General features: G+C 63.6%; 55 protein-coding genes (2 of these 55 running past the window's edge). 34 read left to right on the forward strand and 21 right to left on the reverse strand.

Annotation, left to right across the window (positions count from 1 at the left end; translation table 11 throughout):
* Together WFP78_RS08435 and WFP78_RS08440 are read right to left on the reverse strand one after the other, a co-directional pair.
* On the reverse strand, nt 1-463 hold the beginning of the coding sequence (locus tag WFP78_RS08435) for an efflux RND transporter periplasmic adaptor subunit (RefSeq protein WP_336960606.1). Its footprint begins 590 nt before the window's first position; 463 of the gene's 1,053 nt are visible here — the first part of the coding sequence; the start codon lies at nt 461-463; the stop codon falls past the left edge of the window.
* Nucleotides 464-488: 25 nt separating this feature from the next.
* Nucleotides 489-827, reverse strand: a complete 339-nt coding sequence (locus WFP78_RS08440) for a rhodanese-like domain-containing protein (protein WP_336960608.1) — start codon at nt 825-827, stop codon at nt 489-491.
* An 82-nt stretch (nt 828-909) separates the two neighbouring features.
* On the opposite strand from WFP78_RS08440, the gene WFP78_RS08445 reads away from it, so the two are divergent.
* The 6 genes from WFP78_RS08445 to WFP78_RS08470 all read left to right on the forward strand — a co-directional run bounded on the left by WFP78_RS08445 (nt 910) and on the right by WFP78_RS08470 (nt 4,927).
* Nucleotides 910-2,190, forward strand: coding sequence for an NAD(P)/FAD-dependent oxidoreductase (locus WFP78_RS08445; protein WP_336960610.1), 1,281 nt, complete (start codon nt 910-912; stop codon nt 2,188-2,190).
* A gap of 24 nt (nt 2,191-2,214) precedes the next feature.
* Entirely contained in the window at nt 2,215-2,418 is a 204-nt protein-coding gene (locus tag WFP78_RS08450) for a YgaP family membrane protein (RefSeq protein ID WP_015460570.1), read from the forward strand.
* Nucleotides 2,415-3,680 (forward strand): TolC family outer membrane protein, encoded by a 1,266-nt coding sequence (locus tag WFP78_RS08455; protein WP_336960612.1) that lies wholly within the window; start codon nt 2,415-2,417, stop codon nt 3,678-3,680. The genes WFP78_RS08450 and WFP78_RS08455 overlap by 4 nt, the downstream gene beginning before the upstream one ends.
* Before the next feature lie 21 nt (nt 3,681-3,701).
* Entirely contained in the window at nt 3,702-4,043 is a 342-nt protein-coding gene (locus WFP78_RS08460) for a carboxymuconolactone decarboxylase family protein (protein WP_015460572.1), read from the forward strand.
* A gap of 311 nt (nt 4,044-4,354) precedes the next feature.
* On the forward strand, nt 4,355-4,609 hold the full coding sequence (locus WFP78_RS08465) for a hypothetical protein (RefSeq protein WP_336960614.1): 255 nt from the start codon (nt 4,355-4,357) through the stop codon (nt 4,607-4,609).
* A gap of 81 nt (nt 4,610-4,690) precedes the next feature.
* On the forward strand, nt 4,691-4,927 hold the full coding sequence (locus WFP78_RS08470; RefSeq protein WP_336960616.1) for a hypothetical protein: 237 nt from the start codon (nt 4,691-4,693) through the stop codon (nt 4,925-4,927).
* A 374-nt stretch (nt 4,928-5,301) separates the two neighbouring features.
* Here WFP78_RS08470 and WFP78_RS08475 read toward each other — a convergent pair whose 3' ends face one another.
* The 3 genes from WFP78_RS08475 to WFP78_RS08485 form a co-directional block, all read right to left on the reverse strand.
* Nucleotides 5,302-6,453: a tyrosine-type recombinase/integrase gene (locus WFP78_RS08475; protein WP_336960618.1), complete on the reverse strand. Its 1,152-nt coding sequence runs from the start codon at nt 6,451-6,453 to the stop codon at nt 5,302-5,304.
* Entirely contained in the window at nt 6,450-6,911 is a 462-nt protein-coding gene (locus tag WFP78_RS08480) for a GNAT family N-acetyltransferase (RefSeq protein WP_336960620.1), read from the reverse strand. Before WFP78_RS08480 ends, WFP78_RS08475 begins: the two co-directional genes overlap by 4 nt.
* A 365-nt stretch (nt 6,912-7,276) precedes the next feature.
* The gene (locus tag WFP78_RS08485; protein WP_030541452.1) at nt 7,277-8,518 is read right to left on the reverse strand and encodes a site-specific integrase; all 1,242 of its coding nucleotides are present in this window, start codon (nt 8,516-8,518) and stop codon (nt 7,277-7,279) included.
* Nucleotides 8,519-8,690: 172 nt separating this feature from the next.
* Here WFP78_RS08485 and WFP78_RS08490 point away from each other — a divergent pair, with 172 nt between their 5' ends.
* Nucleotides 8,691-9,896, forward strand: a complete 1,206-nt coding sequence (locus tag WFP78_RS08490) for a MarR family transcriptional regulator (RefSeq protein WP_030538460.1) — start codon at nt 8,691-8,693, stop codon at nt 9,894-9,896.
* Between the two features lie 254 nt (nt 9,897-10,150).
* Here WFP78_RS08490 and WFP78_RS08495 read toward each other — a convergent pair whose 3' ends face one another.
* The 3 genes from WFP78_RS08495 to WFP78_RS08505 are packed head-to-tail and all read right to left on the reverse strand — an operon-like array spanning nt 10,151 to nt 13,043.
* Nucleotides 10,151-11,413, reverse strand: coding sequence for a TniQ family protein (locus WFP78_RS08495; RefSeq protein WP_048575061.1), 1,263 nt, complete (start codon nt 11,411-11,413; stop codon nt 10,151-10,153).
* Complete coding sequence (locus WFP78_RS08500; RefSeq protein WP_030540651.1) at nt 11,410-12,246, reverse strand: TniB family NTP-binding protein; 837 nt, start codon at nt 12,244-12,246, stop codon at nt 11,410-11,412. Before WFP78_RS08500 ends, WFP78_RS08495 begins: the two co-directional genes overlap by 4 nt.
* Nucleotides 12,243-13,043, reverse strand: a complete 801-nt coding sequence (locus WFP78_RS08505; protein ID WP_231732811.1) for a Mu transposase C-terminal domain-containing protein — start codon at nt 13,041-13,043, stop codon at nt 12,243-12,245. The genes WFP78_RS08500 and WFP78_RS08505 overlap by 4 nt, the downstream gene beginning before the upstream one ends.
* 51 nt (nt 13,044-13,094) lie before the next feature.
* On the opposite strand from WFP78_RS08505, the gene WFP78_RS08510 reads away from it, so the two are divergent.
* The gene (locus WFP78_RS08510) at nt 13,095-13,958 is read left to right on the forward strand and encodes a hypothetical protein (protein ID WP_231732810.1); all 864 of its coding nucleotides are present in this window, start codon (nt 13,095-13,097) and stop codon (nt 13,956-13,958) included.
* A gap of 83 nt (nt 13,959-14,041) precedes the next feature.
* Nucleotides 14,042-14,947, forward strand: a complete 906-nt coding sequence (locus WFP78_RS08515; RefSeq protein ID WP_336960633.1) for a hypothetical protein — start codon at nt 14,042-14,044, stop codon at nt 14,945-14,947.
* A gap of 1,938 nt (nt 14,948-16,885) precedes the next feature.
* On the opposite strand, the gene WFP78_RS08520 is transcribed toward WFP78_RS08515, so the two are convergent.
* From WFP78_RS08520 to WFP78_RS08535, 4 genes are all read right to left on the reverse strand, one after another.
* Nucleotides 16,886-18,016 carry a replication initiator protein A gene (locus WFP78_RS08520; protein WP_020819382.1) on the reverse strand — a complete coding sequence of 377 codons (1,131 nt, stop codon included), beginning with the start codon at nt 18,014-18,016 and terminating at the stop codon, nt 16,886-16,888.
* Between the two features lie 80 nt (nt 18,017-18,096).
* Nucleotides 18,097-19,167: a ParB/RepB/Spo0J family partition protein gene (locus WFP78_RS08525; protein ID WP_015460580.1), complete on the reverse strand. Its 1,071-nt coding sequence runs from the start codon at nt 19,165-19,167 to the stop codon at nt 18,097-18,099.
* A complete protein-coding gene (locus WFP78_RS08530; RefSeq protein WP_015460581.1) occupies nt 19,164-20,360 on the reverse strand; it encodes an AAA family ATPase in 1,197 nt (398 codons plus the stop codon). Before WFP78_RS08530 ends, WFP78_RS08525 begins: the two co-directional genes overlap by 4 nt.
* A 207-nt stretch (nt 20,361-20,567) precedes the next feature.
* Complete coding sequence (locus WFP78_RS08535) at nt 20,568-20,750, reverse strand: hypothetical protein (protein WP_020819384.1); 183 nt, start codon at nt 20,748-20,750, stop codon at nt 20,568-20,570.
* Nucleotides 20,751-20,921: 171 nt separating this feature from the next.
* On the opposite strand from WFP78_RS08535, the gene WFP78_RS08540 reads away from it, so the two are divergent.
* Both WFP78_RS08540 and WFP78_RS08545 read left to right on the forward strand, forming a co-directional pair.
* On the forward strand, nt 20,922-21,770 hold the full coding sequence (locus tag WFP78_RS08540) for a DUF7146 domain-containing protein (RefSeq protein WP_066521295.1): 849 nt from the start codon (nt 20,922-20,924) through the stop codon (nt 21,768-21,770).
* A complete protein-coding gene (locus tag WFP78_RS08545; protein WP_020819387.1) occupies nt 21,767-22,210 on the forward strand; it encodes a hypothetical protein in 444 nt (147 codons plus the stop codon). Before WFP78_RS08540 ends, WFP78_RS08545 begins: the two co-directional genes overlap by 4 nt.
* A 39-nt stretch (nt 22,211-22,249) precedes the next feature.
* On the opposite strand, the gene WFP78_RS08550 is transcribed toward WFP78_RS08545, so the two are convergent.
* The 4 genes from WFP78_RS08550 to WFP78_RS08565 all read right to left on the reverse strand — a co-directional run bounded on the left by WFP78_RS08550 (nt 22,250) and on the right by WFP78_RS08565 (nt 27,880).
* The gene (locus WFP78_RS08550) at nt 22,250-22,543 is read right to left on the reverse strand and encodes a type II toxin-antitoxin system RelE/ParE family toxin (protein WP_020819388.1); all 294 of its coding nucleotides are present in this window, start codon (nt 22,541-22,543) and stop codon (nt 22,250-22,252) included.
* On the reverse strand, nt 22,540-22,809 hold the full coding sequence (locus WFP78_RS08555; RefSeq protein WP_020819389.1) for a CopG family ribbon-helix-helix protein: 270 nt from the start codon (nt 22,807-22,809) through the stop codon (nt 22,540-22,542). Before WFP78_RS08555 ends, WFP78_RS08550 begins: the two co-directional genes overlap by 4 nt.
* A 364-nt stretch (nt 22,810-23,173) precedes the next feature.
* Entirely contained in the window at nt 23,174-26,623 is a 3,450-nt protein-coding gene (locus WFP78_RS08560; RefSeq protein ID WP_020819391.1) for an ATP-binding protein, read from the reverse strand.
* 3 nt (nt 26,624-26,626) lie between these two features.
* On the reverse strand, nt 26,627-27,880 hold the full coding sequence (locus tag WFP78_RS08565) for a metallophosphoesterase family protein (protein ID WP_020819392.1): 1,254 nt from the start codon (nt 27,878-27,880) through the stop codon (nt 26,627-26,629).
* A 298-nt stretch (nt 27,881-28,178) separates the two neighbouring features.
* Here WFP78_RS08565 and WFP78_RS08570 point away from each other — a divergent pair, with 298 nt between their 5' ends.
* Nucleotides 28,179-28,757, forward strand: a complete 579-nt coding sequence (locus WFP78_RS08570) for an NAD(P)H-dependent oxidoreductase (RefSeq protein ID WP_089220679.1) — start codon at nt 28,179-28,181, stop codon at nt 28,755-28,757.
* A gap of 22 nt (nt 28,758-28,779) precedes the next feature.
* Here the strand turns inward: WFP78_RS08570 and WFP78_RS08575 are convergent, their stop codons facing one another.
* Nucleotides 28,780-29,754 (reverse strand): universal stress protein, encoded by a 975-nt coding sequence (locus WFP78_RS08575; protein ID WP_089220673.1) that lies wholly within the window; start codon nt 29,752-29,754, stop codon nt 28,780-28,782.
* A gap of 68 nt (nt 29,755-29,822) precedes the next feature.
* Between WFP78_RS08575 and WFP78_RS08580 the strand changes: the two genes are divergently transcribed.
* Nucleotides 29,823-34,043 carry a strawberry notch family protein gene (locus tag WFP78_RS08580; protein ID WP_336960649.1) on the forward strand — a complete coding sequence of 1,407 codons (4,221 nt, stop codon included), beginning with the start codon at nt 29,823-29,825 and terminating at the stop codon, nt 34,041-34,043.
* Between the two features lie 300 nt (nt 34,044-34,343).
* Complete coding sequence (locus tag WFP78_RS08585) at nt 34,344-35,510, forward strand: SH3 domain-containing protein (protein ID WP_179220877.1); 1,167 nt, start codon at nt 34,344-34,346, stop codon at nt 35,508-35,510.
* A 73-nt stretch (nt 35,511-35,583) separates the two neighbouring features.
* Here WFP78_RS08585 and WFP78_RS08590 read toward each other — a convergent pair whose 3' ends face one another.
* Nucleotides 35,584-35,904 carry a hypothetical protein gene (locus WFP78_RS08590; RefSeq protein WP_179220876.1) on the reverse strand — a complete coding sequence of 107 codons (321 nt, stop codon included), beginning with the start codon at nt 35,902-35,904 and terminating at the stop codon, nt 35,584-35,586.
* 176 nt (nt 35,905-36,080) lie between these two features.
* On the opposite strand from WFP78_RS08590, the gene WFP78_RS08595 reads away from it, so the two are divergent.
* A complete protein-coding gene (locus tag WFP78_RS08595) occupies nt 36,081-36,692 on the forward strand; it encodes a PAS domain-containing protein (protein ID WP_020819394.1) in 612 nt (203 codons plus the stop codon).
* Between the two features lie 204 nt (nt 36,693-36,896).
* Here the strand turns inward: WFP78_RS08595 and WFP78_RS08600 are convergent, their stop codons facing one another.
* Nucleotides 36,897-37,763 (reverse strand): arginase family protein, encoded by an 867-nt coding sequence (locus tag WFP78_RS08600; RefSeq protein ID WP_021222983.1) that lies wholly within the window; start codon nt 37,761-37,763, stop codon nt 36,897-36,899.
* A gap of 152 nt (nt 37,764-37,915) precedes the next feature.
* Here WFP78_RS08600 and WFP78_RS08605 point away from each other — a divergent pair, with 152 nt between their 5' ends.
* Nucleotides 37,916-40,030 carry a ParB/RepB/Spo0J family partition protein gene (locus tag WFP78_RS08605; RefSeq protein WP_020819396.1) on the forward strand — a complete coding sequence of 705 codons (2,115 nt, stop codon included), beginning with the start codon at nt 37,916-37,918 and terminating at the stop codon, nt 40,028-40,030.
* A gap of 81 nt (nt 40,031-40,111) precedes the next feature.
* Nucleotides 40,112-41,173, forward strand: coding sequence for an ArdC family protein (locus WFP78_RS08610; RefSeq protein WP_081796477.1), 1,062 nt, complete (start codon nt 40,112-40,114; stop codon nt 41,171-41,173).
* Here WFP78_RS08610 and WFP78_RS08615 read toward each other — a convergent pair.
* Nucleotides 41,062-41,988 carry a PLP-dependent cysteine synthase family protein gene (locus WFP78_RS08615; RefSeq protein ID WP_020819407.1) on the reverse strand — a complete coding sequence of 309 codons (927 nt, stop codon included), beginning with the start codon at nt 41,986-41,988 and terminating at the stop codon, nt 41,062-41,064. The genes WFP78_RS08610 and WFP78_RS08615 overlap by 112 nt on opposite strands.
* Before the next feature lie 164 nt (nt 41,989-42,152).
* Between WFP78_RS08615 and WFP78_RS08620 the strand changes: the two genes are divergently transcribed.
* The 4 genes from WFP78_RS08620 (at nt 42,153) to WFP78_RS08635 (ending at nt 44,161) form a co-directional block, all read left to right on the forward strand.
* Complete coding sequence (locus tag WFP78_RS08620; RefSeq protein WP_067738952.1) at nt 42,153-42,764, forward strand: DUF6927 domain-containing protein; 612 nt, start codon at nt 42,153-42,155, stop codon at nt 42,762-42,764.
* Between the two features lie 32 nt (nt 42,765-42,796).
* Nucleotides 42,797-43,003, forward strand: a complete 207-nt coding sequence (locus WFP78_RS08625; RefSeq protein WP_020819411.1) for a hypothetical protein — start codon at nt 42,797-42,799, stop codon at nt 43,001-43,003.
* 118 nt (nt 43,004-43,121) lie between these two features.
* On the forward strand, nt 43,122-43,601 hold the full coding sequence (locus WFP78_RS08630) for a hypothetical protein (RefSeq protein ID WP_020819412.1): 480 nt from the start codon (nt 43,122-43,124) through the stop codon (nt 43,599-43,601).
* A 53-nt stretch (nt 43,602-43,654) separates the two neighbouring features.
* Nucleotides 43,655-44,161: a thermonuclease family protein gene (locus tag WFP78_RS08635; RefSeq protein ID WP_020819413.1), complete on the forward strand. Its 507-nt coding sequence runs from the start codon at nt 43,655-43,657 to the stop codon at nt 44,159-44,161.
* A 35-nt stretch (nt 44,162-44,196) separates the two neighbouring features.
* On the opposite strand, the gene WFP78_RS08640 is transcribed toward WFP78_RS08635, so the two are convergent.
* On the reverse strand, nt 44,197-44,691 hold the full coding sequence (locus WFP78_RS08640; protein ID WP_020819414.1) for a hypothetical protein: 495 nt from the start codon (nt 44,689-44,691) through the stop codon (nt 44,197-44,199).
* A 28-nt stretch (nt 44,692-44,719) separates the two neighbouring features.
* Here WFP78_RS08640 and WFP78_RS08645 point away from each other — a divergent pair, with 28 nt between their 5' ends.
* From WFP78_RS08645 to WFP78_RS08705, 13 genes are all read left to right on the forward strand, one after another.
* Complete coding sequence (locus tag WFP78_RS08645; RefSeq protein WP_336960664.1) at nt 44,720-45,754, forward strand: deazapurine DNA modification protein DpdA family protein; 1,035 nt, start codon at nt 44,720-44,722, stop codon at nt 45,752-45,754.
* A 61-nt stretch (nt 45,755-45,815) separates the two neighbouring features.
* On the forward strand, nt 45,816-46,460 hold the full coding sequence (locus WFP78_RS08650) for a hypothetical protein (RefSeq protein WP_020819416.1): 645 nt from the start codon (nt 45,816-45,818) through the stop codon (nt 46,458-46,460).
* Nucleotides 46,461-46,719: 259 nt separating this feature from the next.
* Complete coding sequence (locus WFP78_RS08655; RefSeq protein ID WP_245842977.1) at nt 46,720-48,087, forward strand: hypothetical protein; 1,368 nt, start codon at nt 46,720-46,722, stop codon at nt 48,085-48,087.
* Nucleotides 48,080-48,280: a hypothetical protein gene (locus WFP78_RS08660; protein ID WP_157081299.1), complete on the forward strand. Its 201-nt coding sequence runs from the start codon at nt 48,080-48,082 to the stop codon at nt 48,278-48,280. Before WFP78_RS08655 ends, WFP78_RS08660 begins: the two co-directional genes overlap by 8 nt.
* A complete protein-coding gene (locus WFP78_RS08665; RefSeq protein ID WP_025160948.1) occupies nt 48,273-48,548 on the forward strand; it encodes a hypothetical protein in 276 nt (91 codons plus the stop codon). Before WFP78_RS08660 ends, WFP78_RS08665 begins: the two co-directional genes overlap by 8 nt.
* A 4-nt stretch (nt 48,549-48,552) precedes the next feature.
* Nucleotides 48,553-48,723 (forward strand): hypothetical protein, encoded by a 171-nt coding sequence (locus WFP78_RS08670; RefSeq protein ID WP_020819421.1) that lies wholly within the window; start codon nt 48,553-48,555, stop codon nt 48,721-48,723.
* 98 nt (nt 48,724-48,821) lie between these two features.
* Nucleotides 48,822-49,088 (forward strand): hypothetical protein, encoded by a 267-nt coding sequence (locus WFP78_RS08675; protein WP_025160949.1) that lies wholly within the window; start codon nt 48,822-48,824, stop codon nt 49,086-49,088.
* A 192-nt stretch (nt 49,089-49,280) separates the two neighbouring features.
* The gene (locus WFP78_RS08680) at nt 49,281-50,621 is read left to right on the forward strand and encodes a ferredoxin reductase family protein (protein WP_020819423.1); all 1,341 of its coding nucleotides are present in this window, start codon (nt 49,281-49,283) and stop codon (nt 50,619-50,621) included.
* Nucleotides 50,622-50,702: 81 nt separating this feature from the next.
* A complete protein-coding gene (locus WFP78_RS08685; RefSeq protein ID WP_020819424.1) occupies nt 50,703-51,098 on the forward strand; it encodes a hypothetical protein in 396 nt (131 codons plus the stop codon).
* A 63-nt stretch (nt 51,099-51,161) separates the two neighbouring features.
* Entirely contained in the window at nt 51,162-53,306 is a 2,145-nt protein-coding gene (locus WFP78_RS08690; RefSeq protein ID WP_336960672.1) for a TonB-dependent receptor, read from the forward strand.
* 372 nt (nt 53,307-53,678) lie between these two features.
* On the forward strand, nt 53,679-54,011 hold the full coding sequence (locus WFP78_RS08695) for an energy transducer TonB family protein (RefSeq protein ID WP_021223103.1): 333 nt from the start codon (nt 53,679-53,681) through the stop codon (nt 54,009-54,011).
* 78 nt (nt 54,012-54,089) lie between these two features.
* Entirely contained in the window at nt 54,090-54,791 is a 702-nt protein-coding gene (locus WFP78_RS08700; protein WP_020819427.1) for a VIT1/CCC1 transporter family protein, read from the forward strand.
* 71 nt (nt 54,792-54,862) lie between these two features.
* On the forward strand, nt 54,863-55,236 hold the 5' portion of the coding sequence (locus WFP78_RS08705; protein WP_020819428.1) for a cytochrome b/b6 domain-containing protein. 361 nt of this gene lie beyond the right edge of the window; only the first 374 of its 735 coding nucleotides appear in the window; its start codon is at nt 54,863-54,865; the stop codon falls past the right edge of the window.

Raw genomic sequence — 55,236 nt, forward strand, 5'->3', positions numbered from 1 at the left:
CACGGGCGGCGGCAACCTGCGCGGCGGCCGCGCGCGCGCCGGCCACGGCCTGATCAAGCCGTGCCTGCGCATAGACGCCGTTATTGTAGAGATCGCGGATACGCGCGAGGTCCGCATTGGCGCGCGCGGCTTCGGCCTCTGCCGCGGCGACCTGCGCGCCATAGGCGCTGGTCTCATAGCCAGTCCGCGAGTCGACGATCATGCCGATCCGCTGACCCTTCTGCACCATGTCGCCCTCGGTAACCGACAGGGAGGTCAGGATGCCGGGAATGCGCGCGAGCACTTCGGCCTGGTCGCGCGTGGCGATTTCCGCGCCGACCGCCTTCATGGCGGGGATTTCGGTCACGGTGAGCCGCAGGGTGTCCCCGGCGGGCAGCGTCGCCGCCGCAGGATCGCGCTCCGGCTGCCTTCCGCATCCCGATAACGCCAGCGCAGCGCCCGCCAACCAGAGCCACTTGCCCATCCTGCTCACCCCTTTTGACCTGCTCTCAGCTGCCGACCACCGGCATTCCGGCATCCTTCCATGCGCCGATGCCGCCAGCGAGGTGGGTGTCGATCACGCTCTGCGCCGCCGCGCATTGGTCGAGCGCCTTGCCCGAACGCTTGCCGCCCGCGCATTGCAGCACGACGGTCCGACCCTCGGGATCAGGGATATTACGAGGTGAAAAGCCCGACAGCGGCAGGTTTATTGCGCCGGGAATATGCCCCGACCTGAACTCATCGACTTCGCGCACATCGATCAGCAGCGCCTTGCCGTCCTTCAGCATGGCGTCGAGCTCGGCGGGGCCGATCTCGCGGTGCGCGTCACGTTTCTTGAATTCAACCATGAGAATCCCTTTCAGTTTGTGGGTTGCATATAACGTGTAATGATTATATTAGTCAACGGCGTCGAGACAGGAAGGATCGCAGATGGGCAAGCCGTTGATCGTCGTGTTGGGTGCGGGACTGGGAGGCACCATCGCCTCCTACGAGATCAAGGACGCCGTAAAGGGCCGCGCCGAAGTGATGACTGTATCCGATACCGATACCTACAGCTTCATTCCTTCCAATCCGTGGGTCGCCGTGCGTTGGCGCGAGCCGGAAGCGATTCAGGTCCATCTTCCCCCGGTGTTCGCGAAAAAGAAGATCGGCTTCACCTCAGTGGGCGCCAAGCGGGTCCATGCGAGCGAAAAGCGACTCGAACTCAATGACGGAACATCAATCAATTACGATTATCTTGTAATCGCGACTGGCCCCGATTTGGCCTTCGACGAGATCGAAGGGCTGGGTCCACATGGCGGCCATACCGTCTCGGTCTGCCAGACGGCCCATGCCGCCGAGGCGGCCGATGCCTTCGACGCCTTCGTGGAAAATCCCGGCCCCATCATCGTCGGCGCAGTCCAGGGCGCGTCCTGCTACGGCCCGGCTTACGAATTCACGATGATCCTCGACACCGAACTGCGCCGCCGCAAGATCCGCGACAAGGTGCCGATGATCTATGTGACGCCCGAGCCCTATATCGGCCATCTCGGTCTCGACGGCGTTGGCGACACCAAGTCGCTGCTCGAGAGCGAGATGCGCGAGCGCCATATCAAATGGATTACCAATGCGCGCGTGACCAGGGTCGAACCAGGCCTGATGCATGTGGAAGAAGTGGGCGAGGACGGCGCGGTCACGAAAACGCACGATCTACCCTTTGCCTATTCGATGATGCTGCCCGCTTTTCGCGGCGTTCCCGCTGTCCGCGACATCGAAGGCCTCACCAACCCGCGCGGCTTCATCATCGTCGACAAGCACCAGCGCAATCCTGCCTTCCCGGAAATTTTCGCGCTCGGTGTGTGTGTCGCGATCCCGCCCACGGGCCCGACCCCGGTACCTGTGGGCGTGCCCAAGACCGGCTTCATGATCGAGAGCATGGTCACGGCGATCGCAGCCAATCTCGCGTCGATCCTTGAAGGCAAGGCGCCGACCGCCGAAGCGACATGGAACGCGGTCTGCCTCGCCGATTTCGGCGATAGCGGCGTAGCCTTCGTCGCCCAACCCCAGCTCCCACCGCGCAACGTCAACTGGGCGTCGGAAGGCAAATGGGTCCATTTGGCCAAGATCGGCTTCGAGAAATATTTCCTGCGCAAGATCCGCAAGGGCGAGAGCGAGCCTTTCTACGAAAAGCTGGCCATGCACGCGATGGGTATCCGCAAGCTGCGTTTCTGATTTTTGAGTGAAGGGGTGCACAAGATGACTCTCGATCGTGCCGTGATGGCGTTCGCCGGAAGTGTCGTGCTGCTGAGCGTCGTCCTCTCGCTCACCGTGCATCCCTGGTGGCTCGCGCTCACTGTTTTTGCCGGTCTCAATATGATCCAGGCGAGCTTCACCGGCTTCTGCCCCGCCGCGATGGTGTTCAAAGCGCTGGGCGTTCGTCCGGGGACCGCCTTCAAATGAGGCGATCCGCGCCGATCCCCTTGCCCCTGCTGGCCTGCCTGCTCGCGAGCGCCGCCGTGCCGGCGCAGGCGACGACGCTGGAAGAGGCGATCGCGGCCGCCATGACCCATGCGCCCGAGATCGAAGCGGCGCGCGCCGATGCCGATGCCGCCGATGCCCGGATCAAGGAAGCACGGGGCCAGGGTCTTCCCACCGCGACGCTCAGTGGAACGATCGGCTATGGCCGGCTCGATCCGCAGGGCTATTTCGGGCTTCCGGCGGCGAACGTCACCCCGCGCGCGGCACAGCTCACCATCGAACAGCCGCTATTCATGGGCGGCAGGGTCAGCGCAGGCGTCGCGCAGGCGAAAGCAGGCAGTGCGGCCGCGCACGCGGGCGAACACATCACGCGCAGCCAGATCATCGTCGCAACGGTCCAGGCCTATGGCGATGTGCTGACCACGCAGCGCATGGTCGCGCTCTACGAACAGATGGTCGGGCAGATGGAGGAGATCCAGCGTCAGGCCCGTCTTCGCTACAAAGCCGGGGAAAGTCCCAGCACCGATGTTGCGCAGGCTGCGGCGCGGCTCGCCGAAGCACAGGCTGCCCTTGAAGGCGCGCGGGGCCTTGCCGTCTCGGCCGACGCGCGATTTACGAACCTGACCGCCCTTGCGCCGCGGGACCTTCAACCCCTTCCGGCAAACCCCTCCCTGCCCGCCTCGCTCGATGAAGCGCTGAATAGTGCGCGGGCGAACAATCCGGCCCTCGCCCAGGCCGAAGCGGCACTGGAAGCCGCCCGTGCGGCTGCCCGCGGCGCGCGGGCCGAACGCTTGCCCACGGTTGGGGCCTTCGCCGAAGGTTCGACGATCCGGGATCAGTTCTTCCCTGATTATCGCGCCGATGGCGCCACGGTCGGCGTGCGGGCGCGCTGGCAGTTGTTCGCGGGTGGACGGGTCTCGGCAAAGATCACCGAGTCGGACAGCACGGTAAGAGCCGCCGACGCACGCGTTCGCGCCGCGCGATCCGCGGTCGATGAACAGACGATCAGTGTCTTTCAGGGCGTGCAGTCCGCCATGTTGGTCGAAACCGCCGCTGCCAGCCAAGCCCTTGCCGCCGCCCAGGCCCGCGACAGCGTTCGCCATGAGGTCCGTGTCGGCATGAAACCCCAGCTCGATCTGCTCGACGCGGAGCGGGAGGCAGCTGCGGCCGCCGTCAGCGAGGCCAGGGCGCAAAGTGATCGCATCGTAGCCGCCTACCGGCTGCTCGCCCTCATCGGGCGCTGAGCTTCAACAGGAGAGGGACACATGCACAAGGACTGGCCGAAAATGGCCGACGAATTGAACGTCGCCATCAAGGAAGTGCGGCTCGGCACACCCGAAGTGATGAAGGCCTTTTCCGCGATGGCGGCAGCTGCAACCCAGGCGGGAACGCTCGACGCCAAGACCAAGGAACTGATCGCGCTCGCCATCTCGGTCGCGATCCGCTGCGACGGCTGCGTGGCCTTCCATGCCAAGGCGGCGGTTAAGCAGGGCGCGACGCGCGACGAGGTCATGGAGACGATGGGCATGGCCCTCTACATGGGCGCCGGTCCCAGCCTCATGTATGCCGCGCAGGCTGTCGAAGCCTTCGATCAATTCTCAGATTAGCAATGTCCCATTCGGCACGGCTATCCCAGTAGAGATAGCGCGGCGTTCCTCCGGTCTCTACCTGCTGGCGAAACTGCCCGTCGCCGTGCTGCACAATACCCCCGCCGAAGGTGACGAACACCAGCTTCTTCTCGCCCTGCGTCTCCGCGAGTGACTGCATTTGCCGGGTGAAGATGTCTCCGCCGCAAGCCTGAAGCAAATTGATCGATCCGGAAATTTACGGATTTCCGATGATCGCCTGAGATGCTTGGTGTGCGCCTCAACAACCGATTGCCTCACATGCAGCAATGGGAAGATTAGGAGAAAGGGTCATGACGCCGCCGACGCCATCGAGCAGATCCAGTTCAAAATGGTTCTGGATTCTCGCACTCCTCGCGCTCTTCATCCTGACGATCGTCTGGTTTGCGAACCCTCTCGGCAAGGTCGAGCAGGCCCCGCCGCCCGAGACGGCCGCCCAGTCTACCGAATGGGCCCCCGCCCCCGACGGACCCGCTATCGATGTAAAACTGCCAGAAACGCCCATGAAAAACGTCGTAGCCGATCAGACGGAAGGTGCGGACAACTGAGCGCGCTGCCCTGCGAAGCAGCGCGCTCAGTGGACACACGTAGCCAATTATACCGATGGTCGCCATGACGAGCCGGAAATCATGCTCGATGCCATCGTGGATGCCTGTACTCAACCGAGCGAGGAAATGCCGGTCGGAGCAAAAGCGCACGCCTCCAACCTGTCACACCACCCCTTCCCCGATCTTACCGAGCGCCTGTCGATGAGCATCGCCGATCGAGGGAGGTCAAGAAGGCCGGCGCGCTGTCCGCAACGACCGGGAGCATCGATGAACCCATGCAAAAAAGCTGCGGCGTCGATAACGGGATTCGGCAACTGATGAAGGAGGAAGATGGGATCGGCCCCCCACTGCCGCTGACGTGGTGGTGAGAGCCAATCTGCCCCGGTCTATGTACCCGCCCTGGGCGAACAAGACTGATCCGGTCGAAACCAGACATCCCTATCAGGGGCATTTGTCACATTTTGTGGAATAGACATCCGGCTGCTCCCATATTCTGAGTTCGAACCCTCATTTCTAATTTCATTTGGACGGCGCTATAATTTCAGATGGACGCCAATCTTCTTTCATCGAAGCGTTAGCGCATGTTTCGGTAGACATGCTGCTACCCTGCCATTCCACCCAGCGCCTCCAGCACCGGTGCCGTGCTTTACGACCATGGCCAGACGATCGGTTTTGGAGATCATCTCGCCGCTCTACCCTTCTCCTGCCTCTGGGGATGAAGCCGCCATGCGTACTGCCATGCGGGCACTCGCTCCACTTTTGGTAGCGAGCCTAGCGCCGTAGCGCATCACCGTCCTGGGGTCGCGCCACCGGTAGGCCTGCATGATCGCGGGGAGACTCTCGCCAGCCGCAAAATTGTCCTGCGCCACGCCCACGCGGATCGAATGGCTCGACACCGCCGAAAGCCAGCGCTTGAGCTCGGCTTCGGACAGAGGACCGAGCAGCTTCTTGTCGAAGGCGGCCCTGATCAGCCGCTTGTAGATCAAGGTGATGCTGTTGGGATGGAGGCCGGCGCGCCCCACGCTTCGCACCGAACCGTCAAAATGGGTCTCCACCCTCCGGAACAGGGCACCGCGGTCGATATGGGAGGCATCTCGCCAGCGGGCGATCGCGTTCATTGTCGCGGGCGAAAGATAGGCCCAGGCCCCCTCCCCTTCCTGGTCGGTCTTGCTCGAAGGCACGAACAGCGCCCCTGCCCCATTCGTATCGGGTCCGTCGATATGGTCGACATGGATCGCGACGAGTTCCGAGCGGCGGCCCGCGCTGTCATAGGCCGTCCGCAGCAGCGCCTCGTCGCGCAGACCCAGCAGATCGCGCCGACAAGCCCGTAGCAGATGCGAAAGGCAGACCCCGGAGGCCGGGCTGTCGAAGTCCGAAATCTCGCCCTTGAACCGGATCGCCCTTGCCTGCCGCTGGCGAACGCCGAGCGACTTGCGCGCAGCCTTCTTCTCCAGCTTGACCAAGGGTGCCGCCGTGGGATCGTCGAGACCGGCCATGCGATAGGCCCAACCGACATTGACGATGTAGCGCTCGATCGTCGCCATGGCGCGAACCGCCTCGTCCGAGGCGTCGACGCCGGCCAGCGCGCGTATCCAGGCCGCCGCGAGTTCGGGCGTTGCCTGCACGGCCGGAATATGGCGCTTGCGGCACCAGGCGCCCCAAAGAGTCAGGTCCGAGCGAAAGGCGCGCCGCGTATTGGGCGACCAGCCCCGCAGCGCCGCATCGAGGAGGCCTTCGTCGATCGCCACGGTCGATCCGACCAAAGCCCGCACATCGCCGATCAACGCAGCGGCATCGCTCGCCAGCGCCGTCAGGCTGCCTTGCGAGGCCGATACCAGCGTCATGCGCCGAGCGTCCGCACCATATGGACGGCGACCATCCCATCGCCATGGTCGACCTCGCGCTCGCGCACATAGCCAAGCCGTTCGTAGAGCGCGATATTCGCGGTCATGAGCGCGTTGGTATAGAGGCGCGTACCTTCGAACCCCGCGGCGCGCGCGAGATCCTCGGCATGGCGCATCAGCCGCTGGCCCAAACCCTCACGCTGTCGATCTGGATCGACGGCGACATTGACGATCAGCAATTCCCTGCCTTCGGCGACCGTCTCGAGCAGCGCGATCAATTCGCCCTTGTGCACGAGCACATCGAAGCGATGCGCGCCGAAGGCCCGATCATAATCGGCGGCGAGCGGCTTGGGCGGTCGGGACGTGACGCCAAGCCAACGGGCATAGGCGCGTTGAACCAGTGCCCGGATCTCGGGCACGTCCTCCTTTACCGCGCGGCGCAACGTCGGTTCGCTCATGGTGCCGAGGCTTAGCGCGACGACATTTTATTGTATAGAGTGTTGATAACGATCCATTATCAACACTAGGCATCCGGGCATACTTTACTGAACTTTGCTTTCAGTTCACTATTGGGCATGGCTGACATGCCCTCGCCCGCCTCTTATGGCCCCGATTATACCCCACAAATGGCGGCAGCCATAGCGTCTTGCACCGCGTCCATTTCTCGCCTGGATGCCCGAATTTCCGTCAGTTCCGCCGCCTCGGCATGGAACCGGCGGGCTACCTGGTCAGGCTATGCGCGGGCGCTTGTGAACGGACAAAGAACACTGCATCCGACACCCCACGCCAATTCACCTGACCGACAAAATTCTCTGCACCGGCGTTATTTCCTGACACCCTTCAACATACGCGCCGCCGCGTTGGACGACGGAGCGAGCTTGCGGCCGTAGCGGAGTGCAGTGGCGGTCGAGGTCCATCGCAATGCCTGCGCGATCGGTCCCGCATCCTCGCCATTGGCGAACAGATCCTGGGTCAGGCCGACGCGCAACGAATGCGTGCTCAGCGCATCGATCGCATGGTCGAGATCGGCGCCCATGAGATCGACCAGGCCCTGGTCGGCTGCGGCGAGCGCCGTGCGCTTGATGATCAGCCGCATCGCCGCCGGCGTCAGCGCGCGCTCGCCAATTCCGTAGGTCACCGTGGCCGCGCGCGCAGGCCGCGCCGCCATGCGTTCCCGATCGACCCGGGCATGATAGGCCAGATCCTCGATCGCGAGCGCCCGGCGCGCTTCGCGGGGTTTGGTCCGGATCACCGCTACGCGGCGGAACAAGGCGCCCGCGCGGATTGATGCGGCCTCGCGCCAAAGAGCGACACGCCGCATCGTGTCGGGCGACAGCCACACCCAGGCCCCTTGCCCTTCCTGGTCGGTTTTCGAGTGGGGCACCTCGAGCAGCCCCGATCCATCCTCTTGCGCTTCCATCAATTCGACGGCGACGGCCACCAGCTCCGATACGCGCAAACCCGCATCATAGCCGAGCGACAGGATCGCCGCGTCGCGCAGGCCAGCGACGTCGCGCCCACACGCCTCGAGCAGCACCGACAGCGTGAACCCCCTGACGGCTTCCCGCCCGATCCCTTCGCCGAGCCGCAACGGGCCGGCCTGGCGCTGCCGGACTCCGGCCCGACGCCGCAGCCCACGCAGCGCATCGCGGACCACGACGGCACCGACGGGGCATGGAACGTCGAGAAGGTGATGGGCCACCGCCAGCGAGGACAGGCGCCGGGACACGGTCGCCGGCTTGAGCCGCCGCGCCTCGCAATAGTCAATATAGGCGACAAGCCGCGCTTCGTCGGCGGGCAGGCCGATCCCGCCGCGCTCGGCCGAGAAGCGCGCGTAGCAATCGAGATCGACCGCGAGCGCCTTGATGCTGGCGGGCGCCCGCGCCTCGATGCTCTTCTGGAAGTTGAGTTCGACCAGGCTGGCGCCTTCGCCTGTCAGCTCCTGAAGCAACTCGACGAGCTGGACCGCGCGATCTTGCGCGGCGCCCGACCGCCGCTGGGGCAGCGGCGCCTCGCCGGGTGCCAGGATCGTCACGATCTCCGCGGAAACCGAGCGCTTGGGCATGGGCAGGCGCTCTGTCTGTGCAGCGATCGACAGGACGGATTTGGCGCGCATACCGGGGGACTATAACCCCGATTTCGCCGAAGTCACTATCGATAACACTCTATTATCGATAGTGCAAAAAAGGGCGTGCTAGGGATGGTGCAGTTAAGGCAGTTTAGGTTACCCTTGCGACATGCCCGATTTTTGCGATCCATCGACCCGATTCCATCCGCTCCGATCGGACGAAGATGCGCCGATCGAAGACCTGATGACGGCAAGGGTGCGCGCGGCGCTCACCTGGGGCCAGCTGCAAGGCCGTTTAGCGCATGTGCCCGCGCAAGTTGCGCATCAATTCTGCGCCGCGCTCGCCCGCCTGCTCCTCGTCGAAGCGCTCACGGGTAGCGGCTTTTCCGGCGCGAACAGCTGGTTTTCCGCATGGTTTTCCGGCCTCCAGCCCGTGCCCGACGCCACCGCCCATGTCGCAGCCCCGCCCTCGCTGGTCGCCGACACGCTGCTCGCCGAGCTCTCGCTGTCGGCCTGGGCGCCGCTCGCCGACACGGCCATCCAAATCCGCGCCGCAGCGCATTTCCATCGCGGCGAGGGCGCCCCGCAAGGCGAGCGCGGCGATGCCCCCGCGTTCGCCGTAGCGGAAGCGGCGCGGCTCGCCGAGCCGCCCGCCGACGATCGCGCGGACGACTGGCCCCTCGCCGCGCTCGATCGCCTGCATCGGGCCGCGGCCGCCTCGCCGCATTTCGCGCCCACCGAGCGCAGCTACCAGCTGCTCCCCCTGCCCGCCGGGCCGGTCTCCTTCGAGCAGACGCGGACGGCCACGCCGCTGTGGGCGCTCGATCTCCTCGCCGGCGCCCTGATCGCGCGGAGCGCGCCAGCGACCAGGCCGCTGCCCCTGCCCGGAGCCGTGCGCGCCGAGGCGCTCAGACCCGAGCTCTGGTCCCGCGAGCGCGCCATTATCACGGCCGAGGCCGCCGGCGAAGCTGCGCAGCGGCTGAGCGACCAGCTCGATGCAGCCCATGCGAGCGTGCGCGAAGTGCATGAGGCGATGACCGTCCTGCGTTCGACCTCGCGCGCGCCGCTGCTCTACCGGCTGCTCGCGGGCTTCGGACCGCTGCGCCCGCTCCAGATCGAGAAGGCCCTTGGCGTTTCGAAAAACGGCGTGCGCGATCTCGTCGCCGCCCTCGTCAAAGCGGGCCTCGCCGAGCGGGCGGCGTACGAACATCACACGATCATCCGCGCCCTGCCCCGCGCGCGCCGTGCCACGCTGGCGGCCGAGGGTGAAAGCAGATCCGTTGAAACCAGCTCCGGCGCGACGTTCGCCGCGTTCGACGCGGCCATGGCCGATGTCGAGCGCGTGCTCGCCCGTATGGAGACGGCGCGCGAATGACCCCGGCAACACGGCAAGATAGGAAACCCCGGCAGAAACTTCAAATCGACGCGCCCGATACGGGACTCGCGCCGCCGTTTCAGGCCATGACCTGTCTTTGAACGATCAAAGGAAAGTTCGCGCAAAAGCCCCTGGGAGCGCAAAAAGGCGGTCTCGGATAGGAGGGGGCGCCCAGAGGCCGCCACCACGCCCTACGGGCCTCCTGAGGGCAAATTCGCGCGAAATGCCCAATGGGCGACCGTCGCCGTCCGGCTTTACCATCCGCGCCCATGACCCGGCAGATCGAGCAGGATGCGAAACCTGGGAGCGGCGAAGCAGGCGGCGAGCCGCGCCCGCCACAGATCGCCATTCGCGCTGCAAGCCGGCTCGGCGCAGCCGGCGGACATCGCCGCGCCCACCATCCCCGATGCTTGCAGGTAAAACAGCGCCTCCTGGAAACCACGGCGCTGCGCTGACATCGCCGCGCTCTCCGTCGCGGCGGCGTCTCGTACCGCGCGCGCCAGCGCCGCGCGGCGAGCCTTCAGCCCCTGCATCAAATGGGCACGGGGATAATTGCGCTTGGCCTGCTCGAGCTGCTCGCAGACCATGGTGAGCCGGCGACGCTCGCGGTCGAGCTGCCGCAGGCCGACCCTGGCGATCGCCTCCGCCAGATCCGATAATTGGGGTCCGACGCCGGAAGCCGCCTTTCGCGGCAGGCGTGCCGGCTGCGCATCGAAGCGGAAGATTTGCTCCCATCGCCCGGCTTTCAGCCCGTCACTGCTGTGGAGCGCCGCCAGCAGCAGATGACGCACCGGAGCGTAGTGGAAGCGGTTGCCGACCAGCGCCGCCCGGTACCGCTCCCAACCTACCCGGTCACCGGGGCGGGCGCCGCGGATTTGCTCCCGCGCAATCATCCCGTTCCACAGCACTCGGGTTTTGACGAAGGCAAACCGCGCCATTTGCGCGCGCGTGCGCGCGACCCGGGCCGCGAGCGCCCGCTCGGCGGCCTGCGTCCGCCCCAGGGCCCTGATCCCCGCAAGATCGGTCAGCAACAGCGCATGACGGTCGCAGAAGGTCGTCACGCGCAAGATCCAGCTCCGCTCGATCCGCCACGGCGCGCCGGACACCAGCCAGTCAAGCCAGCACTGGGCGCAGCCGATTGACCGCAGCGTCAGCGGCAACAGATCGCCGCGCCCACAGCCGACGAACGTCCTAGAAATCGCCTTCGCGGGCACCATCGTCGCCCACGCGAGCCGTTCTACCATCACCTGGCGGCGGTCCGGCACGCCAGCGACCGCCGGCGCCGGCGCGGCCAACCAAGCCGATGCGCGCGACGTGGCCGGTACGCGCGACGTGGCCGGTACGGGCGACACGGCCAGGTCGCGATCGGCGAGCGCCGCGTCGATGCCGAGATGGCGAAACAGCGCTTTGGGCGTGGTCTCATGACGCGCGGCCAGGCGGCGCAGCCAGGATTCGAAACATTCCTCGGGCAGCGGCCTCACCCGAAACGCCAGCGGCTCGATCTCCCGCCCGCTCATTCCGGGCTATAAGGCGTAAACAATTGCAGCGCCTCGGTGATATCGTCCTGGGTCACGAACCGGCGGTCATGCCGCCGCGCGACCTTTCCCGACCAGTGCAGGATGCGCTTGAAGTTCCCGGTGACCCCGCCGCTGGTCCGCCAGATGCGCTCGGCGAACGCGGGTTCGGCGAGATGGTCGGGCTCCTCCATCCCCATGCCGCGGGCCAGCGCGCGGATCAGGCGCTGCGCGGGCTCGCCCGGCTCCCATAACGGCAATTTGAGGATGATTGAGCGGTACGCCAGCTCGACATCGTCGGCGAAGATCTGCCGGGCGACATCGAGGCCCGCCACGACCAGCGGCACATTGCCCGCGCTCATCAGGAAGCGGAACGCATCGAGCGTATCGCGCCGCGCAACGCCGCTCGCGGTCAGGATCACATGGACATTGTCGATCGCGACCAGCCGCGTGCCCTGTTCGGCCAGCAGGTCGACGACCTTCAAATCGGCGGTTTTGTGCGTGTTCGTGCGGATCGGCCAGCCCTGTTTCCAGAGCAGGGCGAGGTTGATCTTGAGCGAGGTCGGACTCGAGGGAATGACCGTGCGCAGCACGGGCTGATAGCGCGCCTCGCCCCAATCGGCGGGCTCGGGAAAGGCTTCGGCAAGGCGGCGCTGCGCTTCGCGCAGGATCGAGGTTTTGCCCATGCCGGACTGTCCGGTGAGCACGATGCAGGTCGGGCGTTCCTCGGGATCGTCATGCGCGACATCGACGATCGTCTCGACCGCGTTCCGCGCTTCTTCGAAATCGATCCAGAAGGAGGGCGCCAGCGATGGCGCGGTCGCAGCGGCGCTCATGTCCGCTCCTGCAACCAGTCGTCTTCGCTGAGCTCGGCGACCGGTTTCCAGTCAATGGGCGGCTTTTCCGGCGCTTCGCCATACCGGAGGTCCGCGAGCGTCGTCCCCTCGCCTTCGCGGCGCTTTGCCTGGCGCCGCGCCGCCTTCGTGCGAACGCGGGCGCGGTGGATTTCCTGATTGGCGGCGGCCACCGCCCGCGCCGTCGCCGCGCGACCGCCATCGGCCTGGTAGGCCCGGCCTAGCGCCCGCACTCCTGCCCTGGCGGCCTCCCAATCCGCCTCCCAGACGTCGGGATAGTCGCCGACAACCGGCAATTCGACATAGCGGCCGTCGAGGTCGGCGTAGATATGCTGGATCGTCCGCTCATCCCAGCTGATCTCGACCCTTTGGCCGATCCTGGCGGCAAGCATCGGGTGCCAGTAATGGCGATATCTGATCTGGATACCCTTGGCATGGACCGTGAGCGACTTCGACGGCAGAAACTGGCGGAACAGTTCGCCCGCATCGACCGACACGGGCAGCAGCGGGCTGTGCTTCGCCGCCTCGCGCTCCCACATCTGGGCCGGACACAGGCCGCCCAGCGCGCTATGCGGCGCGTGATGATAGATCGCGATCTGGCACAGCAGCCAGCGCTCGAATTCCACAAGCGTCATCGCCGCGTCCGCCTCGGCATCATAGCCGTCGCGCGCCGCCACGTTCGATCCGGTCGCACCGGGCAAAAGCCGCAGTTTTCCAATCATCGTGCCGATCAGCCGCTCGATATGCCCGCCAAGATGGGCCGGCCCGGGCCTCCGCACATCGGGGCCAATCCCATTGCGGACGCAGGCGCGCCGGAAGGCTTCGGAGCGATGCGGTTTGGCCTGATCGGCATGCAAGCGCCGGAACAAACCGTGCATCGGATAGCTGACATCGACGCCCAGGTGGGCGAGGGCCGGCTCTTTGGGCAACACAGCGCTCGCAACCGCCCGTCCGCACCGGAATATCGAGGGGTCGCCGAAGCTGACATAGTAACCAAGAATGGACCGGGTCCAGATTTCGATGAGGAAGGTGATCCACGGTCTTCCGAGCTGTTCGCGCCGCAGACTATCGACCAGGATGACATCGCCCTTGGTGTGATCCATCTGAACCAGGTCGAGAAATCCCTCGCTTGCATATTCGCCGGGGTGCGGTTCATGGGCGCTCCGCGTCTTCGATCCCATCGTCGCTTTCGCCCAAACACGGCTCGGAATCTCAGCCAGAAGCCGCTCGATCGTCTTCTCGCTTGGGATCAGATCGGCGGGAAAGCGATGATCTCCGTTGTCCGCGTGCAACAGGCCCCAAATCTGCCGCGCCGCTTCCGCACGCGATGGCGGCACCATCTTGAGCGCAATTTCGTCGATCAACGTCTCGATGGCGGCCCTCACCTCGGGATCGATCCTGTGCGATCCAACAGCGGGTCCACGCGGTTTTGGAGCCAGCGTTTCCGCGACCGGATGCACCCGGAAGCGCGCGGCCAGTGTCCGTATCTGCCGCTCTTTAAGGCCGGTTGCCTCGGAAATCGCCTGAACCTGAGCCGCTGTCACCGGGCCGGAAAGCGATATATGTCGCCGGAAATGGGGGTAGAGAGCCAATCCCGCCTCAAGCGATTTGAGGCTCCGCCGGGGCGCTGGAGACGGCTTGCGCTCAATCACGGAACGGGCTCCCCAATGATTTTTGCTGTCCGCGAAATGTAGCTTATTTTGTCGAACACCGCGACGTGTATATTGCCCTAGACAGAATTACTCGCAGAGCATCCGATGTAATATATTGATATTACATGATATTATTGAAATGTAGCCTATTTTGTCGGCTGACAGCGCTGCAACTGCAATCGGCCGAGGTCGACGAAATCGACGTATTTTCCTGGGGTTGCGGGCTCCAGATCCCCGGCCGGCCGCTGCGCTCGACCACCCTCGACCTGTTCGACCGCTTCGATGCGTGGGCCGCGGCGCTCGCCGATCCCGACCCGCTCGCCTGGCGCGATACGCTGCCCACCGCCATCAGCGCGCCGGCGGTTGCCACGCAGCACCCTGCCCTCGTCCGCGCGCTCGATCAGGTCCGCCAACACGCGCTGGCGGATGGCGGCATCCTGCCCTGGCTCGGCCTGCCGTTCGCGCTACGCGATAGCGGCCTCTCCGCGAGCACCCTCCCCTGCCTCGCCGGCGGCGCCAAGGCGTTCCGGCTGAAGCGCAAACCCGACGCCGATGATTGGCTGGCGGTGTTGCGGGCGCTCGAACGATCGGCGCGCGAGGGTCTGGAACGGCTTCACGATCTGGAGAAATTTCATCGCAACGCCCAACGCGCGATCGTCGAAGCGTTCCGTCCGGGCGCCCTCCCCCGGCTGCTCGCGCTCACGCATCATCGCCCGCTGCTATCGCCCCAGGGAGTTGCCGATGCGCTGGCCCTCAGCGTCGCCGGAGCGAGCAAGCTGCTGGAGCGGGCCGTCGCCGCGGATCTTCTGGTCGAGATTACCCAGCGGCGCAGCTGGCGGCTGTTTCTGCCACCGGACCTTGCGGTCGAATTCGGTTATGCAGCACCGAAGCGCGGCCGTCCGGCGAAGGAGCCCCCTCCCCTGCCCGCGAGCCGCGACCTCACCGTGGCTTTCGATGCATTTGATCAGGAAATGGCCGCCATCGACAAGCTGCTTACAAGCGCGCGCGGGCCAAAGCTTTCGTCGCCATGACAGGTGTTGCGAATCAAATGCGAATTTGCGGTGGGAGCAAGTGGGGTTCACAATCATGTGCGCTCTGATTTTGATCACAAACTTGTGACAACTGGCCCAAAATACGGCCCAGCCAGACGCCCGCACAGAGCGATTTGACGCTATTCATGAGGCCGTGGATGCCAGAAGGCCCAAAAGCGCCTGGTAAGGCTCTGGCGGCGTTTTAGGACTATTTCTCGGTTTGTTCCGATTTTGAGGGGTGCGCTGGATATGAAGCACCCTGGCTTCGGCGGTATGTACCCTAACATTTCACAAGCTGATCGAACGAGGTGATGTCGCGTGAGCGCTACGCCAGCTGGATGCCCGTTCGATGGCAGACGTTCAGCATCGAGGTAGATCCAGGCTTCCAACAGGCCCTCGAGAGTTTGGACTTCGATCTGGGCTCGCCGACATTCGATTCTTTCGAAGGCGTCGAGGCAGACCCGGTGATGAGGTAGGTCAGGCGACAGGATGAGGTGAACCGGGATCTCGTCCGCCATCGTCCGCGGGAATCAAGGCAGGGTAGCCAAGATGATGGGACCAGCTTCGAGTGCGCATCGTCGAGTGTTGTCGCGCTGATTGATCGGGAGGCGGGCGATGCACGGTTCGGCAGCGGATGTTGAACGCCATCCTCTGGATGCTCTATGCTCGTGCGAGATCGGGCACTGGGCCTTGTCATTGTGTTCGGTGCTTGCCGATGGCGTCCCCTCCCCCTTCAATCTTTTCAAAGAAAGGGAGAAGCGCCGCAGGCGCCGTTAATTCCTTTAGAAATAAAGATAGAAAGTTAGGCTGTGGATGCGCCGGACGCGACTCATGGATTCATCACGAGTCGGGGAATTCAGCGCGTTCCCGTAATACCGTCTGACCGTTCCTGAAATACCCTGTGCGGTGTTCCCATTGGACCGTGATTCGGTTCCCAATGTACCGTGCGCCGTTCCTGAAATACCGTGTGGGCGGGTCATTGGAGATCGGGGCGGAAAGGGCGGTAAAACGCGTTTTACTCGATGCTACATCCCTGATTTCCCGGAGTTTTGAGCTTCCTGACGACACAGGCGGACACAGTTGATAGCCACTCTTGTAGCCGCGATCATGACACTCGGGCACTTGCTGGCCGGGAAATCGGCAAGGCCTCCCGACTCTCCCACGGTATATTAGGAACGAAGGGCCGATCGAGACAGGCGGCCAGCCTCTGGAGCGGAGTTTCGCTCTGGTTTGAACTTCAATGACTGGCTGCCGGGCGCTTGAAACGGCGGTCGCCGGGCCATCATCTCCGGGCCTGGCGAGGCGTGAATACACGTCGATGGCGCGGTACTTTGGGAACGGCCGCCTATTGGGCTCGGCCGTTTGATCTCGTCTGCCATGGCGGACCGAGGCGGCGGAGTTTTCCTCCGCACGGTATTTCAGGAACGCCTGATCGATTGCCGCGGAGCCGATCTCGATGAACGATCGCAGCGTTCCCCCCTTCCCTTCCCTCTCGTTCCAGGAAGCGCCGGCACGAGATTGACCCGCCATCTGCTTTATCCGGCTTATATCCTGGTTGCTTGGAAACGACGTGCGATGATCGAAAGGGTGTCCGCGTTCCTGATGTACCCGGCGCCGGTCAACTGGTGGGATGATCGATGCCCGAGCCTGGCCCGGAAGGACGTAACGGCTTGGCCAAGGTGGCTGTGACTTCGGCCCGCACAGCGTAATAGGCGAAAATAATGGCGGCAACGCCCGGCCGCTGAGCCCCGCGTCATGGCTGAGATCTCATATTCTATGGGATAGCGTCCCGGTAGGACGGGGTGCTCGGTGGGGAGGGGCCGCGCAACTGCCGGCCCTTGTCCGTCGGTACTTCAGGAACGCAAGAACTATGCGCAACTCGGGTAGCGGAAGGTTGTTCCTGAAAGGCCGCGCTGTTCGAAGCGGCGCTGTAGCGCGCTACAGCGCCGCGCGTTGCTTCGAACAGAATGTTGCGAAGATCTGCGTGATGTTCCTGGCGTCGTATGCGATTTCGCGCTGCCTCAGGAATGACCGAAAGTCGTCGGCGACCATGCCGTGGTCACGCTGCGGTTCGGGCAGGTTGGCCCGTGCGATGGCGCCAAAGGCGCTATGGGCGATATGTCCATATTCCGGGAAGGCGATCGGCGGTTCGTCGATCGCCTTGTCTTGTGCGGAAGGAGTAGCCCGGCCAGGCGTGGGTGCAGTCTGGACCAGGGCAGGGGAGGGGGCTCCGGGTTCGCTCGTGAGGTTGCGCCTGACCATGCGCAGGAACGGTTCGGCCTCTGCGCGCAATTCCAGTTCGAGCGCGTAACCCGGCAGCGCGTTTTCCCGGACGATCTTGGTCATCTCGAATTTGAAGCGACGATAGTCACCTTCCGCGCCCGATTTTTCGAACAGCGTCGGCATGGAGATCGCGAAGCCGTCCGTTCCGGCGCCGCCGGCGTGCTTGCGCGCAACCCGGTACAGCCAGCGTTCTCTCCCCCCGGTGAGCGAGAAATAGGCGGGATCGATCGCGAGGACGCCGCCTTCCATCAGCACGCCGTCGTAAAACCACTTGGCGAGGGTGATGCGCATACCTCGCACGTTGCCCGTGCGGTCCTTGAGCTGACTGTAGCTGTCGATCCAGGAGAAAGTGGTTTCGACAGCGTCGCCCGAGCGGATATTGGTCTTCACCGTGGTTGACTGCAGACGGTCAAGCGCATTGCCCAGCAAGTCATAGGCTCGGCCGCCGACCTCGCGTTTGAGTGTCCTGAGCATGTCGTAGGGCACGACGTTCAAGGTTTGCGGAATGTCGTTCGCACCGCGGCGCTTATGTTCGATGAGCACCGAGGCGCAGTAGATCAGGATGTCGAGATCGTAGATCGTGGCGAGGCCATATTCCGAGTTGGCCGAAACATGGACGGTAACTTTTCGGTCCGGACTGACATAGTCGATCGGCTTCAGGCGCTTGCGCTTGGACAGGGAAAAGAATGGGCGTTCCATCGTTTCGCGCTGGTCGCGAAGCGGCAGTGCCGTCAGTTGCGGCAGAAAGAGGTCTACTTGACCGTCTTCGCGGTAGTCCTGTGGCATCTCATGTCCTGCAACACGCGTAAAACGCGTTTTACTCCATCATAACGATTTGAAAATAAAAGATTTATTGTGGATTCTCATTATCGCGCAAATCTCGCGCTCTCGATGACCGGACGCAGTGCGTCCAGAATCTCATCGACCGATGCGCGGCCTTTTGGATTGATGTTGATCGTGATGCCCTTCGCCTTGGTATCGGCGAGAACTTGTCCGATCTCCTTGCCCGAAGCTGCCGTCAGAGCCGGCTTCGCCTTTGGCGAAGGCGCAGGCCTGGAAGGTGTCACGGCCGCGGCCAGGCGTTCGCAGACTTTGCTGCCCTCGATCTTTTCCGCGCCGGCGGCCAGCAGCTCTTTCTGCTCGGCGGCGATTATGGCCGCCTCACCGAGAATGGCGTCGCGATAGCGCTCATCCTTGATGAGCGGCGACAGGCGCATGCCGTGACGGACCTTCAGGTCGCCTGGTTCCGCAAATGCGCTCACCACCTCGTCGGGGAGTTCGGCGAGTTGCAGCAGATTGTGAAGATTCTGCTTGGGGATCGCCAGGCGCTCGGCCATCTGCGCCCTGACGCCATTATAATAGGCTTCCACCGCGTGCCGATAATTTCGGGCCCGCTCGAGATCGGTGACGTCCTCGCGCTCCCGGTTTTCCAGGTCCGCGAGACGGAAGGCGCCTTCGTCATCGAGCGTTTCGATCCGGGCTACGAGTTCGATCTCGCTATGGTTGTTCGCATGGAGCCAGGAGATCGAAAAATGACGACGTGTGCCGACGATCAGCTCATAGGGCTGTTCGGCATTGGGGGTTCGCCTGACGACCACCGGTTCGCGATTGGTTCCTTCCTCCCTGATCGATTCAATCAGGGAGGCGCAGCGGTCATAGCTAAGCGCCGCATAGTCGCGCGCATTGCCTGGCCAGATCGAGCATTCCGACGGCTTCAGGCGAATGGTGAGGCGCTTGACGGTGCGCGCGATCTCATCGAACGCAACCCCGCGCCGTTCGAGGAAGGACGGTGTCGCCGGTTCTTCGGCGGGCTTTTCTCGATCCGCGTGATCCCCGGCGACGGGACCATCGGCCGCGCGTGTCGGGGGCGGTGTCGTGCCGATGCTTTCGATGGCGTTCGCCAAGAGACTCCGCCGTCTGCCCCCCGCGCTGCTCATGCGGCCTCCGTCAACCGATCGGTGCCAAGCTGCGCCATCCGCGATGGCCACTGCTTGCAGATGTCTTTCTCTACCTCGCGGAAGACCATGTTGAGATTGTCGCGGCAGCGAACATAGGTCTGATGCGAGCCGTAGGGTTTGTTGATCTCGTAAATCGAAGACATCGAAAGTCCCGCATTCTTGATCTCTTCCGAGAGCAGAATCGGTGTCGAGAGCATTTGTCCGGCGTAGGTCTTCTCCATGACCTGGAGCATCTGCGCCTCGTTCGTGCGACTGGGCTGGAACATCGTGCAGACGACCCGAATGAAGCCATAGTCGATCGACGTGTCGAACTTGGAGACGAGATCCATCGCCTCGCGGCAGGTCTGCATGAAATGAATGGTCGACAGATAGTCGAGCTGCCGGGCAGGGACGGGGATCAACAGGCCATCGGCCGCAGTCAGCGTGTTCACGCCGAGAAACCCCATGGCCGGGGGAGGGTCGAGAATGACGACGTCATAGTCGTGACGAACTTCCTCCAGTCCGATCCGCAGCATGCGGAACGCGCCCGCGATCGCTGTCGGTCCTTCCTCGATCGTCGCGGTCAGTTCCCATTCGGTGTCCTGCAGGCCGAGGTTCGCCGGGCAGATGTCGATATTGGGCCAGGCTGTCTTCTGGATCGTCTTGCGCAGCGAATCCGCTTCGTCGATGCGCGGCGACAGGAAATTCGACAGCGTATGGGTCTCGTCGACCAAGGCCTCGAGATTGACGTCGAACATCACGCTCATCGAAGCCTGGGGATCGCAGTCCACGACAAGAACCCGGTAACCCCGCAGGGCAAGATAATCGGCAAGGTGCTTGCCCGTGGTCGATTTGCTGACACCGCCCTTGAAATTCTGCACGGCCACGACGACCGCTCGCTCGGACGGCAATTTGCCCATCTTGATACCGAGCGCTTCGCGAATCGCGATCAAATCCTCGACCGTGTAATATCTGCGCCCGTTGGCGGACGTCTTCGGCGCAGGAAGGCGTCCACGCGCTTCCGCCTTGGACAGGGCTTCGGGCGTCCTCCCCAGAAACTCCGCGGCGACCGAGGCCCCCATTGAAATATTGAGGGTTTTCCTGTCGGATGGATCTATCGCCGCTTGCCGCAGAACGGTTTTTGCATTCTCGCACGAGGTGATCATCGCATCGAGAATCTGACCCGACAGCATGGGCGTTGTCCCCCTTCTCAACCCAAATTGGCCTTGGTTCGTGAAAAAGGTCGAAAAAAGACCCCTTATCCCGGACAGCTATGCCAAAAGGATGGTGGTTAGTCAAATTGGTAGCAGCTGGCGCCATCATGCAAGGACAACGCTGCTCTCAGATGGAGAGTCCGGGATCATTCCGGGCGAACGGACAAGCTCCGGTTTCCATGCGAATCAAGTGATCGCCAGAATTGGCGGCAAGCATAGATCGGTCTTGTCGCCGCTTCGAGAATGGAACTCAAATTCCTTCCCGGCGGCATCCGAGTTGGCGGTGGTCCACGAATCGGACAGGGCCAGAACTGCCGCTGACGATGTTCTCCTGGCGCTCGAATAGGCGGCGACAAGGCCCACCGCCATCGAGGCATTCATTCCGCTCGCAGGAAATCCCATCCGCAAACCGGCCGTGCACCCCGGTGGCTATTCGCGCTTCCTCGATCCGCGCACGCAGCCCGGAGCACAGATGGACCGCGATCTGATGGCCGGGAGAAAGAGGGAGAGGGGCAGGGGCATGCAAGCAGGAGGAATGCCATGCCGCTTACAGCCCGACGACCATCCCAGGAACTCATCGATCTCGTAGGTGCTCTCGGTGGCACCTGGCATGGCCGCACCGCCATGTGCCTGTGCCCGGCGCATGCTGATAGCACACCAAGCCTCTCGATCCGTCAGGGCGATCGCGGTATTCTTGTCACTTGCTTTGCCGGTTGTGATCGCGAAGATGTCCTGCGCGAATTGCGCCGGATACCGATCCGGCAACACTACTCCTACCGGGACATGCCCGCGCGCGCTTCGGGCAATGCCGCACGGCTCTGGGAGGAGGGGCTTCCGATCCCGGGCACTCTCGCTGAGCGTTACCTGACGCTGCGGCATCTCGAGCCGCCTACCGATGATCTCCGATTTCATCCACGCTGTCCTTATCGTCCCAAGCCCTGGACCACGTTCCATCCCGCCTTGCTCGTGGCCGTGCGCGAAGGGCGGCGACTGACTGCCATCCAGCGCATCTTCCTCGACCGGGAAACCGGCAAGTACCGCATGAAGCTCATGCTGGGGCGGCCAGGGCAGGGGGCATGGCAAGGGGGAGGGCGGGCGGCTTCTTGCCTGGCGCTTGCCGAGGGCTTCGAAACCGCGCGGGCCTTCACCCTCATTCAAGGAGCTCCCTGCTGGGCGAGCTTGGGTGCACGGCGTCTCGATCAGATCCTGCTGCCGCAAGGTCTGACATCCTTGATCCTCGCCGTCGACAATGACGCCGAAGGTGAACTGGCGGCGGCACGCGCGGCGTTGCGATATGCTCGGCCCGGTCTTGAGATAACGTGGATGGCGCCGCGCGGCGTCAAAGACTGGGCGGAGGTATTGGAGGCGTCTATGGGATCATTGCGATGAACGAGGCCCGCAGGACGCATATCCGCTCGATCGCCCTGGACCGCGACGTGCGGTTCCTGCTGCATTTCACCCAAGCTGCGAATCTCACTGGGGTCGTGAAGCATGGCTTATGGCCGCGCCGCGATCTGGCAGCAGCCGATCATTTGGCATACGCCAGTGATTACGGCCGATTGGACGGAAACAAAGACGCCGTCTCTGTTTCGATTTTGTGCGTGAGCGAGCCGAGGTTCGCTGGCGGCGAAGAGGAGAGGCGAGACCTCGCACCCCATTTTCCCACCGACCGTGAAGCCGAAGTGCAAGTTTTTCAGCGGATCGAAGCCGACCACATTCCTGGTGCCATCGTCGGTCAACCGGGACTGGCGGAACCCGTGAGAGCTACTCTGAAATGGCTGTCCGGCCGACTGCGGCAGGTTGAATTTCAGGATTTCGGTCTGGTCTGAGGATAGAAGCGACTGCGGCGGTGGTCGATCGCATCCTCGCTACTGCTCCGATTCGAAGTTGCGGTTTTCGCGGCAATGCCAGAGGCGCAGTATGAAGATCGTTCCGGCCGCGATCTCGTAGCGCATCTCGTAGTTGCCGACGATGATCCGGCGGACCTCGCGCGGCTCATAGGCTTCCAGCTTCTCGCCGATCCTCGGATAATCGATCAGCCGATCCGGTGCGTGGGCGAGTTGCTGGACCACGCGCGCCGCCGCTTCGGGGGCGACCGGACCCAGATGCTCGTGCAGTCGCACAAGGTCCGACGACGCCTTGCTGGTCCACTGGATCTTCATTTGACCGGCGAGGGTAGCGGCTTGTCCGTCCCAAGGCTGTCGGCCCATGCCGTGATCGCCTGGTGGTCGATCACCCGTCCGGCATCGACATCCTCCAGGGCTTCGAGCGTCATCCGGTGACGCTCCTCCTCCTGATCGACCCAGGCGGCGAGCGCTTGCTTCACCACCCAGCCGCGCGAGCGTTCGAGTCGCGAGGCCATTGCTTCAACCTTTTCCGCGAGCCCCAGAGGGACATGCGCGGTCAATACCTTCGTCTCGGTCGCCATGTTTATCACCTGTTATCAGTCCGATTAAAATATAATCATACTGACGAGAAAACGCAAGTTGGGGAGCCGTGGAGTCGAGAACCGGGCGAAGGCGCTGGAGGCCGCGCTCCGCTATTTGCCGTCCTTCAAGGCGTCCTTGACCCGCTGCCGCATTTCCGCAGCCTCCGCCACGTCATGCGGCCTTAGATCGAAGCCGTCGGGCAATTGCCAGCGGCACCGATATTCGCTGGCGCGCATCGAATGGGACGAGGACAGGTGCCGCTGCAGGTTGCGTACACAAAGCGCCGAAAGAGTGTCGGAGCAGCGCGTTCCGGATTCGAACAGCCAGTCCAGGGCGGCTTGATCTGAAGGTCGCTCGGCTGTCTCAGGCCAGGGAGCATTCCGAGTGAAGGTCTTCGCCGACGACAGATCGGGCGATCGCCGCCAGATGGGGGTGATGGGTGAAGAACAGCACCTGCGTCGATCGCGCGAGTTCCGCCAGCACCCTGAAACCGGCCTCGGAACGCTCATCGTCGAAATTGACGAACAAGTCGTCCGCGAGGAAGGGCAGGCGAACACCGGCCGCGATGGATTGCTCGACAGCTGCGAGGCGAAGCGCGAGAAAGAGCTGGTCCGTGGTTCCCTCGCTCATCGCCCCGACGTCCACCACGGTCCTGCCATCGTCGCGCAACCCCAGGAGCCGTGAATTGGGTCCGTCGCTGTCGATCCGCAGCGCCGCATACCGCCCGATCGTCAGCCGGCGGAAGATCTCGCTTGCGCGCAGCAGCATGGGATCCTGATGGCGCTCGCGATATTGTTCAATCGCCCAGCGTAGCGTGACGGCCTCGGTTCGCTTCAGGATAAAATCTTCGGCAAGAACAGCGAGCTCGGCCCGGGCCTGCTCGGCATCCGAGGCCGCGTCGGCGGACGAGCCGCTTTGCGCCTCCAGACCGGCAAAGACTCTCCTGGCATCGCCGTGGGCGCTTGCGGCAGTGGCAACCTCATCGTTGAGCTGGGTCAGCTGCCCCGAGAGCGACTGGATTCGGACGGCCAGACCGTCAGCATCGACGTCTTCCAGGGACGCGACAAGCTCATCCAGTCCCTTGCCGTCGCCCGCCGCGACGATCGCGGCTTCCGCTTCGCTGACCGCGTGGCGCAGGGCGCGCGCTGCTCGCGAACGCTCGATGGCCGCACCCAGGCCCTGCAGGTCGGTAGCGCCCGTCTCCTCCAGAAGCGCGGTCAGCGAAGCCCAGGCCGCAGCATGCCGTGCGTCTTCGGCCGCCATCTCAGCGCTTCGGCCGGCAATGCTTTCCTCGAGTGCCTCCAGGACGCTTGCGGTCGAGCGCGCCGCCGAGAGCCGGGCCCGCATCCCTTCGAGTAGCGTCACTCCGCCGCCCGAGGCGGCAATCCCCAGCCTTTCGGTTAGGGCCGCAACGCTTTCGTCATGTTCACGCGCGTCTCTCGCTATGCCGTCGATGCGTGTCTGCAGGTCTCGCTGCGCGGCAATCGCGGCTCTGAGCTCGTCCAGGACGTCGAGAGTTGCCGGAGCGCTGGCTATGTCGAGATCGATGTCCGCTTCGACCAGCAGCGCGCGCCAGGCCTCCATCCGCGTCGCCATACTCTCATCGACACGCGTGCGGCGGCGCTGCAGACCTTCCGCATCCTGCCCGATTTGTACGAGTGCGGCCTCGTCGAGTCTGTGCTGCTCGGCGGCCGCCTCGCCGGCTTGCCGAATCCGTGTGGCGAAGGCGAGCAGCGGCAGGAGGTCTTCTCCCTTGGGCACCGACTCGTCTGCGAGGGCGGCGACCAGGCTGGCACGCAATTCATTGCGCCGCGCAACGATCGCCCTGGCATCGTCGTGGGCATCGATTGCCTCCTGATGTGCTGCTTCAGCCGTTTCCCGCTCGGACACCCAACCGAGGAACCGATTGGGCTCCAACGCCGGAAAGCCCGCCTCCGCCAACTTTCGTGCCCAGCCCGTCAGCGCGCTTTCGCGACGATCGCTTGCCGCCTGCGCGCGCGTGTCCGCCTGGTCAGCGGCCAGAAGGAGCCTGGTCCGGCGTTGACCCATGACCGTCAGACGGCTCGACTCGTCGGCGGCGGCGTAGCGGGCATCTCCGCGTTCATCTGCTCGAGCGACTGCCGTCTCATAAGCATCGACAGCTTCATCAGGGGAGGGGAGGGCCATGCCTTGCCGCATGTGCGCGCGCAGCGGTCGCCAGAACGCGTCGCGCTCGCTTCGAACCGCGGTGATCTCCTCGTCAGCCACCGCAGCGCCCGACGAGAGCTGCTCCATTTCGAGCGAGAGCGCCTCGGCCTCTTCGCGGGCGCGCGAAGCGGCGTCTGTTGCCCGCTGCAGATCGGTCTCGGCCTCGGCAAGGACGGATCGCACGTCTTCGATTTCGTGCCGTGCCAGTCTGGGAAGCGCGGCCAGGGCCGATGCGTCCCCGCTCCAGGGCGTGAGCCGAGCGAGCGCCACGTCCAGGCTGGCCGCGGCCCGGTCGGCTTTGCGCTGCGCCAGTTCGCAGCGCGCGTCCGCATCGGCCCCGAGGGTCCTGGCAAGGTCGATCGCCGTTACGATCGCGGTCAGATTTCCTGTTTGGGGGCGATCCGCAATCTTCCGCTCGATCGCGACACGCCTTTCAGCCAGGTCCTGCTCACTCTCGTCGATCTGCCGGAGCGCCGCGAGATCCTCGGCATGACCGAGCGCGATTTCGCGCAGTCTGGAACTTACGATCCGGGTGGGGGGATCGGAGGCGAGCGCGCCGGCTTCGGCGCGGAGCCGGGCGACAAGACCTCCCGATGCGGATCGCTCCTCGCTCAGACGCGCTAAGTCCTGTTGACCCTTTGTCACCGCGCCCGACGAAGCGATCAGCGCGTCGATTTCGGCGTCGTGGGCGAGGACCGACGGATCAGGAGAAAGCGCCTCGATCTGTGCCCGGGCTTCGTTCACCAGATTCTGCGCGGCGGCCCTTGCACGCGAAGCGGCCTCCATCTCGGCCATTGCCGCTTCGGCGGCGTGCTCGCGCTGCGGCCCGATATCAATCGTATCCATGTGGGCGGCAAGCGCCGCGAGATGGTCGCTGCGAAGACGGACGGCAGGCGCAATCCGGCGGATGCGCTCGAGGCGGCTGACCTCGGCAAGAACTTCGTCGCGCCGCCGCTGAACCTCTTCGAGCATCTGCTGGGCGTCCGCGACCGCGCCTTTGGCATCGAGCCAAGCCTTCGGCTTGAGGGCCTGGTCCCGGACTGCTCGGGTCTGCGCTTCGAAATCGCGTTGGGCCTGCGTGAAGCTCCGCCTCGCCGCGGCGCGTTGTCCCCAGATCGCATCGGCTTCGCTCTCGAGGCGAGCCAATTCGTCCGCAACACCCGTGAGCCCGGAGCCTGCGGCAAAGAGGGCTCGGCCCAGGTCGTTGCGGGCCTCGACCATGGCCCGCCCGCCCGCTCGCAGGCCATCCTGGTCGAGGCTGAAGGAGAGTGCGAATGTCTCGCGCGTCTGCCCCCGCAGCATGGCGAGCAGCATAGCTTCGTCGAGGAGACGATCCTCGGCATCGATCAGTGTCCCGGCCGTCCCCTTCTTGCGGCGACAAGCGAAGCTGTGCCCCTCGTCCTCGAGCACGGCCCCAACGCGCAGCAGGGCGTAGTCGTAGACGAAGTTGTAGGGAGACCGTGCCGGGAAACCGAACAACAGATCGGAGACCGCCGCAAGCGAGGTCGATTTTCCCGCTTCGTTGGCGCCGTACACCACGTGAAGATCGGGCTCGCCTTGGCGAAAGGAAAGCTCGCAATCCTCGAAACGACCATAACGCTCGAGTGACAGGGTGGCGAACCGCATCGCTCAGTCCCCCTTCGTCAAACGCGAGCGGAGCGCCTGGGCGGCGGTTCCGATGACCGCGTCCCACTTGCCGTCGCCGGCATAGCGGCGAAGGTCCGCTTCGTCGGCATCGGGGAGCAGGCTCTGCGCCGCGAGCAGGAAGGGCGCAAGGTCCGCGGCCAGCAGTTCGTGCAGTTGAGGATCGGTGGCGGCCCGATCGATCAAGGCAGCGAGATCGTCGCCGACAATCACCTCACCGGCGGCGGCGGGCTTCGTCACGAGCAGCTTCACTTTCTCGATGAAGAGATTGGGCGAGATCGAAGCGGCCACGGCGCGCGCGACGTCGCGCAGGTCCGCGGCGCTGTCGATGAGCGCGCCGGCGCTGTCGGTCTCGCCCGTCAGCACAAGCCGCGTAACGAGCGGCAATCCATCGCCGCCGTGCTGCCACGCTTCAAGAAGCGCCGAGCGCATGCGTTCCGCAATGCTATCGGCCGGCACGTCGGTACAGTCGATATCGACCGCGAGCCAGCGGATCACATCCAGATCCAATCGATCGATGGAGGAAACCTGACCATCCTCCACGGTGACGATCACCGCGCCCTTGGGGCCCGTCTCGCGGATCGTGCGACCCTGGATGTTGCCCGGGAAGACGACATGAGGCGCCTCGCACACGATCTCGTGTTGATGGACATGGCCGAGCGCCCAGTAGTCGTATTGCTTGGCTTTGAGATCATCCAGGCTGCAGGGCGCGTAATCGGCGTGGCCCTTCCGGCCTGCCAGCGCGGTGTGCAGCATCCCGATATTGAAGTGATGCTCCGCAGCGGCGGGATAGGACGGAACGAGATTGTCGGTGACAGCCGGTGTCGAGAAGCTCTGTCCGTGGACCGCGACCTGGAGCTCGGCAAGCAGATGGGTTTCCGGTCGGCGCGCGCTGAACAGGCGGACATTGGGCGGCCAGGGAATGCTGCGGGTGATGACGGAGGCGGCATCATGGTTGCCGGCGAGAAGGAACACCGGGATTTCGGCCCGATCCAGGCGGCCCATGGCGCGGGCGAAATAGAGGCCGGTGCTCATGTCCTTCCACTCACCGTCGAAGAGGTCGCCAGCGATCACGACGAAATCGACATCTTCGTCGATGGCGCGTTGTACCAGATTGTCGAAAGCCGCGCGGGTGGCTCCTCTTATGTCGTCCTCGGGCAGACCTTCATATCTCGACAGGCCATGGAGCGGGCTGTCGAGATGAATGTCGGCGGCATGCAGGAAACGAAAATCGCTCAAAACTCTTCCCCCCTCGAAAGCGGCGATATTCTCTGGGTCACCGCGATCCTCCGTTTGTGTAGTGCCCCATGGGAGAACACCCCCAACATGGCCGCAGAGCTATTGGCCATGCGTTCCGCACAGTCGCATGTATTGTAATCAGGGTTCCTCCGCCAGTTTCCCGACTCTTGCGAGGAAGAAACGCTCCCCCTCATAGCTCAAGTGATTTCATCTCGGCTGGCCGGTGCCTGTCGCCACCGACACTCCGGGATAATCCCAATTGCACGACGATGCGTGGATGGCGGATTCAGGAGATGTCATGACCCGCATCACGATTATCGATGGGCATCCCGACCCAAACGGGACCCGGTACGTTCATGCGCTTGCGGATGCCTATGCGGCGGGCGGCGAGGCGGCAGGCCATGAAGTGCGCCGGATCGAGATTGCAGAACTTGATTTCCCTATCTTGCGATCGGCCGGGGAGTGGCGGGACAATGCGCCCGCCGCCGCCATTCACAAGGCCCAGACAGACATTCGCTGGGCGAATCATGTGGTCATCCTTTACCCACTATGGCTCGGAGACGTTCCTGCCCTCCTCAAGGGTTTTCTCGAACAGGTCATGCGCCCCGGTTTTGCGATCGAGGAGGGTTCGGTCGGAGCGGCGGCCAAGCTTCTCACCGGTCGATCCGCGCGGATCATCGTGACGATGGGAATGCCCGCGCCCATCTATCGGCTCTTCTTCCGCGCCCATAGCCTCAAGAGCCTCGATCGCAACCTTCTGCGGTTCGTCGGAATTCACCCGGTGCGCTACTCGATTATCGGGAGCGTGGAAGGGCGCGCGTCGTCCGGGGAAAAATGGCTCCGAGCCGTCGCCCGGCTTGGGAACGCTGCTCGCTAGCATTGTCGGGTGAGCAGTGTGGTCAAGGCCTGGGTTCGCGTACCATCAGTACATCGGTATTCACCGCCGACAGCAACGCCTCGGCCTGACTGCCGATCGTCGCATGGGCAAAGCCGCTGCGGCCATGGGTGCCGAGGACCAGAAGGTGCGACTTCGTGCGTTCAAACTGGCGCATGATGACGCTGCCTGTCTCCCCTTCATCGACAATGGCTTCGATGCGGGAAGCCAATGACGCGAGTTCCTTCTGGGCAAGGAACGCCTCCATGCCCTCCTGGGCTTCGGTTCGCACATATTCCTTTACATCATCCGATTTCAGCCAGGCTTCGTACGGGACATGGAAGGCATGGACGACGGTGATGTCAGCTGCGGGAAAGAGCTGCGCGGCAGACAGAAGAGCCGCGCGTGAACAGTCTGAAAAATCGGTCGCGACGACGATCTGTTCATAAGGTCCCGTCGCGCGGCGCCGCACGACCAGAACCGGGGCTTGCGCATTGCGGACAATATGGTCGACAGCCGTGCCCAGCAGATAATCGCCGATGCTGTTGTAGCGCGCGACGCCGGTCACGATCAGATCGCTGCCGCGTTCCGCCGCTATTTGCGCCAGCATCTTGGGGGCAGACCCGGACCGCACGATCAGATTGGCGTCCTGCGCCGTGAGCGGCAATTCCGCACGCAGGCGCTCGACCGTCTCGGGCCCAGACGGTGCGCCTTGCCGCTCCAGGACGTGCGCTATCGTCAGTTTGCCGCCATGATCGCGTGCGATCTGCACTGCCCGGTCAAGCGGCCGATCACATCGTGCGGAGAAGTCGCTCGCCAACAACGTTTCGAAAGTCGCGGTCATGGTCTTTCCTTGAAGGCATATGAGAGATTGTGCGCGGACAGCTTTGGGTGAGACACCCGCCAATACCATAAGATAATCTACCTGCTCGGCGACAGTCTGCGCGATCAGGCACTGGGCCACAGCATTTTTCCCGCGTGACCACGCGCGGCCGCGCATCCGATCCAAAGGGAAGGGGGTGTGAAGGGCTGAGCTACCAGAAGGGTAGCCGCTCTGGAGACCCCTAAATGACCAACCTTTCTGATGCCGCGACGGCGGCTGAACGCCGCGCGACCACCCTCCTTGTCGAACGGCTCCGGTCCGTTGATCGCATTACCCGCGCGGATCTCAATGCCGCGATGGTCGCCGGATTTGGCGGCACCGATGCCGATGGCCTATGGACGCAGCGCGACAGTTTCAAGATTTTGGAGCATGCGCTCGCCCACCACCTCCAGTTCGGTCCCTATCCGCTGCGCTCACTCGCCGATGTCGGTGCGGCCTGCGACCTGCTCGACCGGCTGCCCACCCAGACGGTGCGCAGCGAGGAGCAGATCGAATGGCAGCAATTTTCGACACCCGTTGATCTCGCCGCGCTTGCTGTCGTCCTGGCGGCTATCGAGCCCGGAGATGTCATTCTGGAGCCGAGTGCCGGTAATGGACTTCTCATCGCCCATTGCCGGGATCATGCCGGTCTCCAGCTCAACGAATATGCCGCGCCGCGCCGCGCGCGCCTGAGACATGCCTTTCCCGATGCGGTGATCACCGGCCATGACGGGGCGACGATCAATTCCACGCTCGCAGACGCGCCGCGCCCCAGCATCGTCCTGATGAACCCGCCTTTCTCGCGCTCCGTGGGTCTCGGCGCCGACAGTCATGCCGCCGTCCGCCATCTCCAGGCGGCCCTGCGACGCTTGCAACCCGGTGGCAGGCTCGTTGCGGTCATGCCCGATTGGTTCGGCCCCAATGCACGCATGCGCGATCTTTTCGAGACAACGCTGCGTGATGTCAGCGTCCGGACGTCGGTCCGGCTCGAGAAATGCTATCTGAAGCACGGGACGTCAATCGCGGTCCGGCTCTTCGTCATCGACAAGGTCGGGGGCGGCGCCGTTCAGGCGACCATCCAGCGCGGATCGATCCGCGAATTGCTGGGAGCCCTGACCGTTCCCGAACGCAGCGCGATCACGACCGCGTTACCGCCGACGCCAAAGCGCTCCTCCAGCCTGTCCCTGTTCCGTGCGGTCAAGAGCACGCGGGCGGCGCCGAGGCCTTATCATGCGCCGGTTCGCAACAATATCCTGCCTGTCGGCTACACCGCGCTCGATGCGCCCGCGCCCTTGCTCGATCAGGTCGGCGTCTATCTGCCCTACAGGCCCAGTCGGATCGTGTTCGAAGCGGCCGGCGAGCATCCGACCGCGCTCGTGGAATCGGTGGCGATGGGATCGATCGCCGCGCCAATCCCCGACTATGTGCCTCACCTCCCGGAACGCACCGTTTCCGAGCGCCTGCTTTCCGCCTCGCAGCTCGAAACAGTTGTCTATGCGGGTCACGCCTGGTCCCAGTTTCTGCCCGGCCGGTTCACGCCGAGCAAGGAAGGTGTTGGTCTCGACGAAGCCGAAGGCGGCCGAGTCTATCGCAAGGGTTACTTCCTGGGAGACGGCACCGGTGCGGGAAAGGGGCGTCAGGTCGCGGCCTGCATTCTCGACAATTGGCTGCAGGGCCGGCGCCGCAACATCTGGGTCTCGAAGAACGAAACGCTGCTTGAGGATGCCCGGCGCGACTGGACCGCGCTCGGTGGCCTCGCGGCCGACATCCAGCCCCTTTCCAACTGGAAGATCGACCAGCCAATCGCGCTCGAGCAGGGCGTCCTGTTCGTCACCTATCCCACACTTCGCTCGGCGCGCGGCGATCACAGTCGCCTCAAGCAGATCATCGATTGGGCCGGCGACGATTTCGAAGGCGTTATCGGCTACGATGAAGCGCACGAGATGGGCGGCGTCGCGGGCGGCGAGGGGGCTCTCGGCCCGAAGGAGGGCTCGCAACAAGGCATTTGCGGGGTTCTCCTTCAGAACAACCTCCCCGGAGCCCGTGTGCTCTACGCTTCGGCGACCGGCGCATCGGACGTCAACAACCTGGCCTATGCTGTCAGGCTCGGCCTCTGGGGCCCGGAAACCGCCTTCACCAATCGCGAGCAGTTTATCACCGGTATTCGCAAGGGCGGGATCGCGGCGATGGAGCTCGTGGCGCGCGACCTCAAGGCGCTAGGTCTCTATACTGCCCGTGCGCTGAGCTTCGTGGGTGTCGAATATGAGATCCTGCGGCACGAACTGACGCCCGACCAGATCGCCATCTATGACAGCTATGCCGATGCCTGGGCGATCATTCATCGCAATATGGAACGCGCCCTTGAGTTGACATCGGTGGTCGACGGGTTGGAGAATGCGACGCTCAACAGTGGGGCCAAGGCCTCGGCGCGCTCGCGCTTCGAGTCCACGAAACAGCGATTCTTCGGTCAGCTGCTCCTTTCGATGAAGCTCCCGACGGTTATCGCTGCCATTCGCGCGCATGTCTCCGATGGCCAGTCCGTGGTGCTCCAGCTGGTGACGACGGCGGAATCCATTCTCAACCGGCGCCTTGGCGATCTCAATCCCGAGGAGCGCGCGGATCTCGAAATCGATCTCTCGCCGCGAGAATATATCATCGACTATCTCGAGCGTGCGTTCCCGACGCGGCAGATGCAGATCTTCAAAGACGACACCGGCACGCCGCGGTCACTGCCGATGACCGACGAGCACGGCAACCCCGTCTACAATCCGGAGGCCGAAGCGGCGCGGGCCGAGCTGATCGAAAAGCTCTGCGCGATGCCTCCCATCATGTCGGCGCTTGATGCGCTGCTCGAACATTTCGGGCACGAGACCGTCGCCGAAGTCACGGGCCGTACCAAGCGCCTGATCACCGCGAGCGATGGCAGGCAGAAACTGGAGAGCCGGTCGGCGCGCACGAGCCAGGCGGAGGCTGCCGCATTCCAGGCGGGGCGCAAGCGGATACTCGTCTTCTCCGATGCCGGCGGCACGGGGCGCAGCTATCATGCCTCGCTCGACGCGGCGAACCAGGAGCAGCGCGTCCATCTTCTTCTGGAACCCGGCTGGCGCGCGGATCGTGCGATCCAGGGGCTAGGACGGACGCACCGCACACATCAGGCGGCGACGCCGCTGTTCCGGCCGGTGACGACCGACTGCAAGGGCGAGTTGCGCTTCACCAGCACGATCGCGCGCCGCCTCGACAGCTTGGGGGCGCTCACGCGCGGCCAGCGCCAGACCGGCGGACAAGGACTGTTCGACCCCGCCGACAATCTCGAGAGCGAATATGCCTGCGCTGCTCTCCTGAGCTGGTTCGACCTGTTGGCGGCAGGCAAGCTTGCCAGCACCAGCCTCGACGAATTCCAGCACCGCACCGGTCTCGAGCTGGTCGACAAGGATGGCGTTCTCAAGGATGAAATGCCGCCTATACAGCGATGGCTCAACCGCATCCTCGCGCTACCGATCGCACTCCAGAACAGCATCTTCGACGAGTTCCTCGCCCTGATCGAGACCCGCGTCTCGGCGGCGCGCGATGCCGGGCGCCTCGATGTCGGGGTCGAAACGATCCTCGTCGATCGGGCGACACTCATTGATGATATCATATTGCGCACCGATCCGCTCACCGGCGCGACGTCGCACCTCCTCACCATCGAAATCGCGCGCCGCCGCAATCCGGTCACACTGGAGCGCATCCTGCGGATCGCCGATGGCGATGCCAGTGCCCGCTTCATGATCAATCGGAAGTCCGGCAAGTCCGCGCTCCGGACCCGGGCGCGGGCCCTGATGGAGGAGAAGGAAGGCACGCCGATCCCGCGTGTCGAGATGATGCGGCCGACGCGCAACGAATATATGCGCGAAGACGATCTTTATGAATCGTCCTGGGAGGAAGTGACACGCGAGACGTTCAGCACAACCTGGGCAGGCGAGGTGGAAGCGGCCCGCCAAGCCGTGGACAGCGAGACGATCCGGCTGGCCACCGGCCTGCTTCTGCCCATCTGGTCGGCGCTGCCGAGCGACCATCTTGCAGTCAACCGCATCGTCGATGGGGAAGGACGATCATGGTTGGGCCGCCTCGTCTTCGACGATCATGTTCCCCCACTCTTCGCCAGGCTCGGCATCGACCGCGCTGAGGCCCTACCGGCGGACGCTGTGGTCAAGGCGGTGACGGCAGGGCGGAGCATCGATGTCTCGCAACCGTTCCCCCTCACGATCAAGCGTTCGCTCGTCAACGGCTCGCCTCGCATCGAACTGGTCGGCTGTCCGCATGATCGCCTGCCGTGGCTCAAGTCGATCGGCTGCTTTACCGAAGTAATACAATATCGGACCCGTGTGTTCGTGCCGGTGCCATCGGCCGAGACAGTTTTGTCGGGCCTCTTCGAAGAGCCAAGTTGATGGCTCTTCGACGGTCCGGCGGCACGGCCTGTCAGTCGATCAAAGTCTTTGAGTTCTTCGGGTTTGACAGTGAACAACATCCCTCCTTTCTGACTGTCGTGCAGAGAGTTGAAAAGTAGGTTCATGAATGAAACGACCGAAGGTCAGGCCCCGCCGGCGTGAAGGGGTTCGATGTCCATACAGTGCCGCGCGCCCCGTCCCATGTTGCGATCGCTCGGTGCGCTGAAAAAATGTGCGCGGTTCACTGTGGTTGCCCAAAAGTTGGTCGAACCGGGGACTCGATTCTGCGATGGAATCTCCATGAGCAACAAATTCCCATTCGGGCCTGACAGCCCGTTGTATGAAGCCATGAAGCTGCAGCGCGAGCAGTCGGACCTTATCAAGCGGGCGATGGGCCCGAACTTTGCCCTGCCGAGCGCGATCAAGCCGCTGCCGAGCGTCTTCACGGCGCTGGACGCAGTCGAGAAGTCCGGTATCCTCAAGACCGCGGCGATGCTGAAGGGTACGCGCGTTAGCGACACGATAGCGGCAGCCGAGGCGCTGCGCATGAGTCGCGTCCCCGTGCTGAAGGACTTCGCCTCCACGAGCTGGTTGTTGCAGATCCAGAGGACCGCCATGGGGATTAACCGTGATCCCACCGGCATTCTGGCGGCACAAAAGCTGCTGATTGGCTCGACGATCGCGGACATGGTGAAGCTTGGCAGCATGTTCGAGGCGAACAGGGCGATAATCGGAAAGCTGATGGCTGGCTCGCAGGTCGGCGATCAGATCAAGGCGCTGAGCGAGCGCATGGCGCCCAGCCTTGGCATCCTGAAGGTCGCGGCGGAGCGAGCGCGCACGATCGACATGATGACCTTGCGCGCCACGGCCGAGGCTGTGGCGACGAGCAGCGCGGTCGTCATGGCCGAGCAGGTGATCGAGGCCCACCGCCTGATCGAAGCGATCGGCCACGCTGAAGATCCGGCACAGAGTGTCGACCTGCTGGCGGCATTCATGCAGCTGATAGGCGTGATCTTCTCGACGTTCGGCGATAACACACTGAAGGAGCTCCGCAATGTCGGTGCGATCGCGCTCATCGGCTTCATCATGACCGTCTATGGCATCTACAAGGAGGTCGTCCCTGCAGACCTGACGCCAGCAGAGCAGAAGGTCCATGCCGAGATGAAAGTCCAAGTCGAGACCCTGCAGGAGAAGATCGACAAGATCATCGCCGCCAATCAGAAGGCAGACGAAGCCTATGTCGCGAACCTCCCCCGCGCAGAGCTGAAGCGTGACGCGCCGATCCGTCGCGAGCCGCAGGGCAAGGCGCAGATACTGATGCGCGGCGATGCCGGCACCTTGCTTGCCGTGAAGGATAGCCGCGGTAAGTGGCGGCTCGTGGTCTATCGCGATCCGCTCACCGACCAGCTCTCCGAAGGCTGGGTCTTCGCGCCGGCAGTCGAGCTGCTGAACATACCGGAACAGTAACCTTCAACGACTGAAGGGCCGCGCGCAGGCGCCGCCCGGCGCGCTCAGAAGGAGTCGATATTCTCGGCGATGATTAATCGGCATAAGCAAGGCTTATTACGCCGAGCTGCAACGGGCCAGCCAGAGCAACCGGATCGATGACCGGCTGGGTTGGTTCGCCGGTATCGTGCTGGAGGCGCATGGGCGAACGATCGAGAGTATCCGTTTCTTGATCGAGAAGACGTTGATCCGCATGACGGCCTAATGGCCGGACGGCTTCGCTGGGGGGCTGAGCGCGCGCGACTATCGGCACGATCCCGGATGCCGCTTCGGCGACCGCCACGCGCGATCTGGCAGGGCTGGTCGAACTGAGCGCATTAAAGCGGGTCGGCGAGCGGCGATTGCGCGTTATCATCTGGCGATCGTCACCAGCGCCCGCGAAGCTGTTGGATGGCACCTTAAGGTGCGCGTCGTGTGCTCAGAGGTCATTCAGTGTATTTATTGCGTTGCAGATGCCAGCGAGTCGGGGAAACTTCTCGGGACCGGAGAAGTTCATAGATCCGAGGCACAATTGAAACCTTAGGGGGTAATGTGCAACGCTTCATCCTGCACGAAAACTTGAAGAAATTCAGGGCCTGCCTGGGCGCAGACGTTGCCGACACCGAGCGCAGCTATCTGCTGCAGCAGATCCGTTCAATTCAACGCGAGCTTGCATTGCTCAACGCCGCCGCACTTGGCGTGCAGAGATATCCTATTGAATTTGGCGCGCTATCATCATGTGATCGGAGCCTTTTTCAACGCCTGACGGAGACCTCTACCCAGCCTACGATGATCATCGATCCGAGGGCTGGTATGCGAATCCTCGACGTCAACGATGCGCATACTGCCATCACCTATACCGAGCGCAGCAGAGTGGCCGGAGAAAGGCTCTTTGACGTCTTTCCGGATAATCCGGATCTTGAGGATGCAACCGGCGTCGCAGGCTTGTTTGATTCCATCCGCATCGCGGCACAGGGACGGCGCCAGCATGCCATGAAAGCACAGCGCTATGACCTGCGGGGTTCCGATGGCCGGTTTCTCGAGCGCTATTGGCAGACGGTGTCCGTTCCGATCCTGAATGACGAAGCGCAGCTGGTGTGCATTCTGCATCAAGCACGAGATGTCACCGAAACAGTCGGCACTGCGGGTTTCGTTGGTCATTGACACCCTCTAATGACGTCTCATCGGCGGTCAGCGCCGCTCTCACAGGAGAAGTCCGTCACATTCAGATTGTGAAGCATCGCGTAGCGGTGACGACGTTTACCTCGAGATCGGGGGGAGGGCGTGTCCAAAGCGGCGAGGATAGCTTCGCGAGTGGTGCGCCATTGGTATTCCGAAACTCGGGGCGGTTTCAGCCCACAGTGAGTTTCATGATTTCATGATGGGTAACTCGGCAAGGCTGTTTCTCAGGCGCAGCATGTCCCATGGCAGATGTTCGGCGATGGCAAGGCCAACCATATCCACTGCCGCGCCGATCTCTTTCAACAGGCGCACCACCTGGTCCAGCTGCATACGGCCTTGCTCTATTCCATCGAAGGCCCCCTCCGGCATGCCCGGCCTGTTGAACAGCAGCGGAGAAAAATGAGCCGGATCGAGGACATCGAGGTCGAAATGTACCGCAAGATGCGTGATTCCCTCGGTCTCGATCCAGTCGAGGATTGGCCGGCTGCTGTCAGCAAGGACGGCTGGCGGGATATGCCGGATGCCCAGTTCCTTCAGGATCAGGTCTTCATCCGCGTTCCATCCCTGCATGCCGGCGATCATCACACGCCGGGCGTCCAGCTTGCGGGGCACTTCTGCCGTGAAAGCCTCGTCGCCCCGGCCAAGCAGCAGGGCAAGCACATGGGCATGGGCGTGCGAAAACTCGGCAGCGCTCATCACGTCGGGATGGGCATCGAGCCAGAGAACGCCCAGCTTTTCACCATATCTGCGGCTTAGATACGCCATCGGCGCAAGATCGACCAGGCAGTCGCCGCCAAGCGTCACGATCCGATCGGGCGCATGCCGCTCGATGGCTTCGCGCGCCGCTCTTGCTTGAGACAAGAGGGCGGCGCACCACTTGATGCCACGGCTAACCGGCGGGGAGCTTCCGTCCGGTTCCGGAACCGCCACGGTTTCCTCGGGGCCGTCATGCGGCGGGGCAAGCCAGCGCAACAATTCGGAACCAAAGCTATAGGCGGGTTCATCGCCACCCTGCCATTGCGGCATGTTCAAACGGAGCGTCGTGGAGGTCACCGCAGATCATATTCTTTCGAGGCCGGAAGAGAAGACAATGTAGGTTGTCCGGCGGAAAAAAGCCACGCCCACGGGGCGCCCCGGGGTTCGAGAGGGAAGGGGGAGTGATGCTGGTGTCCGGGCTGATCCGGATGCCAGAAGGAGTTCCTCCGATGACCACGACCGTTAAGCTCTCGAAGCTTACGCTTTCTCCCATCAATGTCCGCAGGCGGCCCGACGACCTGCTGGAAATACCGCAGATGGCCGCCGATCTCGAAGCTCGCGGCGTACTCCAGAACCTGCTCGTCACGCCTGTGAAAAAGCCGCGCGGCACTTTCGAGGTCTTCGATGGCGGTCGCCGCCTGCGCGGTCTGCTCATGCTCGCCGAGCGCGGCACCATCGACCCTGAAACCTACGATGTTCCCGTCAAGGTTCTCGTCGGCGACGAGGCGACCCTGTCCGAGACCTCGACCGCGGCCAACTTCCATCAGCTCAAGATGACGCCTGCCGAGGAATGCCGCGCGTTCCAGTATTTCATCGGTCTCAATAATGATATCGACGGTGTCGCCAAGCGCTTCGGCCTCACCCGTCGGTTCGTCGAGGGCCGCCTGCGGCTCGCGACCCTGGCCGAGCCCATCTTCGAGGCGCTGAGCGAAGGCACCATCACGCTGGACGTCGCCAAGGCCTATGCCTCGACCGAAAACCAGGAGAAGCAGCTTCTCGTCTGGAACAGCTACGGCACCAGCTATGCCAATGCCGACACTATCCGCCGCGTCATCGCCAACGAAACGATGAAGTCGACCGATCCGGTCGCGATCCTGGTCGGCGAGGACCGCTATGCCGAGGCTGGCGGCAAGATCGACCGCGACCTTTTCAGCGACAGCGGCGACAAGTGGGTGAACCCCGAGATCGCGCAGCGGCTCGCCGCGGACATCATGGAAGCGGAAGCCAAGCGGATCGGCGAGGAACTCGGTCTCGCCTGGATCCGGCCGATTGCGTCGAACTACACGCATAGCGCGGCGACCGGCCTCTACCGGGTGATCCTGCCGCAGCCTGATTTCACCGAGGCGCAGCTGGCCCGCCTCGATGCGATTGCACAGCGGCAGGAAGCCATCGCCGAGGAGATGGATGACGAGACCATCGATGAGGATGCCTACAAGGCGCTCGACCAGGAATATGATGCCCTGTCCGAGGAAGAACACGCGCTCCACAACATCCCGCCGGTGCTGCCTGACGAGATCAAGCCGCTCGTCGGCGCGTTTCTCAAGCTGACGCCCAGAGGCGAGATGGTCCTCGACACCGAATATTATAGCGAGGAACCGGTCAGCATCGGCGGCGCTGATGAAAACGGCGAGGACGACCACGGCGATGGTGCCGGCGGTGGCGGTTCGACCGGCCCGGGCGGCAGCTACACGCCGCCTGCTCCGCCGCCCGAAGCGATCGCCCCGGGCGGCAAGCCGCTCAGCGCCCGGCTCTACGATGAGCTGGCGATGCAGCGGCGCGACGTGCTCGCAGCGACCCTGCTCAGCCATCCGGCCCTGGCGCTCGACTATGCGCTCTTCGTCATGATTGACGATCGCGCCAGCACGTTCAGCGCCTATGGCTCGACCATTCGCGCTCGCTCGCCGCAGGATCCGGTGAGTGGCGACCAGCCGACGACCCGCGCGCGGGGCTATCTCGCCGAAGCCCATGACGGGCTCGATGCGAGTTGGCTGGAGCACAAGTCCGAGGTCGACCGGTTCGAGGCGTTCCGGGCGCTCGACGACGACAGCAAGGCGGCCTGGCTCGCCTACATCGTGGCGATGTCGCTCGAAGCGAAGGCGAGCTACCGCGCCGAGCAGTGTCCGCTCCACAACCGGTTGGCGACGATCATGGATGTCGATGTCGCAAGCTGGTGGCGGCCGACATCCGAGAACTTCTTCGACCGCATCAGCAAGGGCTCGATCCTGACGCTGCTCGCCGATGTCGGCGGCGCGGCGCTGACCGCGCGCCACGCGACGATGAAGAAGTCGGAGATCTCGGAATCGTGCGCGAAGCTCTTCGCGGGCGAAGCGATCGTCGAGCCCGAGGTCCGGGACGCGGCGCTTGCCTGGGTGCCCGACGCCATGCGCTTCCTCGACAAGACCGAGGCGGACGATCTCGAACCCGCCGAAGGCGATCCTGAAGAGCAGGCGATCGTCGAGCCCGAGGATGCCGAAGAGGTTGGCGTGGCTGGCGTCGACGAGACAGTGTCCGGTGCCTGCGAAATCGAAGCGGAATCGCCCGATCAGGACGCTCTCGCGGCCTGACGCCGCTTTCTCCTGGATGCCTTGCCGCCGGCGCGTGGTCCCGTGCCGGCGGCCTTTTCCCCTTCCGCACGGAGAAGCGCCATGTCCCTTGCGAAACGCACGAGCCGCGATGTCGCCGCCGAAATCACCGACCTCATCATCCGCAAGCTCGAGGAGGGTGTTCCGCCCTGGTCGAGGCCCTGGCGGCTGAACGGGGCGGGCGGACGCCCGCTGCGTCATTGCGGCACGCCGTATCAGGGCATCAATACGCTTTATCTCTGGGCGCTCGGCGATGCCCAGGGTTATCGTTCGCGTTACTGGATGACCTGGCGCCAGGCGGAAACGCTAGGCGGGCACGTCCGCAAGGGTCAAACCGGCGCGCTTTCGGTTTATTATTCCTCGTTCAAGAAGCGTGAGGAGCACCCCGAAACCGGCAAGCAAGTGGAGCGGAGCATCCGGTTCCTGCGCCATTACATCGTGTTCAACGCCGATCAGATCGACGGTCTTCCAGCCTATTTCTACCCCTCTGACGAACCGGAGCAGCCTCTGATCCCGTCCGAGCGGCAGGCGGCGATCGACGCCTTCTTCACGGGAATCCCTGCCGACGTTCGCCATGGCGGAAACCAAGCCTACTTCACACCGACCTTCGATCATATCCAGCTGCCGAACCGAACGGCCTTCCGCAGCATGGATCACTATGCGTCGACGCGTTGCCACGAGACGGTTCACTGGTCGGGCCATTCCAGCCGACTCGCACGGACCTTCGGCAAGCGCTTCGGCGACAAGGCCTATGCGTTCGAAGAACTGGTCGCGGAGATCGGGGCGGGGCTCTGCTGTGCTGACCTTGGTCTGCCCAACGTCCTCCATGACAGTCATGCGAGCTATGTGGCGCATTGGCTCGGTATCCTCCGCGGCGACAAGACCGCGATCATCCACGCTGCCGCCAAGGCTGAACAGGCTTTCGCGTATCTCAAAAGCTTCGGCGCGGCGAGCAAGGCGCAGCCGGCAGCCGACCGGATGCACGTCCATCGGGGCCACCCCCACGCCGAGGTTCAGTATTTCAGGCCGGTATCACAAAGCACCGTTGCCACGACGGCATCAGCCGTCAACCGCCCCGATGCCAGCAGCTTTGCCGCGGCGCAGACGTTCGCAGCGGCAGAATAGCCGACGTACAGGCCCTCGCGATGGGCCAGAGTACGCCGCCACTCTTCAGCTTCATCATCGCTGATGCCGACACTCATATCCATCAGCGACGGATCCCAGTGCGGCGGAACCGTGCCATAACCGATGCCCTGGAGTTTATGCCGGGCGTCGAGCACCGGTTCTCCGGCCAGCGGCCGCGCGTTCAGCGGTTCGACAGCGGCGCAGACCGTACCGGGATTGGCGCGCTTCAACGCCTTTGCAACGCCCACGAAGGTGCAGCCCGTGCCGACCGCTGCAACCCATCCGTCGACCGGGCCACCGAACTGCGCCAGGATCTCCGGGCCTGTCGTGGTCTCGTGCGCTGCGATCCCCTCTGCAGCGTTGAACTGATCGACGTAGAAACCGTCACGCGCCCGGGCGATCGCGCAAGCCGCCTGTGCGGCAGCATTGACATCGGAACCCGTCACCTGGCCCGGGCTTCCATCCACCTGGGCGATGAGCACCACTTCGGCGCCGAGTCCTTCGAGCATCTTCGCTCGCGCCGGACTGTTGCCTGCCGACATCGTGACGACGAGGGGATGGCCGAGCGCGGCGCATGCCACCGCCAGTCCGGCGCCCATGTTTCCGCTCGTCATTTCCACGACCGGCATTCCCGGCTTCAGCCGGCCATCCTCTCTTGCGGCAAGCAGGATCGCCTTGGCGGCACGGTCCTTCACACTTCCCCCGGGCAGCAGGAACTCGGCCTTGGCGATGATGCGACCAGGACCCGTGTAGATGCGATCCAGTGCGATCAAAGGCGTGCCGCCGATTATCTCAATGGCCGACGCGGCGAGCATGACTTCTCCGACAATGACGGGTGCGGAAGGTCACATCCGCACGACATGAAAATACTGCGACTTTGATACGCGGGCGTTCGCCTGCTGACCAGCGCTCGCGGCCCGACGATCCTCAAACCGGAAACGGCCAGCGGCCGGTTTCCTTCCTCAAGAAAGGACTCATCATGGGATGGCTCTTCATGCCCTTTACGTCGATGGGCGGCCACAAGACCGCCAAATCCTATCTCGACGCGCAGCTTACCTACGAAAACACGCTCGAGGACGGCACGAAACGCGGCCTCAGGGTGCTCGCGTCCTCCTGTCCGGGAAATCGGACCTATTACGCCGCAGCCCAGGAAATCGTGGACGGCATTGCCGGCAACGTTTTCGCGGTAGTGTGCCTGGTGCGCTGGAATCCACGCTCGCGCGATGGCCACCAGTTCGGGTACAAGGATATGACCGAAAATATGGGGCCATGCGAGGCCGACTGCCCCGCGGCGATCCTCGATCTGCTGAGCCCGACCGAGCATGAATATGCGCTCGATTGGCGCGCACGTTGCCGGGCGAACCTTGCGCACCGCGCGCGCAAACTCGCGGACGGGGATCGCATCCGGCTTCCCGAGCCGGTGACCTTCACCGACGGTAATGTCGCGCAGGAGTTCGTCGTCTGCAAGCGCGGCCGGAGGCTCGTGCTTCGCGATCCGCAGAATGGCTGCTTCTACCGGATCAGTCGCCTCATGACGCGCGCCTGGGTGGTCGTACCGGTCACCAAGATCCACAAGACGCTGTTTGCATGAGCGTCAATCCTCGAGGAGAAAGGGATCAGGTCATGACGACGGCCATCGACAGGCGTTGTCTGTCTCCCAAACGCCAGTTGCTCTGCAGCCGCGAGAATGCCCTGCGCGTCGCCAGCCGGATTTTCGATCATTCGCAGGGTAAGGTAAGCATCCTGCGCACTACCGATCCGCTGCAGCCTTTCCGCATCTCTACCGACCCTGCGTCGTCGGGCCTGATCGTCCTCGAGATGGTCGCCTGAAGCCCTCTCCATTCATGTCTTCCGGAGCAAAGCCCATCCGCATGCTGACCGCCGCTGCAACGCAGCCAGGCCCATGATCCCGCCGCTCGCGACCCATGGCAAGAGGGAAGGGGGATGAATGACGGTGTTCTCCAAGCTGGAAGGATCCGCCATGGACACTAACTTTTACATTACCGCGCGGTCTTCGAAATTCCCCCTCGACTACGCACACAGCAGGGAGGACGCAGCCGCGCTGCTCGCGCGTCACCGCGATCGCCATCCCGACGCTGTTGTCGAGTCCACCAACGCCTATTTCGAACGCACGCGCGCCGAAACATTGGCGTCATTTCCTCTCAGCCGGATCACGCAGCGTTTCTACGACGCTATGCTGGGCGTTCTCCCGCCACAATATATCAAGGGCGTTGCGGGCTTCTTTCTCTCCGAAGCGGCGACCCAGAACATCCACGCCCAGTTCATCGTGCATGGCGGCTGCACCTACGGTGGTTACGCGGACCTGGCGCGCGAATCCCGCAAGATCTGGACCATTGCCGACGTCCTTGAACTCGAAAGCCGGGCCGGCGCGCGCACCTTGACGTTCGACTGGTTTCCTGGGGACTGAACTTCGTGTTCGACGCAATGGAAAAGATCAGCGCCCTTTGTCATAGACATCGAATGTATCGTTTTCTGTGTTTCCTATTCCTTGTCTCCGCATGCGACGTCCGGGGTGCTCCCGTCAATGAGCCGGGGTTTACCGCATCCGCTCGCGCGCTCGATGGCGACACGATTGCAGCCGATTTCCGTCTCCTTGGTGTCGATGCGTTCGAGCGCCGTCAGCTCTGTGAACGGGCGCGGTCGTGCTGGGAATGTGGCAAGGCGGCTCAGGATCATGCCGCGCGGATTCTGGGCGAAGCCGACGCCCAAATCCGGCTCACCAACCGCTCGAGCTATGGTCGGCCGGTGGCGACTGTGACCGTGAAAGGCCGCGATCTCGGAGAGACGCTGATCCGCGCGGGTCTCGCCATTCCCCAACCCCAATTCCTGAAAACCGATCCGGCGCGTGCGAAGCAATATACCGAAGCCTTTGCCGCCGCGCAGCGAAACAAGGCTGGCGCGTTCGCTGGCCAGTGGATCGAGCCGGCTCGGTGGCGGCGCGGCGACCGCCTCGCTTGTGAGCGGTGATCTCCAAGGCTGGAGCGGCGTACCGCGCGGTCCCGTCAGGCAGTGAGGCCGGGATCGGCCCACCAGGAACGGCCTTGCCTGAAGTTCTCGGTTGAGGCGACGACAGGGCCATCCGGTTCGTCAGCTACATAAGGCGAGACCAGCGGACGTGCCCTGATTTTCCGGCGGTGGATGCTGCCCGCGACGCGGCCGCGCGCTTCGAGCAGCTCTTCGAGCCACATCAGATCGTCGAGCATCTCGACGATGCCGCGGCCAGCGAGGCAGAAATAGATGCAGCGCTGGAAATCGTCGCCTGCCGGATTGCTCAGGATGGACGCGAGCTTGCGCTTGCCGCCCGTCTCACCCTCATGGACCCAGGACATCGCCTCGCGCAGTTCGCGCACCGAATAATAGGCATCCTCGACATGCATACCGATCGCCGCATTGGCCAGCATGCGGCGGGTGGGGCGGTTTTGATCGTCAAGCGCGGCATCGCGCAGCGTCACATCGAGATCGAACGGTTCAAAATAGCGGGCGGCCTGCTCGGTCATTAAAAATCTCCCTTGAATGGAACATAACATGAACAATTATCCGGTCAAGTCACGCTCGATCGCTGTCATGGTGGGACTGCCGCACCTTGCTGATGGGGTGCTCCTGCGGCGCGCCCGACAGCTTCAGCAGCCCGTCCTGATTTCCGCCAATGCCCTGTCGCGCTGGTCGACGAAGCGAGGTTGGCGCGAATGGGCCGGCTGGACGACGCGGCCACTCATGAATGCGCATGGTCTTCGCAGCCTCAGCCTCGACAGCGCGGGGTTCAGCGCAATGGTCACCTATGGGCGCTATCCCTGGATGGTCGATGATTATGTCGGCCTGGCCGCAGCCTATCCATTCCGCTGGTGGGCAAGCCTCGACTATTGCGTCGAGCAGGAAGTGGCCAGCGATCGCAACGAGGTGCTCGACCGCATGTCCCGTACCATCCGGGCCAACATCGAATGCCGGCTGCGCGCTGAAGATGCCGGGATCGATGCGACCTTCATGCCGGTCATTCAGGGACGTCATCCCGGTGATTATGAACGCTGTGCAGTGGCGCTCGCGCATATGATCGAGCGCGCCGGGCTTGTCGGTGTCGGCAGCATGTGCCGGCGCCCTGTCCATGGCGCGGATGGACTGATCGCCGTCGTTGATCGTCTCGACCAGGTGCTGCCAAGGCAGACCCGTCTGCATCTCTTCGGCGTCAAGGGCGCCGCCATCCCCTATCTCACCGCCTTCGCCCATCGTATCGCCTCGATCGACAGCCAGGCCTATGGGGTCAGCGCGCGCATCGCCGCGCGACGTTGTGGTCAAGCCAAGACCGACCGCTTGGTGGCGGACCATATGACGCAGTGGTTGCACAGACAGCATGCTCGCCTTGATCGGCCTTCGCGACAGTTGCCGGTGCAACCTGAGGTGCCGCCACCTCCCGAACCGGCAGACCCCTGGGAGCGGGTGATCGCACAGGCGCGCCGCGAGATACGCGATCTCATCGAAACCGGCGATCTCGACCATGACGAGATGACGGCCCTGTGGACCGAGCAATGGGCAGCGGACATCTACGGCGCAGCATCAGCGGACTGAAGGTGAGGAGAGGGGGAACGGAGGTGTGAGCGGCCGAACCGCTCGAGACCCGGAGACTCTCATGAATTATGATCTCGCCTTCCGCTACAGTCAGGCTCTCGATCCCAGCGCGCTGATCACGATCGGCACGGCGCTGCATGCGATCCACGCCGCCATCACCGATTGCCGCAACGCCGGCATCGATCTCGAACGTGATCCGGCGGTTATTCTGCTTGCGCGCCATCTGGGGACGGTGTGCGAAACGCGTGCACCGGACGCGGATCTGCGGCGCGACTGCATCGCGCGGATCGCCGAGCTGCGGAACCGGCCGGTTCTGAAGACGCTCGCCTATCGCGGCGTTGCCCATGACGAGCCCGCCAAGCGCCTGTTTCATTCGGAGGGGCGCGCCGCCATGCGCCGCCTGGCCGACGCCCTCGCGCTCGACGAGGGCAGTTTCGATATCCGGTCCAACAAGGGTGGTCCCGCCGTGTCAGGCGAAGTGACGCTGCACGGCGAGGATGTCTGGGTGCAACTCTCGCTCGGCCTCTCCGGTCCCGATCGGGAAGTGTGCTTTCGCAAGGTGCAGGGCCGCGACGATCATCTTGGAGACCGTAATTGTTGGGCGTCAATCCGCGAACTTGTCGACCCGGGCCGCTTCGCCGCACGAATCCGGCGGGAGCTTCGCTTGTCCACATCGCAGCCCGTTGTTCCCCGTCTCGTCGCCTGAACGAAGGCGATCATGCGCATTCTTTTCGTCCGCGTCAGGATCGGCGTCCAGGAGTCGGGCTATTCCTATCGCCTCTATATACCTTTCACGGAAAGTTCGTTCGAACGGCAAGCGTTGATCTCGGTGCATTCCGATTTCGGGCGCGGGCTTGCGCGCGCGTATGCCAGTTGTGGGTGTGATCGAGAAACTGTCGGAGCGGTACGCTGTCCCCTCCGACCATCGCCGCCACGTCTCCTGGGATTCGCATCGAAGGAGACCGATGATGTCAGAGCCGTTTGACCCCGCTGACACCGACGCATGGATTGCCCATGGTCGAAGCCCGGTACAAGCAGCGGCGCTCGCTGATGCCTGGCGCCGCTTCCCGGACCTTGCGAACGATTCCCCACTCGATCAGCGCATGGCACGTATGCGCGAGCGTGTCACGGCACTGCGGCCGGTGATGGAAGCGATGGCGCACATGGTCGAGGCGGAACGACAGGCCCGCAATTTCGCCTTCACCGCAAGACGAGTCGCCGAGGGACGGGGGGATGATCGCGATCGTGCCATTCTGCGCGCGCGCGATCTCCATGGCCATGACTGGGATCGATCGGTCCGCTATGCCGATGGCTGGTATGCCGCGCATGCGGGCTGGGATCCCGAATGCCGCAAGCCTGGCCCACTCGATGCGGGCGCCGAAGCCTATGATCACGGCTTTTGCGATGGTGGCGGCAACCGCGATGACCTCTTCGACACCGCGCGCCGCGCCTTGATGGTGGATCGCACACCAACGTCTTCGGCCATTTTGCCCGCGCGGCCTCGTCCCAGCGAATGGCTCAAGCCGACTGACGTGCCGCGGCCGGCACGCTGGCATCGTCGCCTCCTCCTGATCGGTGCGCCCGAAGCCGGACTGGTCGCCGCGCCGGCAAAAACGGCCCTGCTTCGTCCGGCTCTCGATTCCTGCTCGGGCTGCGGGGAGGCGACCATCGTCGTCATTTCCGGAGCCGGTTTTCACCCTCTCGATAGGGCCGATACGGCGCTGCCCCTCGGTGGTCCCGAAGCACTGGAGGTACTCGCGTCCGATCGCGCACTCCAGGCCTGCTTGCGGGCGCTGCTCGGTGATCGCGACTTTGATGACATCCTTGTCGCTGCCCAAGGGTATTATCTGGCTTTGCTCGATGCACATGCTGCAGCGCTTCCGCTTTGCCGGACAATGGAACGAACGCGGAACACCGCGCTCCAGCAACGGACGCACTTTCGTATCTGGCTCGACCGTGGGTTTCTCGCGGGCCAGACGGTCGGGGCAGGCCACATTCGTTGGGGCAAGGCCGTCAATGGCCTGACGGGCCGGCTCGGAGAATTTACGGCCCGTTATGCCGGCAAGCTTCCCCCGCGCGGCCACCGCATCGTCATCGAAACCGCCGACGGTAAGCCTGCCGCGGGCTTCGTCACGGCGCGAGGCGAGCCATTGGCATGGGAAACCGTCATCGCAAATCGCGCCCGTCTGCGCAGCACGATGGCAGCGCGCCTGCGGGCATTCGGCGGTGCAACGCGGCTGGCATGGCCAAGGCCAGCAAACACGTCAATCCAGGGAAGGAACGATGATGAAAATCCGAAAGGTGACTATTGGCGTCACGCTGTTGATGCATGACAGCGATGAGGATCGCCTCTCGACCATGAGCCTCGCCCGTATCGGCGAGGAAATGGACTTCGGTGACATGGTTGGCGCCTTCGCCATCACATCCGCCGACGATGTCCCACCCCATGCCCTGCAGGCTGAACTCACCGCGCTCGGCAACGACGGCACCTTCTTTGACGACAGGATGGAGCACGCAGATGACTGACGGATCGTCCATGACGAAAGCATGCACAGTCGCCGCAGTGCTGTGCGAGTTGCTCGAGACCCACATGCAGGCATGCGACGTGGGAGGGCGGCCGTCAGGGGATCACCACCATCATATCGTCTCGGCTGTGCATGGAACCCGTGCTGACGTGGAAATCCTCTCCAGCTGTGAAAATGAAGACGGTGTCGAGATCGGGTTGACGCTCAATGATGGCGCCACCTTCCGGATACAGGTTGAGAGCCTGTCCGCATCTCCTGGTCAGGAATAGCCCCATGACCGAGGACGAATTCGATCAACTCGTTGATGATGCGACGCATGCAGTCAACAATCTAATCCCGGATCTCTATCTCGACGGCATGGGCGACACTGCCCATAGCGGTGTGCTTTACGCGATCAATGATGCCCTCAGCACTATATTGCGGGACGTCATCGAACCCCGCTGATGACTTCGGCCTCGATCGGGGCTGACGATGTCGGCCGTGCGCCAAGGCATCTGGGCCTGTCACCCGCGATCATTCCAATGCCTCAAAGGGAGATCAGCATGTCTGCGCCAACCCATTTCGTTCACGTCTATGCCACCGTGCGCGTCAAACTGGGCGTGACCGCACATGACCAGTTTGCAGCAATGAAGGAGGCAGATCGCCTTCTCTTTGCCAACGGTTTCGGTGTTCGTCTGATTCCGAGTGCTACAGGAGTGCTTGAAGCGGACTACGCCGAAGAAGTGTCCGGCTATCTTGTCGACGAAGCGGGCGACCACGAATACGACCGGAGCCGGACCTATGCTGCCGATGGTGCACCCATTTCGTAAAATATGTCACGCTGCGAGGCCTGACACTATCGAATTTGGGTAATGCTCGTCAGGCTTTCGTCAGACTTGTCGGCGATGTTCGCATGCGCCGAGCAAGGGGTTCTGCCTTCTTGTCCGAAATCAATCCCACAGCTGGGCCGATCGCTACAGGGCGAAGGGAACAATTGACGCAAGGGCCGGACAAGGATCGAAATGCGCAACCTGCGACTGACATTCTGGGGCCTGGCCGCCTTGGTCACCATGTTGTGGCTTCTTGCGGACCTGTCCATATTCCGGTCGTCCGGCTTTTTCGCGATCCGCAGCGCGGCGGTGCAGTATAGCGGCGCGCTGGCGATCGCCTGCATGAGCGTCGCGATGATGCTCGCCATCCGCCCCCGCTGGCCCGAACATGGGCTGGGCGGACTGGACAAGATGTATCGTCTCCACAAATGGCTCGGCATCGCGGCACTGGTCACGGCCATCGCGCACTGGCTGTGGGCGAAGGGTCCGAAATGGGCCGTGGGGTGGGGCTGGCTCGAACGACCGTCGCGTGGCCCGCAACCGCCCGCAAGCAATCCTGTCGAGGCCCTGTTCGCCAGTCTCCGCCACACGGCGGAGGGTCTGGGCGAGTGGGCCTTTTATGCCGTGGTTGCGCTGATCGCCGTCGCGCTCATCCAGCGCATTCCCTACCGCTTCTTCTATCGAACGCATCGGCTTCTGGCGCTGGCCTATCTCGTGCTGGTCTTTCATGCCGTGATCCTGACGACGTTCAGCTACTGGCTGTCTCCGTACGGCCTCACGCTGGCGGCGCTGCTTGCTTGCGGCACCGGGGCGGCGATCCTCATTCTGTCGCGCCGCGCAGGCCGGGACCGGCAGGTGCCGGGCAGGATTGCCGCCATCCACCATTATCCGGGCGTGCGGGCGCTCGAGACCATCGTCGACATGGGGGAGGGGTGGCCCGGCCACCGACCCGGCCAGTTCGCCTTTGCCGTGTCGGACCCGGCCGAAGGGCCGCATCCCTATACCATCGCGTCCGCCTGGCGCGAGGATGAGCGGCGGATCACCTTCATCACCAAGGGACTGGGGGATCATACGCGGCGCCTGCCCGAAAAACTCCATGTCGGCCAGGAGATCAGGATCGAGGGGCCTTATGGATGCTTCACATTCGACGATGATAGCGCCCGTCAGATCTGGATCGGTGGCGGGATCGGTATCACGCCGTTCATCGCCCGCATGAAGTATCTGGCCCAGAGTCCCGAAGGCGCGCGCGCGGAGATTGATCTCTTCCACTGCACGGCCGAAGTCGACGAGGAGGCTCTGGGCAAGCTGCAAGCGGATGCGGCGGCTGCCCATATTCGCCTGCATGTTCTGGTCGATGCACGCGATGGCCGCCTCGATGGCGAGCGAATACGCGCCGCCGTGCCGGAATGGCGGGAGGCGAGCCTCTGGTTTTGCGGCCCCCTTGGATTTGGTGAAACGCTGCGCCGGGACTTTGCCGCGCTGGGCTTTCCGGTAGCGAAACGTTTCCATCAGGAGCTGTTCGCGATGCGCTAAGTCAAGGCGATGTATGCGAAAAAATCCGACTTGTCACCTCGACATCAGCAGGACCGATTTCTAAAGACCGCTCCCGTGACCATGATCCGCTCCTTCCTTGCCCGGCATCGCTGGCTGGCCATCTGGCTGGCCGGGGCCGCGCTCATGCTGAAGGTGCTGGTGCCGGCCGGGTTCATGCCGACCGTCTCTTCGGGTACGATATTGGTCCAGCTCTGCTCGGGCCAGGGTCCGCAAACGGTCATGATGGAGCTTCCGGGCAGGTCCGGCGATCATGATCCCGCGGATCACAAGCAGGCCGACATGCCTTGCGCTTTCTCGGGTCTGTCGTCGCCGGCGCTCGCCGCCGCCGACCCGATCCTGCTGGCGCTCGCCATTGCCTTCATCCTGGCGATGGGCTTTCTTGGCCTATCTTTCGCCCTGCCCGGTGCCTCGCCATTTCTGCGGCCTCCGCCAATAGGACCGCCAACAGCCGCCTGATCCCTTTCGCCGTTCGTTTTCAACGGCGCGCGGACCGCCGCGCGCCCGGATCAGGATCCATCCATGTCTGTCATTTCCAAAGCCGCGAGCGCGGCTGCAATATTCTATGGCCTGTCGGCCGCGAGTGCCTTTGCGCAGGATACACAGGTTCTTCCGTCCATCGGGATCGATTCCGAGGATCGCCCTGCCGGTCCCGTGTCGTCCGAGATCCTTTTGCGTGACAAGGTCGCACCCCTGCAATCGGGAACAAGCGATACGGCGGCGCTGATCGGCCGCCTGCCGGGGGTCAGCAGCTTCGGCGCCGGTGGCTTTTCCAGCCTGCCGGTGATCCGGGGCCTCGAAAGCCAGCGGCTGACCATATTGGTCGACGGCGTGCCGATCGACATCGCCTGCACGAATGCGATGAACCCGCCTTTGTCCTACACCGATCCGCAGACGATCGACGCGATCAGCGTCATCACGGGCGTGACGCCGGTCAGCATGGGCGGTGACAGCATCGGCGGCGCGATTTCGGTGGAAACCCTGACACCGCGCTTCGCCAAGGCGGGCAAACGATTGCTGACGGGCGAACTGTCCACCTTCTACCGCAGTAACGGCGACGGCTTCGGCGGCGCACTTTCGATCACGGCGGCGAGCGACCGGCTCAGCCTCAGCTATGCCGGTTCCTTCACCCAGTCCGACAATTACAAGGGCGGCGGCCGTGACGGCACCGTCCGTTCGACTGAATACAAGAAGACGGACCATGCGCTGAGCCTGGCCGCGCAGACCGATATCGGGCTGTTCGAACTGAAGGGCGGCTACCATTTCTCGCCGTACGAGGGCTTTCCCAACCAGTATATGGACATGACATCCAACAAGAGTTGGTATCTGAACGGTCACTGGAAGGGCGCCTTCGACTGGGGCGATCTGGACCTGCGCGCCTTCTATCGCGACACCGATCATCGGATGAACTTCCTGGCGGACAAGGGCGGCACCGCGACCGGCGGCATGCCCATGAACACCGAGGTTCATAGCGCCGGCTATACGCTCAAGGGCGACATTATGCTGTCCAATCGCGACACGCTGCGTCTCGGGAGCGAATTCCACCACCAATGGCTCAATGATTACTGGCCGGCGGTCGCGGGCCACATGATGATGGGGCCCAACACCTATATCAATGTGAACGGCGCGAAGCGCGACCGGCTTGGCACCTTTGCCGATTGGGAGGCGAAGTGGACGCCGCAGCTCACCACGCTGGTCGGCGTGCGCAACGATCAGGTCTGGATGAACACCGGCGAGGTCCAGCCCTATTCCACCTCGATGATGAATATGGCCGACGCGATGGCGGCCACCGCGTTCAACGCCGCGGATCGCAAACGGCATGACAGCAACTGGAGCGCCACGGCCCTTGTCCGCTATGCGCCGAGCGATCAGGCGACGCTCGAATTGGGCTATGCGCGCAAGAGCCGTTCACCGGGCGTCTATGAGCGCTACAGCTGGGGACGCGGTTCGATGTCGAGCCGGATGATCGGCTGGTTCGGTGATGGCAACGGCTATGTCGGCGATCCCACCCTGAAGCCCGAAAGGGCTGATACGATAAGTGCCGCGGTCAGTCTGAAAGGCGCCGGCGCCAATGGCTGGACGCTCAGGATCGCACCCTATTACACGCGCGTCCATGATTATATCGATGTCGTGAAGCTGGCCGATTTCACCAATATGATGGGCACGCCGACGGGGTTCGTGCAGCTTCGGTTCGCCAACCGCGAAGCCGAGCTATATGGCGTCGATGTCTCGGGTTCGCTTGCGCTGTGGCAGTCGTCATCGGCCGGCACGGCGAAACTGACCGCAACGGCAAGCTGGTTGCGCGGGCGCAATCTGGACGACGGCGGGTCGCTCTACCATCAGATGCCGTTCAACGCGACGTTTGCGCTGGAGCATCGGCTCGGGGGCTGGGAGAGCGCGGTCGAACTGACGGTCGTGGCGGACAAGAACCGGGTCGACGCCACGCGCAACGAACCCCGAACGGACGACTATGCGCTCGTCAATCTTCGGACCGGCTATGCCTGGGGCAATTACCGGCTGGGCCTGGATGTCCAGAACCTGTTCGACAAGGGCTATGATCTGCCGCTGGGCGGCATGTCGCTCGGCGATTACAAGGCGACCGGCGACTTGCGGCCGGTGCCTGGTCGTGGCCGCTCCTTCAACATCGGCCTGACTGCGAAATTCTGAGGCATGGCCGCCAGTCCAGCATACCGGCTGGCCCAGGCGAGCGATACGAGGGCTTTCGGGTTCCTCGTGTCGCTTGCCCTGCATGCGGGTGTTCTTGCGGCCTATGGCCTGTGGAGCCACAGTCCGCGTCTAATCCCCGAAAGGCGGGAGGAACCCCGCACGGTCACGATCATGACGCTGCCTTCGCTCGAAACCGAACAGCCGTCTGCCCGCCGGCCGAAAGCCGCCCCCAGACCGGCAAATCAGCTGACGCCCCCCAGTACAACGCCAGCGACACGCGCGCGGCAAGGGCCGCAGGCGTCGCCCGACCGGCCTGCCTCCGATCAGGCTGCCTTGACGCTACCTGTCGCACCGTCGCCCTTGCCTGCCCGCATGAACGTCGACATGCCGCATCCCCAACCTGCTTCGCCGCAGGCTGCGTCATCAACGCTCAGCACTGCGCGTGCGGCCTATCTTCGGCGGTTGTGGGAATGGATTGCCGCCAGACGCCCGGCGGGCCTTCATCTTGAGGGTGAGGCGCTGATTAATTTTTCCATCGGTGCTGACGGCGCCTTGCGCGAGATCTCGCTCGCGCAATCCAGCGGCAATGCGCAGCTTGACCGGCTCGCCCTTCGCACGGTTCGCCTGGCGGCGCCCTTTCCGCGCCCGCCTGAAAGTCTCGGCGTGGGAACGCTCGATTGCGTCCTGCCTTTCCATTTCAATTAGCGCCGGAAATCACATTGCGTCAGGAGCTGGTCAGCAAATGCGGTCATGGTCTTGTGCCGACCCTTGGCTGGAGGACCCATGACCCGCTTGCACGCTCACCCCGAACGACATGCGGTATCACGTATCGGCTGGCTCCGCGCGGCGGTCCTTGGCGCCAATGACGGTATCGTTTCCACAGGAAGCCTCATTGTCGGCGTCGCCGCTTCGGGAACGGACCGATCAGGCATCCTCGTTGCCGGCATCGCGGCGCTTGTCGCCGGCGCCATGTCGATGGCCGCCGGCGAATATGTCTCGGTCAGCTCGCAGGCCGATACCGAGAAGGCGGACCTCGCCCGCGAAACGGCGGAACTGACAACGCAGCCCGGGCTCGAGCGGCAGGAACTGGCGGACATCTATATGGCGCGCGGCCTGGACCCCGATCTTGCGCTCAAGGTTGCCGACCAGCTCATGGCGGACGATGCGCTTGGGGCGCATGCCCGCGATGAGCTGGGAATTTCCGACATATCCACGGCGCGGCCGTTGCAGGCGGCATTCACATCCGCCGCGACGTTCAGCGCCGGGGCGATCATGCCGCTGGCGGTGGTTGCCGCCGCGCCGGGACAGCAATTGATACCGCTCGTCGTCGCCGTTTCGCTTCTGTGCCTCGTGCTGCTCGGGGCGCTTGGCGCGAAGGCGGGCGGGGCCCCTGTCATGCGGTCGATCGTCCGCGTCACGTTCTGGGGCGCCCTGGCGATGGCGTTGACGGCAGGCGTGGGCAGCCTGTTCGGAGCGGCTGTCTGACGTGATCGCTGCCCCGCGTTCGTCAGCGCGCCGTCAGCAATCTCTCTTATGGCCAAAGGCCAAGGAGACAAATGATGCTCATGGCAAAAACGAGCTACAGTGATAGTTTCAGGGTTTGGGATGCCCCGCTCAGGCTTTTCCACTGGCTGCTGGTCGCGGCGATCACGATTGCCTTTTTGTCCTCGGAAGGAGACAGCGGAATCGCGGACTGGCACATGGCGGCAGGCTGGACCGCCGCTGTCCTGCTTGTCTTTCGTCTTGTCTGGGGGTTTATCGGCGGCGAGCATGCGCGTTTTGCCAATTTCGTGCGACCGTCACGCCTTCTGTCCCACGTCCGGGAACTTGTGACGGGTCATCCACAACGCACGATCGGGCACAATCCGCTGGGGGCGCTCGCTGTTCTGGCCATGCTCATTGCAACCGGCGCGGTGCTGTGGACCGGCAT

The organism is Sphingobium aquiterrae (genome assembly GCF_037154135.1).
GTDB classification, from domain to species: Bacteria; Pseudomonadota; Alphaproteobacteria; order Sphingomonadales; family Sphingomonadaceae; genus Sphingobium; species Sphingobium aquiterrae.

What these genes read in the sequence shown, in the direction of transcription:
- WFP78_RS08440 (WP_336960608.1), bottom strand. Translation starts at nt 827, where the DNA reads ATGGTTGAATTCAAGAAACGTGACGCGCACCGCGAGATCGGCCCCGCC.
- WFP78_RS08445 (WP_336960610.1), top strand. Translation starts at nt 910, where the DNA reads ATGGGCAAGCCGTTGATCGTCGTGTTGGGTGCGGGACTGGGAGGCACC.
- WFP78_RS08450 (WP_015460570.1), top strand. Translation starts at nt 2,215, where the DNA reads ATGACTCTCGATCGTGCCGTGATGGCGTTCGCCGGAAGTGTCGTGCTG.
- WFP78_RS08455 (WP_336960612.1), top strand. Translation starts at nt 2,415, where the DNA reads ATGAGGCGATCCGCGCCGATCCCCTTGCCCCTGCTGGCCTGCCTGCTC.
- WFP78_RS08460 (WP_015460572.1), top strand. Translation starts at nt 3,702, where the DNA reads ATGCACAAGGACTGGCCGAAAATGGCCGACGAATTGAACGTCGCCATC.
- WFP78_RS08465 (WP_336960614.1), top strand. Translation starts at nt 4,355, where the DNA reads ATGACGCCGCCGACGCCATCGAGCAGATCCAGTTCAAAATGGTTCTGG.
- WFP78_RS08470 (WP_336960616.1), top strand. Translation starts at nt 4,691, where the DNA reads ATGCTCGATGCCATCGTGGATGCCTGTACTCAACCGAGCGAGGAAATG.
- WFP78_RS08475 (WP_336960618.1), bottom strand. Translation starts at nt 6,453, where the DNA reads ATGACGCTGGTATCGGCCTCGCAAGGCAGCCTGACGGCGCTGGCGAGC.
- WFP78_RS08480 (WP_336960620.1), bottom strand. Translation starts at nt 6,911, where the DNA reads ATGAGCGAACCGACGTTGCGCCGCGCGGTAAAGGAGGACGTGCCCGAG.
- WFP78_RS08485 (WP_030541452.1), bottom strand. Translation starts at nt 8,518, where the DNA reads ATGCCCAAGCGCTCGGTTTCCGCGGAGATCGTGACGATCCTGGCACCC.
- WFP78_RS08490 (WP_030538460.1), top strand. Translation starts at nt 8,691, where the DNA reads ATGCCCGATTTTTGCGATCCATCGACCCGATTCCATCCGCTCCGATCG.
- WFP78_RS08495 (WP_048575061.1), bottom strand. Translation starts at nt 11,413, where the DNA reads ATGAGCGGGCGGGAGATCGAGCCGCTGGCGTTTCGGGTGAGGCCGCTG.
- WFP78_RS08500 (WP_030540651.1), bottom strand. Translation starts at nt 12,246, where the DNA reads ATGAGCGCCGCTGCGACCGCGCCATCGCTGGCGCCCTCCTTCTGGATC.
- WFP78_RS08510 (WP_231732810.1), top strand. Translation starts at nt 13,095, where the DNA reads ATGCGGTTTGGCCTGATCGGCATGCAAGCGCCGGAACAAACCGTGCAT.
- WFP78_RS08515 (WP_336960633.1), top strand. Translation starts at nt 14,042, where the DNA reads ATGATATTATTGAAATGTAGCCTATTTTGTCGGCTGACAGCGCTGCAA.
- WFP78_RS08520 (WP_020819382.1), bottom strand. Translation starts at nt 18,016, where the DNA reads ATGCCACAGGACTACCGCGAAGACGGTCAAGTAGACCTCTTTCTGCCG.
- WFP78_RS08525 (WP_015460580.1), bottom strand. Translation starts at nt 19,167, where the DNA reads ATGAGCAGCGCGGGGGGCAGACGGCGGAGTCTCTTGGCGAACGCCATC.
- WFP78_RS08530 (WP_015460581.1), bottom strand. Translation starts at nt 20,360, where the DNA reads ATGCTGTCGGGTCAGATTCTCGATGCGATGATCACCTCGTGCGAGAAT.
- WFP78_RS08535 (WP_020819384.1), bottom strand. Translation starts at nt 20,750, where the DNA reads ATGGCGGTGGGCCTTGTCGCCGCCTATTCGAGCGCCAGGAGAACATCG.
- WFP78_RS08540 (WP_066521295.1), top strand. Translation starts at nt 20,922, where the DNA reads ATGCCGCTTACAGCCCGACGACCATCCCAGGAACTCATCGATCTCGTA.
- WFP78_RS08545 (WP_020819387.1), top strand. Translation starts at nt 21,767, where the DNA reads ATGAACGAGGCCCGCAGGACGCATATCCGCTCGATCGCCCTGGACCGC.
- WFP78_RS08550 (WP_020819388.1), bottom strand. Translation starts at nt 22,543, where the DNA reads ATGAAGATCCAGTGGACCAGCAAGGCGTCGTCGGACCTTGTGCGACTG.
- WFP78_RS08555 (WP_020819389.1), bottom strand. Translation starts at nt 22,809, where the DNA reads ATGGCGACCGAGACGAAGGTATTGACCGCGCATGTCCCTCTGGGGCTC.
- WFP78_RS08560 (WP_020819391.1), bottom strand. Translation starts at nt 26,623, where the DNA reads ATGCGGTTCGCCACCCTGTCACTCGAGCGTTATGGTCGTTTCGAGGAT.
- WFP78_RS08570 (WP_089220679.1), top strand. Translation starts at nt 28,179, where the DNA reads ATGACCCGCATCACGATTATCGATGGGCATCCCGACCCAAACGGGACC.
- WFP78_RS08575 (WP_089220673.1), bottom strand. Translation starts at nt 29,754, where the DNA reads ATGCGCGGCCGCGCGTGGTCACGCGGGAAAAATGCTGTGGCCCAGTGC.
- WFP78_RS08580 (WP_336960649.1), top strand. Translation starts at nt 29,823, where the DNA reads ATGACCAACCTTTCTGATGCCGCGACGGCGGCTGAACGCCGCGCGACC.
- WFP78_RS08585 (WP_179220877.1), top strand. Translation starts at nt 34,344, where the DNA reads ATGAGCAACAAATTCCCATTCGGGCCTGACAGCCCGTTGTATGAAGCC.
- WFP78_RS08590 (WP_179220876.1), bottom strand. Translation starts at nt 35,904, where the DNA reads ATGATAACGCGCAATCGCCGCTCGCCGACCCGCTTTAATGCGCTCAGT.
- WFP78_RS08605 (WP_020819396.1), top strand. Translation starts at nt 37,916, where the DNA reads ATGACCACGACCGTTAAGCTCTCGAAGCTTACGCTTTCTCCCATCAAT.
- WFP78_RS08610 (WP_081796477.1), top strand. Translation starts at nt 40,112, where the DNA reads ATGTCCCTTGCGAAACGCACGAGCCGCGATGTCGCCGCCGAAATCACC.
- WFP78_RS08615 (WP_020819407.1), bottom strand. Translation starts at nt 41,988, where the DNA reads ATGCTCGCCGCGTCGGCCATTGAGATAATCGGCGGCACGCCTTTGATC.
- WFP78_RS08620 (WP_067738952.1), top strand. Translation starts at nt 42,153, where the DNA reads ATGGGATGGCTCTTCATGCCCTTTACGTCGATGGGCGGCCACAAGACC.
- WFP78_RS08625 (WP_020819411.1), top strand. Translation starts at nt 42,797, where the DNA reads ATGACGACGGCCATCGACAGGCGTTGTCTGTCTCCCAAACGCCAGTTG.
- WFP78_RS08630 (WP_020819412.1), top strand. Translation starts at nt 43,122, where the DNA reads ATGACGGTGTTCTCCAAGCTGGAAGGATCCGCCATGGACACTAACTTT.
- WFP78_RS08635 (WP_020819413.1), top strand. Translation starts at nt 43,655, where the DNA reads ATGTATCGTTTTCTGTGTTTCCTATTCCTTGTCTCCGCATGCGACGTC.
- WFP78_RS08640 (WP_020819414.1), bottom strand. Translation starts at nt 44,691, where the DNA reads ATGACCGAGCAGGCCGCCCGCTATTTTGAACCGTTCGATCTCGATGTG.
- WFP78_RS08645 (WP_336960664.1), top strand. Translation starts at nt 44,720, where the DNA reads ATGAACAATTATCCGGTCAAGTCACGCTCGATCGCTGTCATGGTGGGA.
- WFP78_RS08650 (WP_020819416.1), top strand. Translation starts at nt 45,816, where the DNA reads ATGAATTATGATCTCGCCTTCCGCTACAGTCAGGCTCTCGATCCCAGC.
- WFP78_RS08655 (WP_245842977.1), top strand. Translation starts at nt 46,720, where the DNA reads ATGATGTCAGAGCCGTTTGACCCCGCTGACACCGACGCATGGATTGCC.
- WFP78_RS08660 (WP_157081299.1), top strand. Translation starts at nt 48,080, where the DNA reads ATGCATGACAGCGATGAGGATCGCCTCTCGACCATGAGCCTCGCCCGT.
- WFP78_RS08665 (WP_025160948.1), top strand. Translation starts at nt 48,273, where the DNA reads ATGACTGACGGATCGTCCATGACGAAAGCATGCACAGTCGCCGCAGTG.
- WFP78_RS08670 (WP_020819421.1), top strand. Translation starts at nt 48,553, where the DNA reads ATGACCGAGGACGAATTCGATCAACTCGTTGATGATGCGACGCATGCA.
- WFP78_RS08675 (WP_025160949.1), top strand. Translation starts at nt 48,822, where the DNA reads ATGTCTGCGCCAACCCATTTCGTTCACGTCTATGCCACCGTGCGCGTC.
- WFP78_RS08680 (WP_020819423.1), top strand. Translation starts at nt 49,281, where the DNA reads ATGCGCAACCTGCGACTGACATTCTGGGGCCTGGCCGCCTTGGTCACC.
- WFP78_RS08685 (WP_020819424.1), top strand. Translation starts at nt 50,703, where the DNA reads ATGATCCGCTCCTTCCTTGCCCGGCATCGCTGGCTGGCCATCTGGCTG.
- WFP78_RS08690 (WP_336960672.1), top strand. Translation starts at nt 51,162, where the DNA reads ATGTCTGTCATTTCCAAAGCCGCGAGCGCGGCTGCAATATTCTATGGC.
- WFP78_RS08695 (WP_021223103.1), top strand. Translation starts at nt 53,679, where the DNA reads ATGAACGTCGACATGCCGCATCCCCAACCTGCTTCGCCGCAGGCTGCG.
- WFP78_RS08700 (WP_020819427.1), top strand. Translation starts at nt 54,090, where the DNA reads ATGACCCGCTTGCACGCTCACCCCGAACGACATGCGGTATCACGTATC.